Annotated in this window: 51 protein-coding genes and 1 pseudogene (1 of these 52 only partly in view); 24 read left to right on the top strand and 28 right to left on the bottom strand. The window is 63.6% G+C overall.

Annotated features, from left to right (window positions below; genetic code table 11):
* The 3 genes in view from PQR42_RS15605 to PQR42_RS15595 are tightly spaced (at most 41 nt apart) and all read right to left on the bottom strand, a layout consistent with a single transcriptional unit that may run on beyond the window.
* Nucleotides 1-6, bottom strand: the 5' portion of a protein-coding gene (locus PQR42_RS15605; protein ID WP_408205611.1) for an ABC transporter substrate-binding protein. 1032 nt of this gene lie to the left of the window's left edge; the window shows 6 of its 1038 coding nt (coding positions 1-6); it begins with the start codon at nt 4-6; its stop codon lies beyond the left edge, outside the window.
* A gap of 41 nt (nt 7-47) precedes the next feature.
* Nucleotides 48-878 (bottom strand): ABC transporter ATP-binding protein, encoded by an 831-nt coding sequence (locus PQR42_RS15600; RefSeq protein WP_408205612.1) that lies wholly within the window; start codon nt 876-878, stop codon nt 48-50.
* Entirely contained in the window at nt 872-1927 is a 1056-nt protein-coding gene (locus PQR42_RS15595) for an ABC transporter permease (protein WP_408205613.1), read from the bottom strand. The genes PQR42_RS15600 and PQR42_RS15595 overlap by 7 nt, the downstream gene beginning before the upstream one ends.
* A 439-nt stretch (nt 1928-2366) precedes the next feature.
* Between PQR42_RS15595 and PQR42_RS15590 the strand changes: the two genes are divergently transcribed.
* The 3 genes from PQR42_RS15590 (at nt 2367) to PQR42_RS15580 (ending at nt 6472) form a co-directional block, all read left to right on the top strand.
* Nucleotides 2367-3572: an LLM class flavin-dependent oxidoreductase gene (locus tag PQR42_RS15590; RefSeq protein ID WP_408205698.1), complete on the top strand. Its 1206-nt coding sequence runs from the start codon at nt 2367-2369 to the stop codon at nt 3570-3572.
* A 192-nt stretch (nt 3573-3764) separates the two neighbouring features.
* Nucleotides 3765-5384, top strand: a complete 1620-nt coding sequence (locus PQR42_RS15585; RefSeq protein WP_408386729.1) for an ABC transporter substrate-binding protein — start codon at nt 3765-3767, stop codon at nt 5382-5384.
* A gap of 38 nt (nt 5385-5422) precedes the next feature.
* Nucleotides 5423-6472: an aldo/keto reductase gene (locus PQR42_RS15580; protein ID WP_408386730.1), complete on the top strand. Its 1050-nt coding sequence runs from the start codon at nt 5423-5425 to the stop codon at nt 6470-6472.
* 139 nt (nt 6473-6611) lie between these two features.
* Here PQR42_RS15580 and PQR42_RS15575 read toward each other — a convergent pair whose 3' ends face one another.
* The 5 genes from PQR42_RS15575 to PQR42_RS15555 form a co-directional block, all read right to left on the bottom strand.
* Nucleotides 6612-8327, bottom strand: a complete 1716-nt coding sequence (locus PQR42_RS15575; RefSeq protein WP_408386732.1) for an ABC transporter ATP-binding protein — start codon at nt 8325-8327, stop codon at nt 6612-6614.
* A gap of 59 nt (nt 8328-8386) precedes the next feature.
* Nucleotides 8387-9358, bottom strand: a complete 972-nt coding sequence (locus PQR42_RS15570) for an ABC transporter permease (protein ID WP_408386734.1) — start codon at nt 9356-9358, stop codon at nt 8387-8389.
* A gap of 42 nt (nt 9359-9400) precedes the next feature.
* On the bottom strand, nt 9401-10381 hold the full coding sequence (locus PQR42_RS15565) for an ABC transporter permease (protein ID WP_408386736.1): 981 nt from the start codon (nt 10379-10381) through the stop codon (nt 9401-9403).
* Nucleotides 10382-10394: 13 nt separating this feature from the next.
* Nucleotides 10395-11999, bottom strand: a complete 1605-nt coding sequence (locus PQR42_RS15560) for an ABC transporter substrate-binding protein (protein ID WP_408386738.1) — start codon at nt 11997-11999, stop codon at nt 10395-10397.
* 199 nt (nt 12000-12198) lie between these two features.
* A complete protein-coding gene (locus tag PQR42_RS15555; RefSeq protein WP_408386740.1) occupies nt 12199-13833 on the bottom strand; it encodes an ABC transporter substrate-binding protein in 1635 nt (544 codons plus the stop codon).
* A 320-nt stretch (nt 13834-14153) separates the two neighbouring features.
* Between PQR42_RS15555 and PQR42_RS15550 the strand changes: the two genes are divergently transcribed.
* Complete coding sequence (locus tag PQR42_RS15550; protein WP_408205621.1) at nt 14154-15383, top strand: porin; 1230 nt, start codon at nt 14154-14156, stop codon at nt 15381-15383.
* A gap of 288 nt (nt 15384-15671) precedes the next feature.
* Here PQR42_RS15550 and PQR42_RS15545 read toward each other — a convergent pair whose 3' ends face one another.
* Nucleotides 15672-16889 carry an acyl-CoA dehydrogenase family protein gene (locus tag PQR42_RS15545; protein WP_408386742.1) on the bottom strand — a complete coding sequence of 406 codons (1218 nt, stop codon included), beginning with the start codon at nt 16887-16889 and terminating at the stop codon, nt 15672-15674.
* A 99-nt stretch (nt 16890-16988) separates the two neighbouring features.
* The gene (locus tag PQR42_RS15540; RefSeq protein ID WP_408386744.1) at nt 16989-18347 is read right to left on the bottom strand and encodes an LLM class flavin-dependent oxidoreductase; all 1359 of its coding nucleotides are present in this window, start codon (nt 18345-18347) and stop codon (nt 16989-16991) included.
* 234 nt (nt 18348-18581) lie between these two features.
* Between PQR42_RS15540 and PQR42_RS15535 the strand changes: the two genes are divergently transcribed.
* A complete protein-coding gene (locus tag PQR42_RS15535) occupies nt 18582-19394 on the top strand; it encodes a VOC family protein (protein WP_408386746.1) in 813 nt (270 codons plus the stop codon).
* A 59-nt stretch (nt 19395-19453) separates the two neighbouring features.
* On the opposite strand, the gene PQR42_RS15530 is transcribed toward PQR42_RS15535, so the two are convergent.
* The 4 genes from PQR42_RS15530 to PQR42_RS15515 are packed head-to-tail and all read right to left on the bottom strand — an operon-like array spanning nt 19454 to nt 24174.
* Nucleotides 19454-20254 (bottom strand): ABC transporter ATP-binding protein, encoded by an 801-nt coding sequence (locus tag PQR42_RS15530; protein WP_408205625.1) that lies wholly within the window; start codon nt 20252-20254, stop codon nt 19454-19456.
* A complete protein-coding gene (locus PQR42_RS15525; protein ID WP_408205626.1) occupies nt 20251-21120 on the bottom strand; it encodes an ABC transporter ATP-binding protein in 870 nt (289 codons plus the stop codon). The genes PQR42_RS15530 and PQR42_RS15525 overlap by 4 nt, the downstream gene beginning before the upstream one ends.
* Nucleotides 21121-21131: 11 nt before the next feature.
* Nucleotides 21132-22955, bottom strand: coding sequence for an ABC transporter permease (locus tag PQR42_RS15520; protein ID WP_408205627.1), 1824 nt, complete (start codon nt 22953-22955; stop codon nt 21132-21134).
* A 40-nt stretch (nt 22956-22995) separates the two neighbouring features.
* A complete protein-coding gene (locus PQR42_RS15515; RefSeq protein ID WP_408386748.1) occupies nt 22996-24174 on the bottom strand; it encodes an ABC transporter substrate-binding protein in 1179 nt (392 codons plus the stop codon).
* Between the two features lie 339 nt (nt 24175-24513).
* On the opposite strand from PQR42_RS15515, the gene PQR42_RS15510 reads away from it, so the two are divergent.
* The 6 genes from PQR42_RS15510 (at nt 24514) to PQR42_RS15485 (ending at nt 30418) form a co-directional block, all read left to right on the top strand.
* Nucleotides 24514-25518 carry a LysR family transcriptional regulator gene (locus PQR42_RS15510; protein WP_408386750.1) on the top strand — a complete coding sequence of 335 codons (1005 nt, stop codon included), beginning with the start codon at nt 24514-24516 and terminating at the stop codon, nt 25516-25518.
* Nucleotides 25515-27017, top strand: coding sequence for an NAD(P)-binding domain-containing protein (locus PQR42_RS15505; RefSeq protein ID WP_408386752.1), 1503 nt, complete (start codon nt 25515-25517; stop codon nt 27015-27017). The genes PQR42_RS15510 and PQR42_RS15505 overlap by 4 nt, the downstream gene beginning before the upstream one ends.
* A 27-nt stretch (nt 27018-27044) precedes the next feature.
* Nucleotides 27045-27596: a CMD domain-containing protein gene (locus tag PQR42_RS15500; RefSeq protein ID WP_408386754.1), complete on the top strand. Its 552-nt coding sequence runs from the start codon at nt 27045-27047 to the stop codon at nt 27594-27596.
* Nucleotides 27593-28174 (top strand): peroxidase-related enzyme, encoded by a 582-nt coding sequence (locus tag PQR42_RS15495; protein ID WP_408386756.1) that lies wholly within the window; start codon nt 27593-27595, stop codon nt 28172-28174. Before PQR42_RS15500 ends, PQR42_RS15495 begins: the two co-directional genes overlap by 4 nt.
* A gap of 123 nt (nt 28175-28297) precedes the next feature.
* Nucleotides 28298-29476: an ABC transporter substrate-binding protein gene (locus PQR42_RS15490; protein ID WP_408493667.1), complete on the top strand. Its 1179-nt coding sequence runs from the start codon at nt 28298-28300 to the stop codon at nt 29474-29476.
* A gap of 246 nt (nt 29477-29722) precedes the next feature.
* Nucleotides 29723-30418, top strand: a complete 696-nt coding sequence (locus PQR42_RS15485; protein ID WP_408205634.1) for an HD domain-containing protein — start codon at nt 29723-29725, stop codon at nt 30416-30418.
* A gap of 136 nt (nt 30419-30554) precedes the next feature.
* On the opposite strand, the gene PQR42_RS15480 is transcribed toward PQR42_RS15485, so the two are convergent.
* From PQR42_RS15480 to PQR42_RS15460, 5 genes are all read right to left on the bottom strand, one after another.
* Entirely contained in the window at nt 30555-30746 is a 192-nt protein-coding gene (locus PQR42_RS15480) for a DUF2964 family protein (protein ID WP_408205635.1), read from the bottom strand.
* A gap of 350 nt (nt 30747-31096) precedes the next feature.
* Nucleotides 31097-32659: a DHA2 family efflux MFS transporter permease subunit gene (locus tag PQR42_RS15475; protein ID WP_408493666.1), complete on the bottom strand. Its 1563-nt coding sequence runs from the start codon at nt 32657-32659 to the stop codon at nt 31097-31099.
* A gap of 81 nt (nt 32660-32740) precedes the next feature.
* Nucleotides 32741-33982, bottom strand: coding sequence for an HlyD family secretion protein (locus PQR42_RS15470; RefSeq protein WP_408386762.1), 1242 nt, complete (start codon nt 33980-33982; stop codon nt 32741-32743).
* Nucleotides 33983-34024: 42 nt separating this feature from the next.
* Complete coding sequence (locus PQR42_RS15465) at nt 34025-35542, bottom strand: efflux transporter outer membrane subunit (RefSeq protein WP_408386764.1); 1518 nt, start codon at nt 35540-35542, stop codon at nt 34025-34027.
* 70 nt (nt 35543-35612) lie between these two features.
* On the bottom strand, nt 35613-36050 hold the full coding sequence (locus tag PQR42_RS15460; protein WP_408386766.1) for a MarR family winged helix-turn-helix transcriptional regulator: 438 nt from the start codon (nt 36048-36050) through the stop codon (nt 35613-35615).
* Nucleotides 36051-36277: 227 nt separating this feature from the next.
* Between PQR42_RS15460 and PQR42_RS15455 the strand changes: the two genes are divergently transcribed.
* Together PQR42_RS15455 and PQR42_RS15450 are read left to right on the top strand one after the other, a co-directional pair.
* Nucleotides 36278-36961: an FMN-dependent NADH-azoreductase gene (locus PQR42_RS15455; protein ID WP_408205641.1), complete on the top strand. Its 684-nt coding sequence runs from the start codon at nt 36278-36280 to the stop codon at nt 36959-36961.
* A complete protein-coding gene (locus tag PQR42_RS15450) occupies nt 36958-37389 on the top strand; it encodes a cupin domain-containing protein (RefSeq protein ID WP_408205642.1) in 432 nt (143 codons plus the stop codon). Before PQR42_RS15455 ends, PQR42_RS15450 begins: the two co-directional genes overlap by 4 nt.
* Before the next feature lie 93 nt (nt 37390-37482).
* Here PQR42_RS15450 and PQR42_RS15445 read toward each other — a convergent pair whose 3' ends face one another.
* Entirely contained in the window at nt 37483-37854 is a 372-nt protein-coding gene (locus PQR42_RS15445; protein WP_408386767.1) for a hypothetical protein, read from the bottom strand.
* Between the two features lie 111 nt (nt 37855-37965).
* Nucleotides 37966-38538, bottom strand: a complete 573-nt coding sequence (locus PQR42_RS15440) for a TetR/AcrR family transcriptional regulator (RefSeq protein ID WP_408445095.1) — start codon at nt 38536-38538, stop codon at nt 37966-37968.
* Nucleotides 38539-38682: 144 nt separating this feature from the next.
* Here PQR42_RS15440 and PQR42_RS15435 point away from each other — a divergent pair, with 144 nt between their 5' ends.
* The 3 genes and pseudogenes from PQR42_RS15435 to PQR42_RS15425 all read left to right on the top strand — a co-directional run bounded on the left by PQR42_RS15435 (nt 38683) and on the right by PQR42_RS15425 (nt 40806).
* Entirely contained in the window at nt 38683-38913 is a 231-nt protein-coding gene (locus tag PQR42_RS15435) for a trehalase-like domain-containing protein (RefSeq protein ID WP_408445092.1), read from the top strand.
* Nucleotides 38850-39335: pseudogene (locus PQR42_RS15430) on the top strand (glycoside hydrolase family 15 protein); the annotation flags it as partial. The gene PQR42_RS15435 and the pseudogene PQR42_RS15430, both read left to right, overlap by 64 nt.
* A 118-nt stretch (nt 39336-39453) precedes the next feature.
* Nucleotides 39454-40806 carry an MFS transporter gene (locus PQR42_RS15425; protein WP_408205645.1) on the top strand — a complete coding sequence of 451 codons (1353 nt, stop codon included), beginning with the start codon at nt 39454-39456 and terminating at the stop codon, nt 40804-40806.
* Between the two features lie 249 nt (nt 40807-41055).
* Here PQR42_RS15425 and PQR42_RS15420 read toward each other — a convergent pair whose 3' ends face one another.
* Nucleotides 41056-43548 carry a penicillin-binding protein 1A gene (locus PQR42_RS15420; RefSeq protein WP_408493665.1) on the bottom strand — a complete coding sequence of 831 codons (2493 nt, stop codon included), beginning with the start codon at nt 43546-43548 and terminating at the stop codon, nt 41056-41058.
* 181 nt (nt 43549-43729) lie between these two features.
* On the opposite strand from PQR42_RS15420, the gene fabV reads away from it, so the two are divergent.
* Nucleotides 43730-44926 carry an enoyl-ACP reductase FabV gene (gene fabV / locus PQR42_RS15415; RefSeq protein ID WP_408386771.1) on the top strand — a complete coding sequence of 399 codons (1197 nt, stop codon included), beginning with the start codon at nt 43730-43732 and terminating at the stop codon, nt 44924-44926.
* A 45-nt stretch (nt 44927-44971) separates the two neighbouring features.
* On the opposite strand, the gene PQR42_RS15410 is transcribed toward fabV, so the two are convergent.
* Nucleotides 44972-45610: a TetR/AcrR family transcriptional regulator gene (locus PQR42_RS15410; protein WP_408386773.1), complete on the bottom strand. Its 639-nt coding sequence runs from the start codon at nt 45608-45610 to the stop codon at nt 44972-44974.
* Nucleotides 45611-45711: 101 nt separating this feature from the next.
* Between PQR42_RS15410 and PQR42_RS15405 the strand changes: the two genes are divergently transcribed.
* Nucleotides 45712-46071 (top strand): darcynin family protein, encoded by a 360-nt coding sequence (locus PQR42_RS15405; RefSeq protein WP_408386775.1) that lies wholly within the window; start codon nt 45712-45714, stop codon nt 46069-46071.
* 30 nt (nt 46072-46101) lie between these two features.
* Here the strand turns inward: PQR42_RS15405 and PQR42_RS15400 are convergent, their stop codons facing one another.
* The 3 genes from PQR42_RS15400 to PQR42_RS15390 form a co-directional block, all read right to left on the bottom strand.
* Nucleotides 46102-46521 (bottom strand): hypothetical protein, encoded by a 420-nt coding sequence (locus PQR42_RS15400; RefSeq protein ID WP_408205650.1) that lies wholly within the window; start codon nt 46519-46521, stop codon nt 46102-46104.
* 63 nt (nt 46522-46584) lie between these two features.
* On the bottom strand, nt 46585-47208 hold the full coding sequence (locus tag PQR42_RS15395; RefSeq protein WP_408386777.1) for a glutathione S-transferase family protein: 624 nt from the start codon (nt 47206-47208) through the stop codon (nt 46585-46587).
* 98 nt (nt 47209-47306) lie between these two features.
* The gene (locus PQR42_RS15390; protein ID WP_408205652.1) at nt 47307-48254 is read right to left on the bottom strand and encodes an AraC family transcriptional regulator; all 948 of its coding nucleotides are present in this window, start codon (nt 48252-48254) and stop codon (nt 47307-47309) included.
* Between the two features lie 219 nt (nt 48255-48473).
* On the opposite strand from PQR42_RS15390, the gene PQR42_RS15385 reads away from it, so the two are divergent.
* Nucleotides 48474-49304: an oxidoreductase gene (locus PQR42_RS15385; RefSeq protein ID WP_408205653.1), complete on the top strand. Its 831-nt coding sequence runs from the start codon at nt 48474-48476 to the stop codon at nt 49302-49304.
* Between the two features lie 117 nt (nt 49305-49421).
* On the opposite strand, the gene PQR42_RS15380 is transcribed toward PQR42_RS15385, so the two are convergent.
* A complete protein-coding gene (locus PQR42_RS15380; protein ID WP_408386778.1) occupies nt 49422-51023 on the bottom strand; it encodes a hypothetical protein in 1602 nt (533 codons plus the stop codon).
* Nucleotides 51024-51541: 518 nt separating this feature from the next.
* Here PQR42_RS15380 and PQR42_RS15375 point away from each other — a divergent pair.
* The 3 genes from PQR42_RS15375 to PQR42_RS15365 all read left to right on the top strand — a co-directional run bounded on the left by PQR42_RS15375 (nt 51542) and on the right by PQR42_RS15365 (nt 55007).
* Entirely contained in the window at nt 51542-52891 is a 1350-nt protein-coding gene (locus PQR42_RS15375; RefSeq protein ID WP_408386780.1) for a glutamine synthetase family protein, read from the top strand.
* A 46-nt stretch (nt 52892-52937) separates the two neighbouring features.
* Complete coding sequence (locus PQR42_RS15370) at nt 52938-54296, top strand: aspartate aminotransferase family protein (RefSeq protein ID WP_408386807.1); 1359 nt, start codon at nt 52938-52940, stop codon at nt 54294-54296.
* Between the two features lie 63 nt (nt 54297-54359).
* Nucleotides 54360-55007, top strand: a complete 648-nt coding sequence (locus PQR42_RS15365) for a GntR family transcriptional regulator (RefSeq protein WP_408205656.1) — start codon at nt 54360-54362, stop codon at nt 55005-55007.
* An 18-nt stretch (nt 55008-55025) separates the two neighbouring features.
* Here PQR42_RS15365 and PQR42_RS15360 read toward each other — a convergent pair whose 3' ends face one another.
* Nucleotides 55026-55922, bottom strand: a complete 897-nt coding sequence (locus tag PQR42_RS15360; protein ID WP_408205657.1) for a LysR family transcriptional regulator — start codon at nt 55920-55922, stop codon at nt 55026-55028.
* Nucleotides 55923-56068: 146 nt separating this feature from the next.
* Between PQR42_RS15360 and tam the strand changes: the two genes are divergently transcribed.
* Complete coding sequence (gene tam, locus PQR42_RS15355) at nt 56069-56845, top strand: trans-aconitate 2-methyltransferase (RefSeq protein WP_408386782.1); 777 nt, start codon at nt 56069-56071, stop codon at nt 56843-56845.
* 163 nt (nt 56846-57008) lie between these two features.
* The gene (locus PQR42_RS15350) at nt 57009-57374 is read left to right on the top strand and encodes a hypothetical protein (RefSeq protein WP_310811900.1); all 366 of its coding nucleotides are present in this window, start codon (nt 57009-57011) and stop codon (nt 57372-57374) included.
* Nucleotides 57375-57525: the final 151 nt, after the last annotated feature.

The raw sequence follows: 57525 nt of genomic DNA, 5'->3' as shown, positions 1-57525 counted from the left end.
ATTCATGGTGACTGTTCCTCAGGTCGTTTATCGATTGTTCTATTCGTTCAGGTGTCGAGGCCGAGTTGCGCGAGCACCTCGCGCCGTAATGCCACCAGTTTCGGATCGTCGCGATGGCGCGGATACGGCGCGTCGTTGCGAACTTCGGCGACTACCCGCGCCGGCCGTTCGCTGAAGACGATCACGCGATTGGCCAGCAACAGCGCCTCCTCCACGTCGTGCGTGACCAGCAACACGGAGAACCGCGCGTCCTGCCAGAGTCGCGCGAGTTCGCCCTGCATACGGATGCGCGTCAGCGAATCGAGCTTGCCGAAGGGTTCGTCCAGCACCAGCAACGCGGGGTCGTTGACGAGCGCGCGGGCCAGCGCCACGCGCTGCGCCATGCCGCCTGACAATTGATGCGGAAAGGCTTCGGCGAACTCACTGAGACCGACCAGTTCCAGCGCCGCGTCGATTCGTTGCTGCACGCGTCCCTCTTGCGGAGCGCTGCGCCGCGCAAAGCCCCTGCGCTGCGCTTGTGGACCGATGCCGACGTTGCCGCGCACCGTGCGCCACGGAAACAAGGTCGGGTCCTGAAAGACCACCACGCGCGACGGATCGGGGCCCGCGATTCCCACGCCGTCTGCGTGCACGGTCCCTTGCGTCGGCGTATCGAGCCCGGCGACCAGCCGCAGCAAGGTGGACTTGCCGCAGCCGCTCGGACCGAGCAGCGCGACGAACTCGCCCGGCTCGACCGCGAAGCTGACGTCCTGCAGCACCGGCAATGCGGCGCCACGCAGCGCGAATTGATGACTGACGTGGCGCACGTCGATGCGCGCGCCATCGCGGACCGGCACCGTGGCGGCCGGCTGATTCAATACTTCGGGTACGGCTACCATTTGAGCAATCCTTTTTGCCAGGCCAGCAAGCGGTCACGCAGGCGGAACAGCAGCGTGATCAGGCCGGAGCACATCAGCGCCATCACCAGCAGCGCGGCGTACATGTTCGAATACGCCGCCCAGCCCTGCGCCCATTGCAGATACCAGCCGAGGCCCGCCTTCACGCCCATCATCTCCGCGACGATCAGCACGGAAAACGACGCGCCGAGACCCATGAACAGTCCGACGAACACCGACGGCAACGCGGCGGGAATCGCGACTCGCAGGATCAGGAAAGCGGGTCTCGCGCCAAGCGTGCGCGCGATGTCGTAGTAAGCGGAGTTGACGCCGGCCACACCCGACCAGGTCAGCACGGCAACCGGAAAAGCGGTGGCCAGCGCGATCAGGAACACGCTCGCGCTAAAGCTCGACGGAAAGAAGAAGAACGCCAGCGGCAGCCATGCGGTGGCCGGCAGCGGTCCAATCAGACGCAGAACGGGATGCACCCAGTAGCTCACGGCCTGCGACCAGCCGATGCTCACACCCGTCACGAAACCCGCCGCTGCGCCCAGCACGTAGCCGTATGCGAGCAAACCGAACGAATGCACGACACTCGTGCCGAGCCGCGGATAGTCTTCGGCAAAGACGCCGATGAGCGCTTGAGGCGGCGCGAAAAAGGGCCGTGGCAACCATTCGAGTTGCGCCGTGACGGCCTCCCACGCGCTGACCCCGAGCGCCAGCGCGAGCAGCCACGGCATCGCGCCAAGCCATGCGCCGGTGCGCGTCGTCGCTTTCTCGGAAGACGGGGCACGCACGCCGGCGATGGCGGTTGCAATAGCGAATGCCGCAAGCACCAGCTTCAGCGCAATGAATTCCTTCATATAGGGCCAGTCGTCGAGACTTGGCCACCACTCGGTTTGCGCCGCACTCGCGAGCCACGCGACGGCGGCAAGGCCTGCGATCAACGCGCCGCGTGAGAGGCCGCGCTGTCTTCCGGTTTGGTCGGCGCCAGCCAGGTCCGCGTCGACGGCCGGAGCATGCGTCGCTATCGATTCGAGCTGGGTGGACATAAGCGTTGCCGCCTCCTGCATGGATGAGTTGACGTGAGCCGGATCGGCGAGAATGAGATCGTGGCGGGTCCTTTGCGACTGGTTGAGACCGCCATTAGCGAGTCAAGTATCGCGGCGCTAATGACGTATGCAAACGAAGTTATTTCACTTTGCTTATTTGTTTCATAGCGCCGCGTTTGCGGATACGGCAGGCACTGCATAGTCCTTGCCGTCGATACAAAAAACACCGTAAATATCGAAGCAAAATCGCTGTTATGGCGCACAACCATCCTGCTGCAGCAGCATGGCCGGCCACCAGTTGACGCCTCGATTGGAAAGCAGAATTAGTTCTTTGGCATTGCCAATCCTCGCGTGATTTACTGCGGATCTCAGCCTGTTCCACCGAACACACGCGCTTTCACGCCGATCCGCACGGACCATCACTGTGACTCACTCAACTCTGGCTGCGCCCTCGCCCGCGTCGACGACTTCCGCCGAAGATTCGCGTGACGCCTCACCCTTCGTTCCCGTCCGCTCGCCCGCCGCATTCGCGGATAGCCCCGTATCGCGTGCCTTGGAACAACCCCTGCTCCTCGGACTGTTCCTGCCGATTCAGGCCGGCGGCTGGAGTGCTTCGACGCTTGCACGTACCACCGACTGGTCATTCGACTACAACCTCGCACTGGTGCAGAAGGCCGAGGCATTGGGATTCGATCTCGTCTTCGCACTCTCGCAATGGCTGCCGAAGGGCGGCTACGGCGGCGTGTTCAACGGCGAAGCGCTGGACTCGTTCATGTCGCTCGCCGCCATGACCGCTCGCACCGAACGCATCATTCTGGTGGCGACCAGTCACGTGCTCTACGGCCCGTGGCATCCGTTGCATTTCGCCAAATTCACGGCGACACTCGATCATATTTCGAAGGGCCGCTGGGGTATCAATGTGGTCACGGGGCATCGTGCCATCGAGCATGAGATGTTCGGCTGGCATCGAATCGAACATGACCGGCGCTACGAACTAGCTGCCGAGTTTCTCGACGCCGTGCAGCAGTTGTGGGCGCAACCGGAGAATTTCAGCTTCGCGCCCGAGCTTTCGACGTGGAAGTTGGACAAGGCCTTTGTGACCCCGAAGCCGCGCTACGGGCGTCCGCTGCTCGTGAATGCGACCGGTTCGGATGCCGGCATCGAGTTCGCCGCGCGTTACTCGGATGTGGTTTTCATCACGAGCCCCGCCGGGTCGGAGATTGAAGCCGCGTTGGACGCGTTGCCGGCGCACGCGGCGCGCGTGAAAGCCGCCGCCGCGAAACAAGGACGCAAGATTCGCACCCTGATCAATCCGATGGTGATCTGTCGCGAGACGGCGGCGGAAGCACGCGCCTATCGCGACGCGATCGTGGCGCATGGCGACGAAGGCAGCTTCCATCGTTTCGACAGCGACGCCCATGCATGGCGTGGCAACGCCGAGCAGCGCAATCAGGCGGCATCGCGTGCGGTGGGCGGCAATATCTCGATCGTCGGTTCGCCGCAGCAGATCGCCGATTACATCGTGCGGCTGCATCGAGCGGGCGTCGACGGCGTACAACTGAGCTTCTTCGATTTTCAGCCGGACCTCGATTTCTTCGGTGAGCGCGTGCTGCCGTTGTTGCGCGAAGCGGGCTTGCGGTACTGATCAGAAAGCGGCCCATGCCCTCGCCGACTTCAATCACTTTCTGTTCGAGTGGGGATTCATTCCTTCGGATTTCGATTTCGACGCGTGGGTCGATCCCGCGCCCCTTCGTGCCGCGCTCGCGCGGCACATGCGCCGGCGCTTTCCACCGTCTGACAGGCTTCGTTCCCCTCTTCTCTTCTCGCACATAACACGATGACTCATGCCACATCGCAGGCGGCGCTACGCCGTCGCGGCCAACGCTTGCTCAGCAGCGCATTCGGAATCGCAATCACGTTGATCGCCGCGCTGTCCGCTCAACCTTCGCAGGCACAGACTCGCGGCGGTACGCTCAATTTCATCGTCACACCGGAACCGACCGCACTGGTCGACCTGGCGACCACCGCGACCAATGTCCTGAAGGTCAGCCCGAAAGTCGTCGAAGGGCTGCTCGACTACGACTTCAAGTTTCAACCCAAAGCGTCGCTCGCCACCTCGTGGGAAGTGAGCGACGACAGCCGCAGATACGTCTTTCACCTGCGCCACGGCGTGAAATGGCACGACGGCAAGCCCTTTACGTCCGCCGACGTCGCGTACTCGATCCAGACGCTGAGGCAAGTCCACCCGCGCGCCAAAACCACCTTCGCCAACGTCACCGATATCGCGACGCCCGACCCGTATACCGTCGTCATTACGCTGTCGAAACCGGCGCCGTATCTGATCAAGGCGTTCTCCTCGTCGGAAACGCCGATTGTGCCGAAGCACATCTACGAAGGCACCGACGCGCTGACCAACCCCGCCAATAACGCGCCGGTCGGCACCGGGCCGTTTCGCTTCGTCAAATGGGTGCGCGGCAGCTACATCGAATACGTGCGCAACGACGACTACTGGGACAAAGGCAAACCGTGGCTCGATCGCATCGTCGTCAAGGTGATCAACGATCCCGCCGCGCGTACGGTCGCTTTTGAGGACGGCTCCGTGGACCTGAGCGGCGACACACCCGTGCCCCTGTCCGATCTCGAACGCCTGAAAAGCAACCCGAAGCTCGGGCTCGAGACTCGCGGCTACGAGTTTCAGGCGGGCGTGGCGCGCATCGAGTTCAATCTCGACAACCCGGTTTTGAAGAATCCGAAAGTGCGCCAGGCGATCGCCTCCGCGCTGGATCGCGAGGTCATTCGCAAGGTGATCTACTACGGCTATGCGACGCCGCTGGCCAGCCCGATCATTCCGTCGAGCCCCTACTACGACCCCGCACCCACGCCCTATCCGTTCAACGTGGAGCGCGCCAACACGCTGCTCGACGAAGCCGGCTATCCACGCAAAGCCGATGGCACTCGCTTCGCCCTCACCGTCGATCCGCTGCCGATCGGCGATCTGCCCGCGCGCACCGCCGCGTACGTCAAGTCGGCACTGGCCCGTGTCGGCATTGCGGTTACCGTTCGCAGTCAGGATCTGCCGGCCTATCTGAAGCGCATCTACACCGACCGCGATTTCGATTTTTCCATCAACGGCATGAGCAATCTGTTCGATCCGGTGGTGGGCGTGGCGCGGCTTTACACGGCCAGCAACTTCCGGCGCGGCGTGCCTTTCACCAACGGGTCCCATTACAGCAATCCCGAGATCGATCAGTTGTTCTCGCAAGTCGCCGAAGAAACCGATGAAGCAAAGCGCAAGCAGCTCTTCTCGCAGATTCAGCGCATTCTCGAACGCGATCTGCCGGACATCAACCTCGTGTCGCCGCAATATCTGACCGTCTACTCGCGCGCGGTGCACAACCATACGAACTCGCCGGACGGCGTGTCGGCCAGCTTCGCCGACGTCTGGCTGCAACGCTGAACCCCTTTCGATTCATCCTCACACGGAACCCCACTCACATGGAATACAGACAACTCGGCAAGAGCGGCATCAAGGTCTCGACGCTGACGCTCGGCACGATGATGTTCGGCGGTCCCACCGACCAAACGACCGCCGCGCGCATCATCGATCAGGCCGTGGAGCAAGGCGTCAATTCGATCGATACCGCCGACGTCTATGCCAAAGGCGAATCGGAGCGCGTGGTCGGCCGCAGCATCGCGGGCCAGCGCGAGCGCTGGGTACTGGCGACCAAATTCGCCAACCCGCTGCAGGACGGCGACGTCAACGCGCGAGGCGCATCGCGCAAACACATTGTGCGCGCCGTCGACGCCAGCCTGACACGCCTCAATACCGACTACATCGACCTGCTGTATATCCACCGCGAAGACCACGAAACACCCGTCGAGGAAACGGTGCGCGCGCTCAACGATCTGATCCGGGCCGGCAAACTGCGCTACTACGGACTGTCGAACCACCGGGCGTGGAGGATCGCCGAGTTCAGCCACACGGCGCAGGCGCTCGGACTCGACGCGCCGGTGGCGAGCCAGCCGCTCTACAACATCGCCAACCGTCAGGCCGAAGCCGAACAGTTGACGGCCGCGCACCGCTACGGGCTCGGCGTGATTTCCTATAGCCCGCTCGCGCGCGGCGTGCTGACCGGCAAGTACGAGCCGGGCGCGACGCCCGGTGCGGACACGCGCGCGGGCCGCAGTGACCGGCGCTTGCAACAGACCGAGTGGCGTCCGGAATCGCTCGAACTGGCGCGGCGCGTGCGCGAGCATGCCGAAGCGCGCGGGCTATCCGCCGGGCAGTTCGCGCTCGCCTGGGTGCTCAACAGCCGCTACATCAGTTCGACCATTGGCGGCCCGCGTACGGAGGCACAGTGGCAGGACTATCTGCCGGCGCTTCGCTACCGGTTGACGGCCGAAGACGAAGCGTTCGTCGATTCGCTCGTCGCGAGCGGGCATCCATCGACGCCCGGCTTCAACGATCCGGGTCATGCGTTCTTTGGGCGGATTGCGCGGCATGGCGCGTCGCAGGATGAGCAAGCGCTCGTTCAACGGGGATAACCATGGCCTTCGACCGTCGCATTGCAGCTCCATCTTCCATCGGATTGCGCGTCGGCTTCGTGTGAGACAGCTTGAGGGATGGCGAGGGCGGCACTAGCCGCCCTGCCCGGTGACGTCTGAGCGAGACTGCCCAGGCCGACTACGCAGCCTGCGCGTCGAAGGTCTTGCCCGGAATCGCGTCGAGCAGCGTGCGTGTGTACGGATGCTGCGGCGCACGCCAGATGTCGCGATGATGCCCGCTCTCGACAATGCGCCCCGCCCGCATCACATGCACGCGATCGGCGATATAGCGCACCACCGAGAGATCGTGCGAAATGAACAGATACGCGAGGCCGAGATCGCGTTTCAGATCGACCAGCAGATTGAGAATCTGCGCCTGAATCGACACGTCCAGCGCGGAGACCGGCTCATCGCAGATCAGCAGATCCGGTTCGAGCACTAGAGCCCGCGCAATGCCGATGCGTTGCCGCTGGCCGCCCGAGAACTCGTGCGGAAAGCGGCCGAGCGCCGAACAGGGCAAACCGACCCGGTCGAGCATGGTGGCGATACGCGAGCGGCGCTGCTGCGCGTTGCCGACGCCGTTCACCACCAACACCGTATCCAGAATCTCCGCCACCGTGCGGCGCGGATTGAGCGACGCATACGGATCCTGAAACACCATTTGCACGTGACGCCGCAGCGGCCGCAATTCGCGCTCGCTCAAAGGCACGAGATCGGTGCCACGCAAACGGATCGCACCGCTCGCTGTCGGCACGAGCCGCAGAATCGCTTTGGACAGCGTCGATTTCCCGCAGCCGGATTCACCCACCAGTCCGACCGTCTCGCCGCGGGCAATCCGCAGCGACACGCCGTCCACGGCGCGCAGCGTGGATTTGCCATGACGTTGCGGATAGTCGATGCGCACGTCCCGCAGTTCGAGCAAGGGCGCCTCGCCGGCCGCCGCGACACGCTGAGCGGGATCCACATCCGCCACATACTGCCCAGTGCGCACGGAACGCGGCACCACGGCGAAGCTCGGCTTGCCGTCTTCGCCGATACCGTGGCGGATTTCCGGCAGTTTCCAGCCGCGATAATGCAGATCGTCCGCGAGATTCAGCGATGCGCCGAGCAGCCCGCGTGTGTATGGATGCTGCGGTTGCGTGAAGAGCCGCGCAACCGGCGCCTCCTCCACCTTCTCGCCCGCCAGCATCACCGCGACGCGATCCGCGTGCTTCGAGACGATGCCGAGGTCGTGCGTGATCAGCAGCAAGGACATCGAGAGCTCGCGGCGCAAACCGTCGAGCAGTTCGAGAATATGCGCCTGAATCGTGACGTCGAGCGCCGTGGTCGGTTCGTCCGCGATCAGCAGACGCGGCCGGCAGGCCACTGCCATCGCGATCATCACCCGTTGCCGCTGACCGCCGGACAGCTCATGCGGATAGTCGAACACGCGCCGCTGCGGCTCCGGAATCTGCACCAGCGCCAACAGTTCGACCGCACGCTTCCATGCCACGGCTTTGGACAGACTCTCATGCTGCCGCAACGTCTCGACGATCTGCGCGCCGATCGACAGCACGGGGTTGAGCGACGTCATCGGCTCCTGGAAGATCATCGAGATCTGTTGCCCGCGAATCTCGCGGATTTCGCGCGCCGATAGATCGAGCAGCTTGCGGCCGTCGAAGCGCAAGCTCCCCGTCACGCGTCCCGGCGTGGGCACGAGGCGCATCAGCGAGAGCGCGGTCGCCGATTTACCGCAACCCGATTCGCCGACCAGCGCGAGTGTCTCGCCTTGCGCGATATCGAAACTCAGGCCGCGCACGGCTTCATGCGCGCCGAAACTGACGCGCAGGTCGCGTACTTCAAGCAGGTTTGCCACGGTGCATCCTCGGGTACGTTGTCGGCCATGCCATCGGCCAGGTCATCAGCCGGGTGTTATCAGACCCGCTCGCGCAGGCGCGGATTGAGCGCGTCGTTCAGGCCGTCGCCGAACAGGTTCAGCGCAAGCACCGCGAGCACGATCGCCGCGCCGGGAACGGCGGTCAGATACCAGGCGGTGCGCAGCGAATCGCGGCCGGCCCCGATCATGCCGCCCCAGCTCACCACGTTGGGGTCTCCCATGCCGAGAAACGACAGCGACGACTCGATCAGAATCGCGCTCGCCACCATCACCGAAGCGGTCACGATCACCGGCGGCAACGCGTTCGGCAGAATCTCGCCGAAGATGATGCGCGCATTGCTGAAGCCCTGGCTGCGTGCGGCGAGCACGAAGTCCGACTGGCGCAGCGTGCGGAATTCGGCGCGCACGATCCGCGCGACGGTCGGCCAGGAAGCGATGCCGATCGCGAGCGCGATGATCGTCACGCTCGGCCGGCCAATCGCGACAATCACGATCACCAGCAGAAACGACGGCACGGTTTGAAAGAGTTCGGTCACCCGCACCAGCACATCGTCGATCACGCCACCGAAGAAGCCGCCCGTCGCGCCAACCAGCGTGCCGATCACGAGGCCGATTCCCGCCGATGCCGCGCCGATCAGCAGCGACACGCGCGTGCCGTGCGCGATGCCCGCGGCCACATCGCGTCCGAGCGAGTCCGTGCCGAGCCGGTATTGGGGATCGACACCCGGCCATTCGAACGGCGCCGCCACCATATCGAGCGGATCGCCGGGAAACAGATGCCCCGCGCTGAGCGCCAGCGCAATGAAGGCGGCCAGCAGGACGAGCCCGGCGAGCGCCGACGGATTACGCAGCAACGCGCGCCAGACGCCGCGCCCCGCTGTGGTGCCGCCCGGCGCGACGGCCGGGTTGCCGCGCCGCAGACCAAACAGCGTACCGGCCAACTGACGCCGCCATGGCGATGCCGCGGCCTCGGGCGTCGTGGAAATCAGATTGGAAGAGTCGGAAGCCATGTCATCCTTCTGAGAGAAAACGGCTGGCGTCAGCGCGATCCATCACGCGACGCGGGGGTCGAGCCATGCCTGCAACAGATCGACCAGAACATTGGCGACGATCACGAGCAGCGACGACAGCAGCAGCACGCCGAGCAGCACGCTGAAATCGCGCGCCATCACGGAGTCGAGTGCGAGGCGCCCGAGGCCGGGCCAGCTGAACACCGTCTCGGTCACCGCGGCGCCGCCCAGCAAGGTGCCGAAATGAATCCCGACGATGGTCGTGAGCGGCATCAGTGCATTGCGCAGCACATGCCGCACCGTCACGCGCCACGGATGCAAGCCCTTGGCCTGTGCGGTGCGCACGAAGTCCTGGCGTTGCACTTCCAGCATCGCGGCCCGCGTCAGCCGCGCATAGATCGCGACGAAAAAAGTCGCCAGCGTCGCGGCCGGCAGCAGCACGTGCCTGGCTGCATCGACGAAGTAAGCGAAACCGTGGAGCTGGACGCCGAGCGTGATGTTGCCGCCGCTCGGCAGCCAGCCCAGGTGCACCGAGAACAGCACGATCGCGAGCAACCCGATCCAGAAGCCCGGCGTCGAATAGAACAGCAAGGCCAGCACGGACAGCACACGGTCCGGCCACTTGCCGGCCCAATGCGCCATCACCGCGCCAAGCACCACGCCCGCAAGAATCGCGAACGACAACGCCACGCCCATCAGCAGCAGCGTATTGGGCAGACGCGACAGAATCAGCTGCATCACCGGCATGTCGTAGCGCGGCGAGTACCCGAGGCTGAAGTGCGACAGATGCGCGAGGTACGACCACAACTGGTGCAGCACCGGCTGGTCGAGCCCGAACTTCGCGCGCAGCACCTGCATCGTTTCCGCGGTCGCGGAGCCGGATTCGCCGGCCAGCACGTCGGCGGCGTCGCCCGGCATCAGCTTCAGCAGGAAGAAGTTCAGGATCACGATGCCGATCACCGTCGGCAGTGCCTGCCACGCGGTACGCCGGGCAATCGCCCCAAAACGCAAACCTCGACTCATCGTGCCGCTCCTGTCATGCGCTCAGATAGACATCCGCGAGATTGCCTTCGAGACCTTGCGCGGACACCGTGTGGTTGTGGACGCGCCGGTTCGCGAGCGTGATCATGCGCGGCGCGACCAGGTTGAGAATCGGCAAGTCGCGATACACGATCTGCTGGAACTGCTGATACAGCGCGATGCGCTTGCTCTCGTCGGTTTCGACCGCGGCGCTTTCGAGCAGGCGGTCGACCTCGGGATTGCTGTAGTGCGGCGCATTCGAAAACGGCACACCGGGGCGGATATTCTTCGACCAGTAAAGACGCTGAACCCCCACGCTCGGATCGAATAGCGTATTGACGCCGATGCTCGTGAAATCGAACTGGCGATCCGCATACACGCGCTTCAGAAACGCCGGCAGATCTTGCGAGCGAACGGTAACGTCGATGCCCACTCGCGCCAGCGCCGATTTGACGTAGTCAGCCTGACGGCGGTACATGTCGCCGTAGGGCAAAAAGTCGTGCGTGAGGCCGAAGCGCACACCGCCGTCCTTGCGCGGATAGCCCGCGGCGTCGAGCAATTTCTCCGCGTCGCCGATATCGAACGCATACGGTGCGAGTTTGGCGTCGTGATACGGGGAGCCCGGCGTGATCGGCGTGGGCGAAAGATCGGCATAGCCATAGGCAACCGTGCGCTGGACCACTTGCGGATCGATGGCATGTGCAATCGCCTGGCGCACGCGCAGATCTTTCAGAATCGGATGCTCGAGATTGAAATCGATCTCGGAGAGCGGCTCCAGAAAGCGATAGCCGCGCGTTTCGACAGCCAGTTGCGGCAATTGCTTGAGACGCGGCAGATCGGTGAGCGGCACCGGATTCTCGCCGCCCAGATCGAGCGCGCCGGTTTCGAAGGCGGCGGACCTGGCAGCGGCGTCGGGAATCACCTTGAAGACGAGGCCGTCGATATACGGCTTACCCGCGTCCCAATAGTCCGGATTGCGTTCGTAGACGATGTTCGCGCCACGCGTCCACGATTTGAACCGGAATGGTCCGGTGCCGATCGGTGCGTTGTTGTGCGGATTGGACAGCGGATCGCCCTGCGCATACAGGTGCTTCGGAACGATCGGTGATTCGCCGGCGGACAGTGCTTTCAACAGGTACGGCGCCGGCTTCGACAATTCGATCACCGCGGTGCGCGCGTCCGGCGTCGCTACCCGCGTTACATTGGCGAAAGTGCTGCGTCCGCGCGGATGCACGGCCTTGAGCAAGTCGATCGAGAACGCGACATCGGCCGACGTGAACGGCTGACCATCATGCCAATTGACGTTGGGACGCAGCGTGAAGGTGTACTTCAAGCCGTCCGGGCTGACGGCCCAGGCAGTGGCCAATTGCGGCTTGGGGCGCAGGTCGAAGTCGTAGGCAAGCAAGCCTTCGAGCACCTTGGAACTCGCGACGAGCGCGGGCCCGGTGGTCTGGAAGATCGACACCAGCACCGGCGGCTCGGGATTGATCAGCATGTTCAACGTGCCGCCACGCTTCGGCGCGAGCGCCTCGCCCTGGGCGAACGCCAGTGCCGGCATGCCGGCGGCCGCGAGCGCGGCGCCCGATGAAATCAGAAAATCGCGTCGATTCAGCCCTGCCATGTGATTCAGATCCTTTTTTGCCGAAGGTTCGGCCTGCTCGCGCCGAATGGAATGTCGTAGTGGAGATGTCGGCAATGCTGCTGCCGCAGCGCTCACGATAAAGCCGCTGCGGCGGCAAAAGAACCAATCGTTCTGCATATGCAAAGCACGGCGCGGACGAAAGGCCGCGCACCGGTTGCGAGCATCGCACCGGGTCGCCTCATGCAAGGAACACGTCGGCCAGATTGCCGTCGAGCCCGTCCGCGGTCACCGTGTGGTTGTGCACCCGCCGGTTGTAGAGCGTCACCTGCTTGAGCGTGACCAGATCGACGATTGGCAGATCGCGACCGACCACCTGCTGGAATTGGCGGAAGTATTCGACTCGCGCGCGCGGATCGTTCTCCACCGCCGCCGCTTCGAGCAGACGGTCGACCTCGGGATTGTTGTAGTGCGACGCATTGGAAAACGGCACGCCTTTCCTGAAGTTGCGCGACCAGTAGAGGCGTTGCACACCTACAGTGGGATCGAAGGTATTGCCGAGAAAGTTGGCGTCGAGATCGAAGTCGCGGTCGGTGTAAATCCGCTTCACATAAGCGGCGAAATCCTGAGAACGCACGGTCGATTCGATTCCCACGCGACGCAAGGTTTGCCGCAAGTACTCGGCAAGGCGCGCGAAAGTCGGATCGTACGGGTTGTAGTCGATCGTCAACGGAAAGCGAAAGCCGTTGCTCTGGCGCGGCAGGCCGGCTTGATCCAGCAGTTGCCCGGCTTTGGCCAGATCGTAGGGCAAGGTCGGCACGCCCGGATCGTAGAACTGCGTCAGTAGCGGACTGATCGGCGACGGCGCCACGATCCCGTAGCCATACCAGACCGATTTCAAAATAGCTTGCCGGTCGATACTGTGCGCGATCGCCTCGCGGACCTGCTGCTTCGCGAGGTAGCGATTGTCGAGATTGAACTGCAACTGCGTTTGCGCGGCGTCATAGCTGTATCCGCGGGTTTCCAGCGCAAGGTGCGGCAAGGCCTGCAAACGCTGAATGTCGAGCAAGGGCACGGGGTTCTCGCCGGCCAGATCCAGCTCTCCCGTTTCGAGCGCCACCGCGCGCGCAGCCGGATCGCCGATGAAGCGCACCACCAGTTCGTCGATGTACGGTTTGGGCGCATCCCAGTAGTCCGGGTTGCGCACGAACACCGCATGACTGCCCCGCTCCCAATGCTTGAACCGATAGGGTCCGGTGCCCACGGGGTCGATGTTGTGCGGGTTCTCCAGCGGATCGCCGCTGCCGTAGAGATGCGCGGGGACGATGGGCGACTCGGACGCGGCCAGCGCGTAGATCAGATACGGCGCCGGCTTCGATAATTTCAGCAGCGCCGTGTGCGGATTGGGCGTCTGCACTTCCACGACGTTGGCGAACGTGGAGCGGCCGCGCGAGTGATACTGCTTCAGGAGACCGATCGATACCGCGACGTCTTTCGAAGTGAACGGTTGACCGTCGTGCCAGCGCACGCCCTCTCGCAACCTGAACGTGTACTGCAAACCGTCCGGGCTGATCGACCAGGCGGTGGCGAGCTGCGGTTGCGGGCGCACATTGAAGTCGTAGGCCAGCAGCCCTTCTGTGACTTTGGAGCTGATCTTCTGTTCGGCGCCCGCCGTGGTCGCGAAATTGATCAGCACGTTCGGCTCCGGATTCACGAGCAGGGTCAGCCGGCCGCCGTGCCGGGGCGATACGGCGCTGCCTTGCGACGCAGCGTGGGCCAGCGGCGAGAAAGGACCGAGCGCGATGCCGGCTGCGCTGCCCACAAGCCCCAACAAAGCGTGACGGCGTCCGGAATGAAATCCCCTGCGATGGCTCATGCTTACCCCCTTCTGAAGCGAAGACCTCGTCAATCGGCGGAGCCCTCGCGATGTCGATCGGAACCGGATGCGCCGCACGATATCAATCGTCACGCGACAGAAGAACGAATTAATTCAGGATTGCATATCTGTCATCGATGGTTGGTGTTATCGCTTAAATATCGGCGTTTTAGCGCTTATCCAGAAGAAATCATCGATATCAATATCGAATTTGATTGTTTGTTTCATCGATTCGTTTTGCTTATCGTTTGTCGCCGACTTCAGGATGTTCATCGGTCAATCACTTCTCCCTGGCTCCCTCAACACCGATTCAAACAATCATGAAAAAACTGCTTTTCGCTTTCAGCGTTTCCTCTTTGATGGCCGGCACGGCCAGTGCTCAAAGCAGCGTCACGCTGTATGGAATCGTGACCGGCAATATCACCTACTCGAACAACGCGCAAACCGCTGCAACGCCGGCGTCCGGCAGACCGAGGGGCGGCTCGCAGGTGGCGCAGTTCGACAACGGTTCATCGGGGTTGTCGTCGAGCCGCTGGGGTCTGAAAGGCGTGGAAGATTTAGGCGGCGGGTTGAAGGCCGTATTCCAGCTCGAAAACGGCTTCAGCGTGAACAACGGCGCAATCGGACAAGGCGGCACGGAATTCGGCCGCCAGGCCTGGGTCGGCGTGAATGCCGCACGCTACGGTACGTTGACGTTGGGGCGCCAGGCCGATACGTCGGTGGAGTTCGTGTCTCCGTTGCTTCACGGCTGGTATTGGGGCAACCTCGCGATCCATCCCGCCGACTACGACAATCTGAACTTCACACACCGCATCAACAATTCGATCAAGTACCTCTCCGACTCTTTCAACGGGTTCCGCTTCGGCGCGTTGTATAGCGTGGGTGGCGTGGCCGGGAATGTCACGCAGAATCAGCTCTGGTCCACGGGTGCCAGTTATACCGGCGGAGCGTTCGCGATCGCTGCGTCGATCGTCAATGCACGCAATCCGAATACGTCGCTATACGGCACCAACGCCAATGCGAGCGCCACTGGCAATAACCTCGGTTCCGCCGGATCGGCGACGAGCGCCGAGTCCAATCCGGCGATCGCCGGTTTCGCCTCGGCCAGCACGCAGCAAACGATTTCCGTGGCGACAACCTATACCGCGGGCGGCGCGATCTTCGGCGCGGCTTACTCGACTACGCAATTCCGCGGGCTGGGCGCGAACTCGTCGCTGAATACGCTGCACTACAGCGGTTCGGCAACATTGAGCACCGTCAGTGCGAGCTTACGTTATCAGGCGACACCCTTCCTGCGCTTCGGCACATCGTTCGACTATACGGCGGGAGGCAGCGTGAGCGGCAAGGAAGGCGCGAAGTACGAGCAGTTGAACCTCGGCGCGGCATATTCGCTTTCCAAAGCCACCGACGTCTATGTGACCGGTGCTTTTCAGCACGCTAGCGGAACCGACTCGCTGGGGCGCCCCGCGGTTGCGGCAATCGGGTATCTGACGCCGTCCGCAACGAGCAAACAGGTGGCCGTCTCGGCTGGTGTGAAGCATCTGTTCTGAGGCATCCGTTCTGAGGCGGCGGACCTCGGTCTGATTCCTGACCGAGGTCCGTCGTTTCCGCGTCGCGTCGGGACGTCATGCGCAATAGCGCGCTCTCTTTCTGAGCTGGCTTCGTCAATGCACCTTAGGGAACCCGTGACGCTGCGCGAACAGATCGAGAATGCGGCGCGTGTCCGTCACGAAGCGTCCCGCCCAACGTCTGAGCATCGGCAGGCGCCGGATGCTCGTCGCCGGGAATCAGCACGTGCGGATAACGCTCTTAACGTATGAGCGGATGGCGACGCGCTTTTAGAACACGCGCCCTTCGGTCAGGTGCGTGGTTACCCCGTTCAGTTCGTAATCGCCGATCACGCGGGCCTTGTGCAGCAGCGGGTTGTGGCTGAAGAGCGTGCGCAGATTGCGCCAGTGCCGGTCGAAATTGTGCGCGCGCCCGGTGGCCGAAGCACCGCCGATCTCGAACAGACGCTCGCCGGCATAGAGCGCGAGCTTGCTCACCACGAGTTGCGTTTTGGCGGTGGCCAACGCCCCTTCCAGCACGAGTTCTTCCGCGTTGGCCGCGCCGCTGTGGATCGCATTCGCCGAGCGGTCCAGCGTGCGCGCGTTCTGCGCGACCAGCGCATCGATCGACAGACTATGCGCCGCAAGATCGCCCACCACCTGCTGCACGAAACCGTCCTCGCGTGCGGAAGGCGCCGGGCTATGCAGCACCGGGCGGCCGTGTTGCGTGACATAGCGCCGCGCATCTTCCAGGATGTTGCGCACGATACCCGCTGCGACCGTCACCAGATGCAACTGCCGCACCGCGCTGCCATGGCGGCCGGCCAGACTCGTATAGCCGCGCGTCGCGATTTCATGAGAAAAAACCTGTACGTTGTCGAGCACGAGGCTGCCACTCGCGGTCATGCGTTGCCCCATGCCGTCCCAGTCGTCGAGCACCTGCACACCTTCTCGTGACACCGGAATCACGATCGACACCTTCTCGTCGTTTTCATCCTGCACGTTGATCCGCGCATAGTCGGAAAACGCCGTGCCAGTCGAATAATATTTCTTGCCTGTCACGCGGAAGTGCTCGCCGTCGCGCACCAGCTTCGTCACGATTTCGCCCGGCCTCGAGGTGCCGAGCTCGGTCGAAGCACCGCCGAAGATCGCCCCTTTTTGCACGCGTTCGATCTGCGTGTCGTTGAACGCGGAGCGCGGCGACAACAGCAATTGCTCGGTCAGGTCGAAGTGAATCCGCAAGGCGTGCGCGACATTCGATTCATGCGCGCCCAGGGTGGCGATCACATGAAAGAGATCCTCCAGAGAACCGCCGAGGCCGCCCCACTCGACCGGAAAACGGAGCACGCTCAAACCGGATTCGCGAAACAACGCGAAACGGTCGAACGGCAGCTCGCGCCGCACTTCACGTTGCGCGGCGTCTTCGCCGATCGCCTTGGCCAGCGCCGGCAGCGCGGCGAGTGCCGCCTGAAGCGTGGCGCGCGCTACCGTGTCCTGAGAAACCTGCATACCTTGATTCCTTGTAAAAGCGCACGGATCGCATGGGATCCAGCTGTTTGAGTGGGGAGCGTGATTCGGCACACGCGCAGGACGTGCCGATGCGATGGATCAGTACAGGGACGCGGCCCGCCGTGCAAAACGATGTTCAGGCCGACGCAGCCCCAGGTTCTCACGCAGCGTACGTCCCTCGTACTCCTCGCGAAACAGGCCACGCCGCCGCAATTCAGGCAGCACCAGTCCGACGAAATCGGTCAAACCGTTCGGCAGCACCGGCGGCATCACGTTGAAGCCGTCGGCGCCGTGATTCACGAAGCGCTCTTCAAGTTGATCGACGATTTGCGCCGGCGTGCCGACCAGTTGCCAGTGACCGCGCGCGCCCGCGACCCGCAGGTAAAGCTGGCGAATCGTGAGATTCTCGCGGCGCGCCAGTTCCAGCGTCAGCGACTGCCGGCTCTTGCTGGCATTCGTTTCCGGCAGTTCGGGGATCGGACCGTCCAGCGGATACTCCGAGAGATCGAATCCGCCCGTCAGTCCGGACACCAGCGCGAGGCCGACCTTTGGATCGACGAGCGACTGCAACTGCTCGAATTTCTCGCGTGCCTCGCTTTCGGTGCGGCCGACGATCGGCAACACACCCGGCATGATCTTCAGGTCATCGGGATCACGGCCATGAGCTTGCATGCGCCCCTTCACATCCGCGTAAAAAGCCACCGCGTCCGGCAGCGTTTGCTGCGCCGTGAAAATCACCTCGGCCGTCCTGGCCGCCAGGTCCCGCCCGGCTGCGGACGATCCCGCCTGCACGACGACCGGATGCCCCTGCGGAGAGCGGGCGACGTTCAGCGGACCCTTGACCTGAAAGAAGCGTCCCTTGTGATCGAGCACATGACGTTTGCGCGGGTCGAAGAAACGGCCTTCCGTCTTGTCGCGCGCGAATGCGTCGTCTTCCCAGCTGTCCCACAGTCCCGCGGTGACTTCGGCGAACTCGGTGGCGCGCTCATAGCGCTCCGCGTGGTCGAAATGCTTGTCGCGGTTGAAGTTCTTCGCCTCATGCTCGCTCGACGACGTGACCAGATTCCACCCCGCGCGTCCTTCACTAATGTGATCGAGCGAGGCGAACTTGCGGGCAATGTGATACGGCTCGTTGAAGCTCGTCGAAGCCGTGCCGACCAGTCCGATGCGCTCCGTCACCGCCGCCAGCGCCGACAGCAGCGTGAGCGGTTCGAACTGCGCCACGTAGCTGTGCGCGGTGCGGCTCAGAAAGTCGACATCGTCCCCGCGCGTACCCACGCCGTCGGCGAGAAAGATCAGATCGAATTTCGCCGCCTCGGCCGCTTGCGCAAGCTGGACATAGTGACGGAAATTGACGCCGGCGTCGGCCTGCGCCTCGGGGTGGCGCCATGCCGCGATGTGATGTCCGGCCGGATAGAGGAAAGCACCAAGGCGCAGATGTCCGCTACGTTTGCTCATGGAGGTTCGGGAAAATGGATTGAGGGGTGTGTCGCGCGACTTCCTCGATTCTCGGCGCCTCTCACACTTCTCGCCACGAACAAATCCATCGATCCATATTCCATCCACATCGATCGATGACGAACTCACCGCGCTATTCCACCCACAGCGCTATGCAATCGACAATCCGTTGCTAGCGTTTTTGCAAACGGTTTCGCATACTTTTCAGCCTCTCACCTGAGGAGTTCGTCCGGCATGTCCCTCTCACTCGACCACATCGTGATCCGCGTGCAGGATCTCGAGCAGGCCATCGTCCATTTCGGCGCGCTCGGCTTTACGGTGCAGCGCGGCGGCACGCACGCCGATGGCGCCACGCATAACGCACTGATCGGTTTCGCCGACGGCAGCTACTTCGAACTGATCGCCTTTCTGCGCGACGCGCCGGAACATCGCTGGTGGGACGCCGGGCATCGCGTCGGTGATGGATTCGTCGATTTCGCGCTGCTGCCGCAATCGGTCGGGGCAACGATCGACGCGGCTCACCAGCGGGGCCTTCTTTACGACGGCCCCATCGCCGGCGGACGCATCAGGCCCGACGGCGAACGGCTCGAATGGCAGATCGGCAAGCCGCCTGCCGCCGACCTGCCCTTCCTCTGCGGGGATCTGACGCCGCGCCGTCTGCGCGTGGCCGAAGGTGACGTGCGCCATCACGCGAATGGCGCACGCGGCGTCGCGAACATCACGCTTGTCGTGAACGACCTGGAAGCGAGCCTCACACGATATCGCGCACTGCTCGGCGAACTCAACGTGCAGCGTGCGCCCCTGCCAGGCTACGGCATCACGCTTGCCATCCTGCCACTCGGCTCGACCACGCTGACGCTCGTAAGCCCTGCGCGCGCGTCTCACGAACCCGCAGCGGGTCTCGAATCCGACGTTCGCAAACATCTGGCCACACGCGGCGAAGGCGTCTTCGCCGTCGCGCTGGACGCTCACGAGAACGGCCCGGCAGGCGAGCTTGCACGCGAACTCACGCACGGCGCGAAGCTCGAACTCGTCGCAAGTCCCTGATCGCGCAATGCGCGAGTAGCGTCCCGCGGCATAAAGCGCGGGACGTCTCCCCCTTTTGCTCAAGAAGCGGTTTCCGCCGCAAGCGCCCCGCCGAGATAAGCATCGCGAATCCGCTGATCGCCGAGCAGCTCGCTCGCGGTGCCGGACAACACCACGCGGCCGGTCTGCAGCACATAACCGCGATGCGCGATCTGCAGCGCGAGGCTCGCGTTCTGCTCGACCATGAAGAACGTGATGCCCTGCCGGTTGACCGTCTGGATCAATTCGAGCACCTTGTCGACATAGAGCGGCGACAAGCCCATGGTCGGTTCGTCCATGCAGACGAGCGCGGGCCGGCTCATCAGCGCGCGCGCCATGGCCAGCATCTGCTGTTCACCACCGGAAAGCGTGCCGGCGCGTTGAGTCAGCCGCTCCTTGACGCGCGGAAAGAGTTCGAGCATGCGCTCGTAATCCTCCGCGATGCCTGCGCGGTCGTTGCGCGTGAAGGCCCCCATCAGCAGGTTTTCGCGCACCGTCATGTCGCCGAACAGCCGGCGCGCTTCCGGCACGGAGGCGATGCCGCGCCGCACGATCTGCGAGGTCGGCAGGCCGTTCAACGGCTTGCCTTCGAAACTGACCGTGCCGGCTCGCGGTTTGTGCAGGCCGAGAATGACCTTCATCGCCGTCGATTTGCCGCTGGCGTTGCCACCTAGCAGGCTCACGATCTCCCCGCGTCCAATGCTGAGATTCACGCCGAAGTGCACCTGGATCTGTCCATAGAACGTGTCGATCCGATCGAGTTTCAGCAACGGCTCAGTCATGGCGGGTGATGTGGAAGGTGAATCGTTCGATGAAACCAGATGCAGGCTGGACGTATTCATGCGGCGGCCGTTTCGTTTCGGCCGGCCTGCGCGCCGACCTGCCGGTGCCCAAGGTACGCTTCGATGACGGCCGGGTCGTTGCGCACCTCGTCGGGCAAACCTTGCGCGATCTTGCGGCCGTCGTCGAGCACGAGCACGCGGTCGGACAGCCGCATCACGAGGTCGAGCTTGTGTTCGATCAGCAGAATTGTCAGTCCGTCGCGCTTGAGTTCGAGAATCAGTTCGAGCATTTCCGCGGTTTCGGACTCGTTCATGCCGGCCGTCGGTTCGTCGAGCAACAGGATGCGCGGACGCAGTGCCAGCGCTCGCGCAATCTCGACACGCCGTCGATTCGCGTACGACAGGCTGTGCGCCGGTTCGTCGATGCGAGGCGCGAGCCGTGTGCCGAAGCGCGCCAGCAGCGCGGTCACCTCCTCGCGCAGTTCGGCGTCCTCGCGACGTACCGATGCGGGTCCGACCAGCGCGCGCAGGACTTCCGCGAATGCGCCAATGACAGGCCAGCCGCGGCGTGTCGTGGCGAGTCGCGCGTGGGCGCCGATCAGCACGTTGTCCAGCACGCTCAGGTTGCCGAACACGCGTCCATGCTGGAACGTGCGCGCCACGCCGCGCGCGGCGAGCTGTTCCGGCGCCATGCCGGTCACGTCCTCGCCGCCGAAGCGCACCTCGCCCGCGTCGGGCGTGTCGACGCCGGTGAGCAGATTGAAGAGCGTCGACTTGCCCGCGCCGTTCGGGCCGATCACGCTCACGCATTCGCCGCGCGCAACCGACAGATTCACCTCGTCGACAGCAACGAGACCGCCGAAGCGGCGCGTCACGCGTCGCACGTCGAACAGAATGTCCGCGCCGCTCGTGGAAGTAGAACTCATGGTCGTCTCCGTCATACCGCGCCGAACAGGCCCTGCGGCCTGAAGCGCACCAGCAGCAGCAAGATCACGCCGTAGATCAGCATCCGGTAGTCGGCGGCGAAGCGGAAAAGCTCGGGCAGGCTGATCAGCGCGATCGCGCCCGCCACCGCGCCGATCACGCTGCCGAGGCCGCCGAGAATCACCATCGTCAGCGCGAGGATCGATACCTGCGAGTCGAAGGTCTGGTAGTTAATGTAGCTGTACAGATGCGCCGCAATGCCGCCGCCGATGCCGGCCGCCAGTCCGCCACATGCGAAAGCAATTGCCTTGTAGCGGTTGGGGCGAATACCGTAAGCGCGCGCGGCAACATCGTCCTCGCGGATCGCGCGCCACGTGCGGCCCAGATGCGAGCGCAACAACCGCACCTGCAACAGCGCGAGCAAAACGAGCACCGCGAGTGTGAACCAGTAAACGGCGCGCACGCCCGTCAATTGCCAGCCGAATAGCGATAGTGGCGGAATGCCGGTGATGCCGACTGGCCCGCGCGTCAGGCTGTCCCAGTTGAGCACGACGAGTCCGATGATTTCGCCGATGCCGAGCGTCGCGATCGACACATAGTGTCCGCGCAGCCGGAACGACGGATAGACCAGCAGCGTGCCGATCGCCGCGGTGATGAGGCCGGCGAGCGGAATCGTCAGCGCGGGCGACCAGCCCAGGTTCACCGACAGCAGCGCCGACGCGTAAGCACCGATCAGCAGCAGCGCCGCGTGGCCGAGCGAGATCTGTCCGACTGTCCCCGCGACCAGCGTCAAACTAAGCGCAAGGAGCCCATAGATCCAGCCGTTGGTCAGTGTTTGCAGCACGTATGACGACGGCGTCACGAACGGCAACGCGAACGCGAGCGCCACCACGGCAACGATCACGCGGCGCGGAATCCGCACCGCGCGGCGATTCGACAGAAACGTGCCCGTCAGCGGCTCAGGCGGCAGTCGGCGGTTCGAACTGAAGAGCCCATTGGGCCGCCACACGAGAAACGCCAGCAGCAGCACGAACGCGAACAGGTCGCGATAGCTCGTGCCGAACAGCGCGACGCCATAGCTCTCGACGAGACCCAGCAGCAGGCTGCCGGCAATCGCACCCGGCACGTTGCCCAGTCCGCCGATCAGCAGTGCGACGACGCCCTTGAGCGTCGCTTGAAAACCCATCGCGGGATCGATGCTGTTGTAGTACATGCCCACCAGCAATCCGCTCAGACCGCCGAGGCCGCATGCGATCGCGAAGACCGCCTGATTCACGGCATTCACGTTGACGCCCATCTGCTGCGCGGCGTCGCGATCCTGTGCGGTCGCGCGCACGGCCCAGCCGAGGCGAGTGAAGCGCAGGAACACGTAAAGCACGGCCGCGGCGCCGACGCCGATCGCCGCGATCAGCAGATCGAGCGAACCGAGGGTCGCCCCGCCGACCGAAAGCGTCCATTGCGGCAGCGGGCTCGGCACCGGACGCGGATCGGGTCCGAAGACGATCTGCGCCAACTGGTCGAGTACGAAGCTGATGCCGATGGTGGCGAGCAGCGGCGCGATGCGCGCGGCGCCCTGCAACGGCCTCAGGCCGATCCGCTCGATCACGATGCCGAGCACCGCGCAGCCCGCGACGGTCGCCAGAAGCGCGACCGGCAACGGCAAGCCGAGCCGCGTCAGACATAGCCAGCCGATAAAGCCGCCCACCATATACACCGAACCGTGGGCGAAGTTGATCAGATGCGATACGCCGAAGATCAGCGCGAGGCCGACCGCCAGCAGCGCATAGATATTGCCGACGATCAGTCCGTTGATCGTGTAGTCGAACCAGGCAGTCATGGCGTGTCGGTCCCGTGGCGCAAGGTGTTCGTGCGTTCGATCATTGCGCGTGCACGGCGCTGGCGCCGTCCCACAAGGCGAATTTCCCGTCCTTCACGACGAGGTCGAGGTTCTTCGCACCCGCCACACGGCGCGTCTGCGGATCAAACTTGAACTTGCCGAAGATCACGCTCGGCACGTCGCTGATTTTCGAAAAACCGTCACGCACGGCCGTACGGTCTGCACCGTAACGGCGAATCACTTCGCTCGCGAGAATCATCGCGTCGTAGGCGCGCGCGGCGAAGGTGTCCGGCTCGGCGCCGTATTTCGCGCGGTAACGCTGCACGAAGCTCTGCACTTCCGGACGTGGATCGCCGGGGAAGAAATTCGATTCGGTATAGACGCCGTTCACCGCGGCGCCGCCCAGATCGAGGAATTTCGGCGAATACACGGAGCCGACCGCCGCGATCGGCGTGCGCACACCCGCCGCGCGCGCCTGGCGAACGATCTGCGCGCCGTCGGAGTAGTACGAGATCAACACGATCGAGTCGGGCTCTTCGCTGCGCACCCGTGTGAGCGTCGCGCGAAAGTCCTTCTCGTTCGGCTGATACGCTTCGGCCGCGACCACTTGTGCGCCGTTCGCCGTGGCGGCCTTCGCGAAGATGTCCTTGCTCGTGCGGCCCCAGTCGGTGTTCAGATAGAGCACGGCGATCTTCCTGAAGCCGAGACCCTTGGTGACGTAGCGCGCGAGCATCGGCTGTTCTTCCGCCTGACTGATCGCCGTGCTCCACATGTAGTCGCCACCCTTGGTGAAGTCCGGGTGCGAGTTGGTGAAGCCGAACTGCACGAGACCGGCGCGCTGATAAACCGGCGACGCGGCCATCGATGCGCCGCTCGACAGATCGCCCAGTTCGAGCAGGATGCGTTTGTCGTCGACGAACTTCTGCGCGATCGCGACGGCCTGACGCGGATCGCTGCGGCTATCCTCGAAGTCGTAGCTGAGCGGATGGCCGTTGATGCCGCCATTGCCGTTGATCTGCTCGAGCGCGAGATCGAAGCCGCGCTTCCATTGCTCGCCGTATTGCGCGTCCTGGCCGCTGAGCGGGCCGGTCACGCCGACCCAGTAGGGATCCGCTGCATTGGCCGCGGACAGGGTGCCGCCGAACGCAATCGTCAATGCGCCGGCCAGTTGAAGCAGTGTGCGGGCGGCGCCGCGCTTGGGGTTCCACAGAATCGACATGCTGTTCTCACGCCATGAAATAGAGTGAGCCGATGTAACCATGTCGCCGGGAAGCGGGCCAACGAAGATAAGCATCAAAGCTTATTCCGACGCGAGTGCAAAGGTTATGAAAACGGCTGGGTAGGCGACGTGCCGCGGGTTGTGCGATGCGCTCGCAATCACACAAAACCCCTTGTTTCATGGGCTTTTCCGCGATCCCGGGAGGCGACCGACTTGTCGCCGGATTCCGCTCACGCGTCGGCTCACTGCAACTTCCGTCAATTGCATAGCGGAATTTATTATAAAAATCGCGCATTCAACCGCCTCTAAAATGCACCCACCACATGGATGAGGCATCGCATGGAGCTGCATCAACTCGAAGCGTTTTCGGCGGTCATGTCGACGGGCAGCATCACCGGCGCCGGCCGGTTGCTCGGCCGCTCGCAACCGGGCGTGACGAGAATGATCCAGGACCTCGAACAGGAGATCGGCTATGCGCTGTTCGACCGCAAAGGTCCGCGTGTCACGCCGACCCGGCGCGCGTTTCTGCTGTATGACGAGGTCGAGCGCTCGCTGATCGGACTCGCTGCGATCCGTGCGAGCGCGCGCGCCATCGGCCGCGACGAGCCCATGCCGTTGCGCATTGTCGCGACGCCCGCACTTGCGGCGGCGTTAGCGCCGCGCGCACTCGCGCAGTTGACGCAAAGCCACACTCAGGAACGTCCCCGCATCGACGCGCAATTGCGCAGTGCCTCCGCCGAGCAGGTCGTGCAGGCCTTGCTCTCGCGCGCAGCCGACATCGGCATTGCGACGCTGCCGCTCGATCATGCCGCCCTCGACGTGCACTACATCATCGAAGCGCCGTGCGTGGCGGTTCTGCATCGCGACGATCCGCTGGCACAAGATGCCGTGCTGCGGCTTGCCCAGCTTGCCGGCCAGCCGGTCGCGACGTTGGCGAACCGCTATCGACTGCGTAACCGGATCGATCGCGCGTTCGATCAGGCCGGCATCGAGCTTCACGTGGCACTGGAAACGAACGCGTCCCTCAACGCGATGATGGCGGCGCAGGAAAAGCTCGGCGTCGCCATTGTCGATCCGGTGACCGCGTTCGGCATGCGTCTCACCGACGTCGAAGTGAGACCGCTCGACGTGCCGATTCCGTTTCTGTACGGCGTCGTCACGCTGTCAGGCCGGCCGCGCACTGGCGAGGTGGACGCCATGATCGACACGTTGGCGGACGTATCACGCGCGCTGCTGCCCGGCGCCGTGCGTCACGCGGCGTCGCAGCACGGCGCACTGGTCGCACAAGATCCCGCGGATAACGCCGCTCCTCCTACTCACCGCGACACCGGAGTCACGGCATGACCGCAACAAATCTTCCACACGCCGCCGACGGACTGGCCGCGCTCGAAGCCCGGCTTCGCGAAGACCTGAGCTGGCTCGAATTGCCCGCGCCGCCCTGGGTGCCGGCGCGCAGCGTCGACGCGCAACGCGTGCTCGACGTCGCCGTTATCGGCGCCGGCATGGCGGGACTCGCGGCGAGCGCCGAGTTGCAGCTGCTCGGCATCGACAACCAGCAACTGTTCGATCAGGCGCCGGCGGGCTATGAAGGCCCGTGGGTCACCTACGCACGCATGCAAACCCTGCGCTCGCCAAAACAGCTGACCGGCCCCGCGCTGCGCTTGCCCGCGTTGACCTTTCGCGCATGGTACGAAGCGCAGTTCGGCCGCGAGCAATGGAGCGCGCTCTACAAGATTCCGCGCGCGCAATGGATGGACTATCTGCGCTGGTATCGCCGCATGCTTGATCTGCCGGTGCGCAATGACACGCGCGTTGCGAAACTGCATACGCGCGGTGACGGCCTGCTCGAACTCGATCTCCTGCACGGCCCGGCTGGCGACAGCAGCCAGGCTCGGCGCGAAACCGTGCGAGCCCGCCATGTCGTGCTCGCCACCGGGCGCGAGGGTCTGGGCGGCCCGTTCATTCCCAAAGTGGCCCGCGATCTTCCCACGCGTTTCCACGCGCACTCATCCGACGCGATCGACTTCGCCGCCTTGCACGGCAAACGTGTCGGCGTGGTGGGCGCGAGCGCATCGGCGTTCGACAATGCCGCGAGTGCGCTCGAAGCCGGCGCGGCGCAAGTCGATCTGTTCGTGCGCCGCGATGCACTGCCCCGCATCAACAAGCTGACCGGAATCGGCAGCCCCGGACTTGTTCACGGTTTCGCAAGCCTGCCCGACGCCTGGAAGTGGCGCTTTCTGCACTACTCCGCCCAGACTCAAACACCGCCGCCGCGCGACAGCGTGCTGCGGGTCGCGCGACATCAGCAGGCGCGGCTGCATCTGGCGAGTCCGCTCACGCAGGTGCATCACGAAGGCGAGACGGTCGTTGTCGATACGCCGAAGGGTCGTTACGCGCTCGACTACCTGATCTTCGCCACCGGTTTTCACTCGGAACTCGACACGCGCGACGAGTTCGCGCTGATCGCGCCGCACGTGCGCCGCTGGCGCGACCGGTTCTCCCCGGCAACCGATCTGCCGAACGACGACCTCGCCAGCTCGCCGGACCTCGATCGCAACCTCGCATTCCAGGAGCGCATTCCGGGTAGCTGTCCGGCACTGGCGCGCATCCACTGCTTCAATCACGCGGCGAGCCTGACACACGGCAAGATCGCCGGCGACATCCCCGCGATCAGCGACGGCGCGCAACGTCTGGCACGCGCGATCGCCGCGATGTTGTTCGACGCCGACCGCGAGACGCATTTCGTCGCGCTGCAGGCGTTCGACACCGCCGAACTCGCCGGTGACGAATGGGCCGATGCCGATGCCGACACCGATGTGCGCCCCATCGACACGACTGCCTGACCACTCCTTCTGACGGACTGACACCTCATGTCTTCATTGCCCGACCATCGATCATCTGCCGCGAGCGACGACTTCGTCGCACAACTCGCGGGCCTCGCGCCCGACGGCGCCACCGCCGTGTTGCGTGCCTTCCGCGCCGACGCGACACGCTATACGCAAGGCAGCCACGACGCGCTTTTTTCGAAAGACGTCACCGACCTGGCGCTTCAAGAGCGGCTGATCGCAGCCTGGTATGCAGCACTCCTGTCGCGCGCGGACCAGAGCGCGCAGGCCTATCGCGAACGTCTGCTGGCACTCGAAACGGCGGACAGTGCCGCGACGCAGGCGCTGCTCGATGCCATCGCGCAGCATCATGAGCTTCCATTCGAAACGATTGCCGACAAGCGGCTCGCGGCGATCCTCGCTCACACCGAAGCCCTCGTCCTGCGTCCCGCTGCGACCGGCCAGGCAGCCCTTTCGACGCTACAAACCGCCGGCCTGACGACGCGCGCCATCGTCGCGCTCGCACAGCTCGTCGCGTTCGTCACCTATCAGGTGCGAGTCGTCGCTGCATTGCGCGCATTGGAGGCAAAGGCATGAGTGCGGATCACGGCTTCACGTCGCAAACGCTCGGCTGGCGCGCATGGCTCGACGTCGTCCCGCTCACGCAGGCAACGCCGGCGCAGACTGCGGTACTCGAGACGAGTCACCCGCAGGCAAAGACGTCCGACTATTACCTGCTGCTGGTGCACGAAGCAGAAATCCTGCGGCAGCGCTCGGGCGCGTTCAACAGCATCATGTATGCGCCCGGCGGCTTGTCACGCGCGGAGCGCGAACTGGCGAGCACCGTCGTGTCGCGCGTGAATGGCTGCGTGTATTGCGCCTCGGTGCATGCGCAGCGCTTCCAGCAACTCACGAAACGCGACGACGTGATCCAGCAGATTTTCGCCGACGCCGAAACTGCCGGCACGACGGAACGTGAACGCGCCATCGTGCGCTATGCGATCGATCTCACGCTGCATCCGGAAGCGGTCGACCCTGCATCGCTCGACGCGCTTCGCCGCGTCGGGCTCGACGATACGCAGATTCTCGACCTGAGCCACGCGATTGCGATCTTCGCCTGGGCGAACCGGCTGATGCTCACGCTGGGCGAGCCGGTCTTTCCCGCGCAGCCTTGAGCTTCATATCGCGTTGACGTCGCAGCGCGCCGGCCGGCGAATATGGATATGCCAATCGCTTCGTTGCCGCAGGATGTGATGCGTTGGAGACTCGGAGTCCAACTCATTTCCGGGGAACCACTCATGTCCGCCTCGCATTCATCCGCGCTGTACCGGCGATTCTTCGCATTAGCCGGCGCCGCTGTACTCGCCCTCTCCTTCCACCATGTGTCGCATGCGGCGCCGGCCAGCGGCGAGCCGGTTTTCTTCGGCGTCAGCGGACCGTTGACCGGTCCGAACGCGCAATACGGCGCGCAATGGAAAGCCGGTTTCGACCTCGCGCTCGACGAAATCAACAGCCAGGGTGGCATCAACGGCCATCCCTTGCAGTACGTGTTCGAGGACAGCCAGAGCGATCCGCGCCAGGCGGTCGGCATCGCGCAGAAATTCGTCGACGACAAACGCATCCTGATCGAACTCGGCGACTTCTCGAGCCCGGCTTCGATGGCGGCATCGCCAATCTATCAGCGCGCCGGCCTCGTGCAGTTGGGCTTCACCAACTCGCATCCCGACTTCACCAAGGGCGGCGACTTCATCTGGAGCCCGTCGGTCAGCCAGTCGGACGCGCAACCGCTGCTCGCGGACCTGGCCGTCAAGCAAGGTTTCAAGCGGATCGCCGTGCTGTTCCAGAACACCGACTGGGGCCGCGCCAGCAAGGACGTGTTCGTGAAAGCCGCTGCCGCGCGTGGCGCGCAAGTGGTGGCCGCCGAAGGCTATCAGCCCACCGACAAGGATTTTCGCGCGACGCTGCTGCGTGCGCGCGATGCGCATCCCGACGCGCTCGTACTGATCTCGTACTATTCCGACGGCGCGCAGATCGCGCGGCAGGCACGCACGAGCGGTATCAGCCTGCCGATCGTGGCCGCGAGCTCGGTGTATTCGCCGAAGTTCATGGAACTCGGTGGCGAGGCGGTGAACGGCGTGACGACCAACACCAGTTTCTTCCCCGGCGACCCGAGCCCCGAAGTCCAGCATTTCGTGCGCGGCTTCGAAGCGAAGTATCACCATCAACCAGACGACTTCAATGCATTCGCCTACGACGCCACGATCATCGCCGCCTACGCGCTGCGCGCGGGCGGCAACGATCGCCGCGCGGTGCGCGACGCGCTGCCGAAGCTGCATGACGTGCCGAGCGTCGTGTTCGGCAAGGCGACCTTCGATCCGGCCACGCGCCGCGTGATCGGCGTCAAGAGCGTCAACCTCGTCGTCGAGAACGGCCAGTGGGCGCTGCTCGGCAGCAAGCCGGCGCTGGCGGCGAAATAAGCGGCGGTTGCGCCACGAGCGCGTCATGAACTGCCGGCCACCGCGCACCGGCCGCGAATGGCAGAAAACAGCGTATCACTGGCACGCTTAGCCGGTCGATTGCCACTCACCCCGATCCGACTCCGGCGGATACTTGGATATCAGCGGGCGGTGCTCACAGCGAATCCATCACGCTGTGCAGACACTGCCCAAACGACACGAAGTCCATCGCCTCACGAGGCACTATCTTTGTCCAGGAGAAATTCGATGAGTACGACCATTGCCGGCATTCAGATTCCAGACAGCCGTCTCGCGAGAGCCGCAACCGATCTGGTTCGCGACACCGAGAACGACCTGCTTTTCAATCACTCGCGCCGCGTATTTCTGTGGGGTGCATTGACGGGCGCGCGCCGCAACCTCGCGTACGACCCCGAGTTGCTGTACATCGGCGCGATGTTTCATGACATGGGCCTCACGCCGGGCTACAGCAGCAAAACAGATCGCTTCGAAGTGGACGGCGCCAATGCCGCGCGCGACTTTCTCAAGAGCCACGGCGTCAACGAATACGACATCGAACAGGTCTGGTTGTCGATCGCGCTTCACACCACGCCGGGCGTCCCCGAGCATCTGAAGCCGGTCGTCTCGCTGGTGACCGCGGGCGTGGAAATGGACGTGCTCGGCATGCGGTATCACGAGTTCGACGACGCGCAACGCGTCAGCGTGGTGGCCGCGCATCCGCGGGAGCAGGACTTCAAGAACCTGATCATCGATGCATTCGCGCAAGGCACGATCAGCAAACCCGAAACCACGTTCGGCAACGTGAAGGCCGACGTGCTCGAGATGAAAGATCCCAACTACAAGCGGCTGAATTTCTGCAAGATCATTCTCGGCTCGGCATGGGACGATAGCCAGGCAGGTCACGTCCATCACGCGGGATGCAATCACGGCGCAGCGGCGGAATAATCGCCAGCGCAAAACGAGCGGCCGGCGCTTTGCGTGCCGGCCGATTCAGGACTCAGGGCGTGCCGAACCGGAAAACCGGCGGCGCGTCGCAACTGTTGGCGCGGCCCTATTTCAATCGGCCGTTGCGAGCCTTATTTCACGATTTATCCGTCGGTCGCGGCGTCAGCATCAGCGCCAGCACCGCGACGCCGAGCACCAGCAACAGGCCGCCATAGAGCATGGCATTGCGGGTGTCGAACAGCACGCCGTGAATGACCATCGCCATGCCGCCCAGCGCGGCGAACACCGCGATGGCCGCGAATACGATCCGACGTTCGGCGCGAATCATGGCGCTCTCCCGCAAGATGTTAGTGCCGTAAGACGCACAGGAACAACGGAACACCTCGAACCGCGCGGTATTTTTTCTGGCAACGAACGTCGCGCGCTGCAGTCGGGTCTTCCGCTCGGGTCATCGCGATGAGCCAGATCGCTCATGGTTCGACGATGCCTGTCGGAAAGCTTGCATCGGTTCGCCCAGAACGTTTTGCAAGTCAATTTGTAAGCCGGTCTGTCAGCCGGCTATCTGGTCTCAGCCACAACGATCGCGTGCGCCGTCAGACTGAAACCTCAATCTATCGTAGGCGGCGAACGGGCAATAGTAAATACGGGTAACCATGCCGTTCACCGCCTGCGCCGCCCTCAATGGCCACCCGCTCCCGCCGCCGCAGCCGAACTGGCGCGGTCCGGCTTCGTCACCCAGATCAACGGGATGATCAGTACGAAGATCACCGCCGACAGCCAGAAGATATCGTTCAATCCCAGCATGGCTGCCTGGGTATTCATCGAACGTTCGAAGAACGCCATCGCCTGGGCGTGACTGCCTCCCAGCGAACTTTGCAGCGCATCCAGCGCCGACGTGTAAGTCGGATTGTTCACGCTCGTCTGCTCGGCCAGTTGCGTATGATGCAGGATCGTCCGGTCGTTCCATCCCGTCGAAGCCAGCGACGTGCCCACCGCGCCGGCGAACACCCGCGCGAAATTCGACAGGCCCGCCGCGGCCGGGATCCGGTCGGGCGCAAGGCCGGACAAAATGATCGCGGTCAGCGGCACGAAGAAGAGGGCCGTCGGGATACCTTGCAACAGCGTCGGCAAAACCAGCGTCCATGTATCCACGCCCGTGGTGTAGTTCGAGCGCATGAAGAACACGCCGGCAAAACCGACGAAAGCCAGCGTCGCCAGGACCCGCGCATCCGACTTCGGCATGATCTTCGCCATGACCGGCGCGAGAATCACGGCGAAGATGCCAAGCGGCGCGGTGGCCAGACCGGCATCGACGGAACGGTAGTTCAAATACGCCTGCATCCATTGCGGCAACAGCACGAGGTTGGAGAAAAAAACCGCGTACGCTACCGAAATCGCGACCGTGCCGCCGAGGAAATTGCGCTTGCCGAACAGTCTCAAGTCGACGATCGGGTTCTTTTCAGTCAACTCCCAGATCACGAAGAACACGAAGCTGATCGCCGCGAACACAGTTAGCGCGACAATCACCGGCGAGTTGAACCAGTCGAGATCCTTGCCCTTGTCGAGCATGATCTGCAACGAGCCGACCCATGCGATCAGCGAGAGCAGGCCGACCTTGTCGATCGGCAAACGCTTCGTCGGGGTTTCGCGGGTGCGATAGATCGCCCACGTCACGCCGGCCGCGAACAGGCCCACCGGAATGTTGATGTAGAAGATCCATGACCACGAGTAGCTGTCGGTAATCCAGCCGCCGAGCGCCGGGCCCGCAATCGGCCCGACCGTCGCGGTCATCGCCCACAAGGCGAGCGCGGTCGAGGATTTTTCTTTCGGGTACGAGCCGAGCAGAATCGCTTGCGACAGCGGAATCAACGGACCCGCCACCGCGCCCTGCAGAATCCGCGCGGCGAGCAACACCGGCAGATTGGGTGCGATCCCGCACAGCCACGACGACAGCACGAACAACAGAATCGCCCACACGAACAACTTGATCTGCCCGACACGCTGCACGAGCCAGCCGGTCAACGGAATCGCGATGGCGTTGGCGGCGGCGAACAGCGTGATCACCCACGTGCCCTCGTCCACCGAGACGCCGAGATTGCCGGCGATCGTCGGAATCGCCACGTTCGCGATCGATGAATCCAGCACGTTCATAAACGTGGCGAGCGCCACGGCAAGCGTCGCCAGCACCAGCTTGCCGCCAGTCAGCGGCGGCAGCGTGGCGGGCTTCGTCGATCCATTCATTTCATCACCTGTCGGGAACGGTAAAACAATCTGACTTATCAGTTAAATGCGCGAAAAAAAAGGCGCTCGGTGGTCGCGGGTTCAGCCTGCCTTGCGTGCGGTGTTTTTCTGCGTGGTGCTCGCGGCCACCTCGCGCTTCGCCGGCATGTTCTGCTCGATGATCCGCGCGATCTCCGCGTCGGCTTCGTCGCCGTATTGCGCGAATACGTCCGTGTGGTACGAGGTGTTGACCGCCGCGCCGAGTTGAGCGCCGGTTTCCTCGTGGGTGTCGACGTCGACCTGCATCGACAGGCCGATCCGCAACGGATGCGCATTCAATTCACTTTGATCGAGCTGGATCCGCGCCGGCAGACGCTGCACGACCTTGATCCAGTTGCCGGTGGCGTTCTGCGCGGGCAGCGTGGCGAATGCGGCGCCCGTGCCCGCCGAGAAGCCCACCACCCGGCCGTGATACTTGACGCCGGAACCGTACACGTCCGCAGTGAGCGTGACGGGTTGGCCGATGCGCATGTGCCTCAGTTGGCCTTCCTTGAAGTTGGCGTCGACCCACACGCCGTCGAGCGGCACGATCGCCATCAACGGCGTGCCTGGCGCCACGCGCTGGCCGACCTGCACCGAACGGCGCGCGACGTAGCCGGTCACCGGCGCGGGCAAGGTGTTGCGCGCGTAACTCAGGTAGGCGTCGCGCACTTTCGAGGCCGCCGCCTGTACGTTCGGATGCTGTTCGATCGACGTGCGATCGGTCAGCGCGTGGTTGGCCTCGGCCTGCTGACGGGCGGCGTCGAGCGCGGCCTGCGCGGAGCTGACCGCATCACGAGCGTGGGCGATATCCTCGCCGGACACCGCGCCTGTTTCCGCCACCGCCTGACGGCGCTTCAGGTCGTCGTTGGCGCGGGCCAGATCCGATTGACGTTGCGCGACGGTCGCCGCATAGAAATCGTTGTTCACGTACAGGCCGCTCACCTGCCGCACGGTCTGGCCGAGCGTCGCTTCCGCATTCGACAGTGCGACCTTCGCGTCGGCGTTATCCAGGGTGACGATGGGCGCGCCCTGCTTGACGATCTGCGTGTCGTCCGCGTTGACCGCGACCACCGTGCCGCTCACTTGCGGCGTCAGTTGCACGAGGTTGCCGCTCACGTACGCGTCGTCGGTGGACTGATAGTAGCGGCCGGTCGTGAAGTAGTACGCGCCGTAACCCGCGCCGGCCAGCACGACGGTGGCCGCGAGCAGGGAGAGCAGCAGTTTGCGCTTGGTGGGGGCCTGCGTTTGCAGGGGTTGGTCCGCGTCCGCCTTCGCGCGGCCGGTGTTGATCGTGTCGCTCATGATGTGGGTCCTGACAGATTGGCAAAGTGTCGCGATGGCGCCTTAGCGAGCGGCGGCGACGACGGGATTGGCGGATGCTGCTGGAACCGCGGCGGCGCTGCTGGCGACAGAATCGGCGTTATCGACATAACCGCCGCCGAGTGCAGCGGCCAACGCGATCTGCTGATCGCGCCGGTTCATCTTCAGATTCGCGACTTGCTGGTCGGCGGCGAGCGCGGTGGTGTCGGCGTTCAGCACCGTCAGCTGATTCGTGAGGCCGGCCTTGTATTGCGTGAGCGCCAATTGATCGGCGCCGCGGGCGGCTTCCTGGGCGGCTTGCGCGTCGGTGAGCTGCTCGTCCGTCGAACGGATTTGCGCGAGTTGCGTCGCGACCTCGGACAAGGCGGTGACGAGCGTCTGGTTATACGTGGCGACGGCGTAGTCGAAATCGGCGTAACGCCCTTTCAATTGCGCGCGCAATTGACCGCCGTCGAAAATCGGCAGATGGATCGCCGGGCCGACCGACGCCGTGCGGCTCGCCGCCGTCAGGAAACGGCCGAAACCGAACGCGTCGAGACCGATCGCGGCGCTCAGATTGATGTCGGGATAGAACTCGGCCTTGGCCTCTTTGACGTCGTGCGTGAGCGCGTCGACGCGCCATTTCGCCGCGACCAGGTCCGGGCGGCGGCTCACCAGATCGGCCGGCAGGTTGTCGGGCAGGCGCACTTCGTCGCCCACGCCGAGCGTCGGCCGCGCGATGGCGAGACCGCGGTCCGGTCCGGCGCCGAGCAAGGCGGCCAACTGATAGCGCGTCGTGAGGATGCTGCCGTCGATCGAAGCGAGCGTCGCGCGGCTGGTGGCGAGATTCGCCTGGGCCGTCTTGCGTTCGACTTGCGTGTCGAGACCCGTCGCAATGCGGCCGGCGGTAATGCGGTCGATCTGTTCGCGCTGCGTGATTTCTTCCTGCGCGATGTCACGCAACGCATAGAGCCGCGCAAGCTGGTTATAGTCGCGCGCGGTGGCCGACGTGAGGGACAGCTTGACGACTTCCTCGTCCGCCTGGGTCGCCTGCAACTGCGACAGCGAGGCCTTCAGCGCTTCGCGATTCTTGCCCCACAGATCGAGGTCGTACGAAGCCGACAGCAAGCCCTTGTTCTCGGATTGCCACGAACCGCCATACGGGGGCGGCACAAGCGCCGTGCCTGAATACTGCTGACGCGTGAACGAATAGGTCGCGCCGACTTGCGGCATGGTGTTCGCCTTCGCCGTGTCGCTGTAGGCAGCAGCGGCCGCGACGCGGGCGCGGGCCTGCTCGACCGATGGATTGCCTTTCAGCGCTTCGGCAAGCAAGGCTTTCAGTTGCGCGTCGCCGAACTGGTCGGCCCAATCGACGGCCGGCCAATGACCGTTGTCCTGCGGAATGCTTTGTTGAGTCGCGTAGGTCTGCGGCTGCGCCATCTGCTTGTCGCTCGAGATACCGGCGTAATTCGCGCAAGCGGACAGCACGGCCGCGACGATCACCGTCACACCAGCCTTCGCGACCCGCGACCCGACTATCCGTGGAATTAACTGTGGCTTCATTTTCTGACTTGTCAGATATATGGTTGAAAAAAACGCTGCGAGCGTCCGCAGCACGTTTGCCTGGCCTCGCCTACTCGGCGAGAAACTTGTTCAACAGACGCCGAAACTCCTCGAACTCGGCTTTCGTAAACCTCTTCAGGCGCCGGTTCAGCACCACCGGGGCGATCGAGGGAAGCTGCGCGGCGATCGCCTCGCCCTCTTTCGTCAGCTCGAGGTTGACGACGCGGCGGTCTTCGATGCTGCGCGAGCGTTCCAGCAAACCCTTGGCTTCCAGCTTGTCGAGCATTCGCGTCATCAGGCCGGTGTCGATGCCGAGCAACCGCGACAGTTCGAATGGCGTGGTCGCGACGTTCCAGTGCACGGACAGCAGAATGCCCATCTGCTGACTGGTGATGTCCAGATCCTTCAGCGCAGTGTCCATTTCAGTAATCAGCAAGTTACGTGCTTTGTTGATCGAGAAACCCACGCTCTGCGTCAGGCTGAAATTTTCCGGCGTGTAGTGGTTCATTCATGCCTCCCTGTTCGATGCGTTGAACTTTATCTGCAAAGTCAGATATTGTCAAAGACCCATTTCGGCATATGACTGTTTCAGTCACGTGCATAATCGCGCCCCTTCGCGGCTATCGACAGGGCGAAAAGTGGTTACCTTGAATTACCCAAAACCGGTCATTTCACAAAGCCAGTCGAGCATTTAATCTGCCCTCACGTTAAATCACTAATGGAAGGACGGAAATCATGAAGATCATGCACGTCGACGCCAGCGCCAAACGCGAACGATCCAATTCCCGCGCGTTGAGCCGCTATTTTCTGGAACGCCTGCGCGAAGAAGGCGCGCAGTTCGAAGTCGATTATCTGGATGTGACGATCGACACGCCGCCGCACGTCACCGAGGCTTTCGCCATTGCCACGTACACGGCCACGCAGGATCGCACGCCTGCCATGAAGGCGACGCTGGCCGGCTCGGATGCGCTGTGCCAACGTCTGCTCGCCGCCGACGCGTTCGTCTTCGCCATGCCCATGTACAACTGGTCGATGCCCTCCGCGTTCAAGGCGTTTATCGACAGCGTCACGCGTACGGGCCTGACCTATGTGAATGCGGACGACGGCCGCGTGGTCGGTCAGCTTTCACGGCAGAAGGTGCTCTTCATTACGAGCCGCGGCGCGGATTTGCGTCCGGGCTCGCCTTACGAAGGCATGGATGCGCTCACGCCCTCGTTGAAGGCTGCGTTCGGCTTTCTCGGCGTCGCCGATCCGACCTTTGTCGATGCTCAGCCGCTGCAGTTTGCGAATCCCGAAGCGCGCACCGCAGCCCTTCAGCGCGCCCGCGCGGAACTGGACGCGGTGGCGTCGAACTGGGCGGCGTCGTCTTCAGATTCGAGCCTTGAGAACCATGATGCTTTGTCAGGAGTCACAGCATGAAAATCCGCACACTGATCGCGGCGGCCTCGCTCGCCGGCCTTTCTATTCTGGGGACCTCACAGTCCGCATTCGCCGCTGAGGCAACCGCACAGCACGAGACGATCACGCCTGCTTTTGCCGAGGCGATCGCCAACGTGCCCGGCAAGACGATCACGGCGCTCGTCGTCGACTATGCGCCTGGCGCCAAGTCGCCGTCGCATCGGCATGGCCAGGCGTTTGTGGTCGGCTATGTGCTGTCGGGTGCGATCCGCAGCCGCGTGAACGACGGCGAAGAGCGCGTTTACCACGCCGGCGAGCACTGGACCGAGAAGCCCGGCGTACATCACACGGTCAGCGAAAACGCGAGCGATACCGAACCGGCGAAGCTGCTAGCGATCTTCGTGGCTGATACGAAAGACAAGAATCTTGTTACGTTCGACAAGAAGTGACGGGGTTGACGTGACTGGATGACCCGGCAAGCGCACCAATAACAAGCGCCGCTCGTGATCGATCGATCACGAGCGGCGCTGCTCAATTCACGCCTAGAACTTCGGATGACATTCGAAATTCATGGACGACCCATGCTCCGTCAGCCCTTGCACACCGCTGACGGTTTCCGTCGTCACGCTGGTCTGCACGCCACGACGCTCGCAGTAATCGCGCGCCTCATTCATGGCGTGCTCATGCGCGCGGGCCCAGGCGAGGCGTCCGCCTGTCGCGCTTGCCGCGACCGTATAAGTATTGGCTTTGCTGGTGGCGACCACGTCGCTGGAACTGGCGCAGCCCACGAGGCTCGCGCACGCAGCCACGGCCGCAATGAAGGCCCGTGCCCGTCTCGACAATGCGTTTCGCGCCACGGGCGCGCCGGATGCCGCCTCCCGTTCGGGCATGCCACCTGAGACAGTGTTGAACATGTATCACCTGCACATTTTTGCGGATTAACCAATCATGAAATTATCCGCAATCACGCGTAAGAGATCAGCCTCACCAACTGAAAACACTGTTGCGGGGCGCCGAACAATCACTCACGACGAGGTTGCTTTGCTCCGGCTCAACATCAATTCGACCGCCTGCCAGGCGCGCTTTGCGGAAGACGGATCATTGAACGCGCGCGCTTCGACCGTCGCTCCGTCGAGCAGCATCATGCACACGCTGGCGAGATGCCGCGCCGTGTCGGCCGGCACGATGTCGCGCAGGATCTCGTCGATCCAGTTCACCATTTTCTCGCGGTAGCGGATCGCGACTTCGGAAACCTTCGGGTAGGACGTGCCGAACTCGGCGAGAGCTCGCTCGAACAGGCAACCGGCGAACTCCGGCGTATGGAACCAGGCCTCGTACCAGTCGAAGATCGCTTTCACGCGCGCGAGCGGATCGCTCACACTTTGAACACGCTGTCCCACGCTTTCGATGATGTAGCCGTAGCGCTGTTCCAGCACTTCCCTGACCAGATCGTCCTTGCCCGCGAAGTGCCGGTACAAGGTCATTCTGGCGACGCCCGAATCGTCGATGATCCAGTCCACTCCGACAGGGTGAAAGCCGTGTTTCGAGAAGAGTTCGGTGGCCTTGTCCACGACCTGCTGGCGCTTGCTTTCGCGCATCGATAGCTCCATGAATTCCGCCCGCATCTTAACATTCGGCGGCGTTTTTCATGCGCCTGACGACCCGCGCGAACGGCGCGGCGCAGTCGTTGCTATTGGGTTTCGTGTGAGCGCATCGCGGCTCGCTTCACGGAGTGTGCAGACATGCCCGATCACCGACCTATTCCTCCGAAACCGGCACTGCCGACCGACGCGCGCGGCATGATCGGCAACATGAAAACCACGGCGCTCGTCTCGCTGCGCGGCTCGATTGATTTCATGTGCTTTCCGCGCATCGACTCGCCGGCCATTTTCGCCGGCCTGCTCGAGCCGTCGCGCGGTGGCGCATCTGGGAATTTCGCAACGGCCTGCGGCCCCTGCTCCATTCGCGACTGATGTGCTGGGTCACAGTCGATCGCGCGCTGCGTCTCGCGGAAAAACGTTCGCTGCCCGCGCCGCTCAAACGCTGGTTCGACACGCGCGACGCGATCGGCGGCGAACTGAAAGTGGACCCGCTGATCTTCCGCTACACGCGCGGCACGACGCTCGACGGTTTGCCCGGCATCGAAGGCGGCTTTAGCGCCTGTTCGTTCTGGTATGCGGAAGCGCTGGCGCGCGCCGGACGCGTGGATGAAGGCCGCCTCGTGTTCGAGAAGATGCTCGCGTATGCGAATCACGTCGGCCTGTTCTCCGAGGAAGTGGCCACCAGCGGCGAGGCGCTCGGCAATTTTCCGCAGGCCCTGACGCATCTCGCGCTGACCAGCGCGGCGTATCAGCTCGACCGCAACCTGGACAAGGTTCGCGTTCCGTGGACCTGAGCACGCCGTATCGCTCGCATCGCTCACAGCGCAAAAATCTTCCGGAATCGGATTTCAGCGTCTAGTCTGTAACGACATCATTTAAACCAGCCGGACGTTGAACCGGAGGAGACATCGAATGCAGCTCGAAGCACGCACCATGAAACGCGTAACGGTACGGCTCGTGCCGTTCCTGATCCTGTGTTATTTCATTGCCTATCTCGACCGCGTCAACGTCGGCTTTGCTGCACTGCAGATGAACAAGGCGCTCGGCCTGTCCGCGAGTGCTTTCGGTTTCGGCGCGGGGATCTTTTTCATCGCGTATTTTTTCTTCGAAGTCCCATCCAATCTGCTGCTCGAGAAATTCGGCGCGCGCCGCTGGATCGCGCGGATCATGTTCACGTGGGGCATTCTCGCGGGCGCGATGGCCTATATCCCAGATATTGCGCGCTTCACGGGACTCTCCGCCGCGCACGTGTTTTACGGCCTGCGCATTCTGCTCGGCGTGGCCGAGGCGGGCTTCTTTCCCGGCATCATCTTCCTGCTCACGCTGTGGTTTCCCGCGGCGTATCGCGGTCGCGTGGTCGGCTATTTCATGGCGGCGATTCCGCTGTCCACCGTGATCGGCGGGCCGATTTCCGGCGCCTTGCTGTCGATGGACGGCTTCGCCGGGCTGGCCGGCTGGCAGTGGGTCTATCTGATCGAGGCCGCGCCCGCGCTGGTGCTCGCGTTCGTCGTGCTCTACTACCTCACCGACAAGCCCGCCGACGCCACCTGGCTCGCCGCCGACGAGCGCGGCTGGCTGGTCGCGCGCCAGAAGCAGGAACGCGCGCATCGCGAAGCGGTGCATACGTTCAGCGTGAAAGAGGCGCTTTTCAATCCGCGCGTGCTGGCGGTCGCGCTCATCTATTTCGGTGCGAACGCAACCAACTACGGGCTGAGTTTCTTTCTGCCGCAGATCGTCAAATCGTTCGGGCTCACCAATTTGCAGACGGGCTTCGTGACGTCGCTGCCGTATATCGTCGGCGTGATCAGCATGGTGTTCTGGGGACGTCACTCGGATCGCAAGCTCGAACGCAAATGGCATGTGGCGATTGCGCTGCTGGTGGCGGCCGGCGGCATCGCGGCGGCCGCCGGGCTCGACAATCCGGTGCAGAAGATGATCGCGCTATCGATCGCCGGGTTCGGCATCTTCGGCTGCCTGCCGGTAATCTGGACCTTGCCGGCCGCGTTCCTGTCGGGCGCGGCGGCGGCGGGCGGCATCGCCGCGGTCAACTCGCTCGGCAATCTGGCGGGCTTCTTCGGCCCGTACGCGATGGGCTGGATCAAGGACAGCACCGGCAGCTTCGGCGCCGGTCTGCTGTGTCTGTCGGGCGCGGGGCTCGTCGGGGTCGCGGCCGTGCTGTTGCTGCATCACGATGCTTCGCTCGAAGCGTCGGCGGGTTTTTCGGACCCGGAGGTGGCGAGCGGGACGAAGGTGGCTGGGCCGTAGGGGCTTGGTGCCGCGGCCCACGCGGTTTTGCGGCGGCCCGCCGCGTCCGTGGGAAAGCGCAGCTCGTGGCTCTGAAGAGTGATACGTCGCTCAAAAGCAGTCGTAGCGAGCGCCGCGCGCGCAAGGCCATGCCGTGCCGATGAACCGTGACACGAATGCAGCGGCCCGAAGGAAGGAGCCGCACAACCTTAACCCCACGCGCGGAAAGCGCCGGTGCTGTCCAGCCACACGGCGCGGATACTTCATCGCTCACGGCGACCCGCGGCCACCCGCCGACGTGTCCGGCAGCGCATTAGCCGGACTGCCCGCATCCGGCGGCACCACATCGTCCGGCGTGGGCGTCGGCGCCAGCGCCGGTTCGCCGCCGCCGCGCGCCTCACCGTCGACCGCCCCGCTCGCCGCCACCGGCGCGGAACCCGGCGCCGGCAGCATCGGCGGCTGCGGCAACGCTCGCGGCTCCGCCACGACAGCCGACGCCGACGGTTCGACCGGCGCGACAGCCGGCGCGCGACGCGTCGTGCTGCGCGGCACAACCGGCGCCTCCTGCTTCGCCGGCGACCCCGCGAACAGATTCTGGAACCACTCGCGCAACCGGCCCGAGCGCTCGGCGAACCAGCCCGGCTCCCGGTCGGTCGCGAATTTGACGCGGCTATCGACCAGCCTCGAACGCTGCGCGCGCTGGAAAAAATCGCCGACGATTGGCAACGCGCTGTGCGCCCCCTGGCCCCAATAGTCGCTGCGCAAGGTCACGCGGCTGTCGTTGAAGCCCACCCACGCGCCCGCCACGAGTTGCGGATGAATCAGAATGAACCAGCCGTCCGCGTTGCCCTGCGTCGTGCCCGTCTTGCCCGCGACGTCGCCGCGCACGCCGAAGCGGCTGCGGATGCTCGAGCCCGTGCCGCGGTTCACCACGTCGCGCATGACGTCGATCAGCACGCGGTCGGCATCGGCGGACAGTTCCTGTTTCGGCGACACCGGCGCGAACTCGGCCAGCACCTCGCCTTTGCGGTTCTCGATGCGCGTCACCATCACCGGTTCCACGTAGCTGCCGAGGTTGGCGATCGTGCCGTAGGCCGAGACCATTTCCTTCAGCGTGACGGGGCTCGTGCCGAGCGCGAGCGACGGCACCGGGTCCAATTCGCTGTCGCGCACGCCCATCGCGCGAGCGAGGCGCGCGACCTTGTTCGGGCCGACCGTCTCCATCAGTTGCGCGGTGATCCGGTTGCGCGAATACGCGAGGCCGTCGCGCAGGCTGATCTTGCGCTCGCTCGGCTCGTCCTCGTCGCTCGGACGCCAGACTTCGCCGCCTGCCAGCGGAATTTCCACGGGCTTGTCGACGAAGGTGTCGGCGGGTTTCGCGCCCGACTCGAAAGCCGCCGCGTAGACGAACGGCTTGAAGGTCGAGCCCGGCTGGCGCCGTGCCTGCTGGACGTGGTCGAACGGGTCCTGGCTAAAGTCGCGGCTGCCCACCCACGCGCGGATCTGGCCGTTGCGCGGGTCCATCGCGAGAAAGTCCGCCTGCACGCGCGTCTTGGACTCGCAAACCGACTTCACGAGGTCGCGGTCGGACGAGACGCGCTTGAGCGCGTCGTCATCGGTCAGGCCGGCGTCTTTGGCGGCGCGGTAGTCGGGCGTTTCGCGCAGGAAAGTCTGCAGAAGGTCCTTGCCGTTCGAGCAGCCCGCGCGAGTGCCCCACGCCGAATTGGCGATGTTCTGCAACTGGTTGCCCTGCAAGGTCACCGCCTGGGTCGCCATGGTTTGCAGACGGGAATCGATGGTAGTGCGCACCACCAGCCCGTCGGAATACATGTTGTAGTCGTTGCGGTCCGCCCACGACGCCAGCCACTTGCGCAGCTGCTGCGCGAAATGCGGCGCGGGTCCGGGCGGCTCGGTCTGGCGCTCGAAATCGATGCGCAGCGACCGGCGGCTCAGCGTCGCGTAGGCTGCGGGCGTCAACTGGCCGTACTTGACCATCTGGCCGAGCACTATATTGCGCCGCTGCAGCGCGCGTTCGGGATTCAGCACCGGGTTGTAGTAACTGTTGCCCTTGAGCATGCCGGCGAGCGTCGCGCTTTCCAGCACGTTCAGGTCGGAGGCCGATTTGTCGAAATAGGTGCGCGCCGCCATCTCGATGCCGTAGGCGTTGTAGAGAAACGGCACCGTGTTCAGGTAGGTCTCGAGAATCTCGTCCTTGGTGTAGAGCGCCTCGATCTTGAAGGCCGTGATCGCCTCCTTGAGCTTGCGCGTGAGCGTCGGCGCGCGGCCGATCTCGTCGGGGTAGAGATTGCGGGCGAGCTGCTGGGTGATGGTCGAGCCGCCCTGCCGGTCACCGGAAAACGTGTGCAGCGCGGCCGACGCCGTACGCCGCCAGTCGAGGCCCCAATGCTGGTAGAAGCGGTGATCTTCGGTGGCGATCAGCGCATTCACCACGTTCGGCGAGATGTCCTTGAGCTTGACCCACTCGCGGTTGGAGGGCTTGAATTCGGCCAGCAGCTTGCCATCCGCCGACAGGATCTGCGCCGGCTGCTCGATCTTGGCCTTGCGGATATCGCCGATGCCCGGCGTGAACGGAATCAGGATCAGCACATACAGCACGAACAGCAGCGGCAGCGCCGCGCAAGCCTTCAGCACGCCCCGGCGCGTAGGATGGCGCAGGTGCCACAGGGCCTGAGCGACCAGCGGGTTCGCGAGAGTCAGCCCTTTTTCAAGGGCCGCCAGAAATGAGGGGATGAAGCGCTTCACACTAGCTTACCGTCGGCTTGGAAAGGCGCAATCCTACCAAGATGCGCGACGGCAGCCGATTTTTTGCCGCGAGCGCGTTGCAGACGCGCCGCAAGCGCATCGCAATCCGCCAAACCGCTGCGGCGCGCCCGCAACAATCGCGGCCCACTATAATGTCGCCAATTCCGACAAGAGGTGCTTCATGATCATCAAACCGCGCGTGCGTGGCTTCATCTGCGTTTCCACCCATCCGACCGGCTGCGAGGCCAACGTCCGCGAACAGATCGACTACGTCAAGGCACGCGGCCCCATCGCCAACGGCCCGAAGAAGGTGCTCGTGATCGGCGCGTCCACGGGCTACGGCCTCGCCGCCCGCATCAGCGCGGCATTCGGCTCCGACGCCGCCACGGTCGGCGTGTTCTTCGAGCGCGCCGGCAGCGAAACCAAGGCGGGCACGGCCGGCTGGTACAACACCGCCGCCTTCGAGAAATTCGCCACGGAAAAAGGCCTGTACGCGACCAGCATCAACGGCGACGCTTTCTCCGACGCAGTCAAGCAGCGCACCATCGAGGTCATCAAGCGCGATCTGGGTCAGGTCGATCTGGTCGTCTACAGCCTCGCCGCGCCCAAGCGCACGCATCCGAAGAGTGGCGAAGTGTTCAGTTCGACCCTCAAGCCGGTCGGCAAGGCCGTCAACCTGCGCGGCATCGACACGGACAAGGAAGTCATCAAGGAAACCGTGCTCGAACCCGCCACCCAGAAAGAAATCGACGACACCGTCGCCGTGATGGGCGGTGAAGACTGGCAGATGTGGATCGACGCCCTGCTCGAAGCCGGCGTGCTTGCGGACGGCGCGAAGACCACCGCGTTCACCTACCTCGGCGAGAAGATCACCCACGACATCTACTGGAACGGCTCGATCGGCGCGGCCAAGAAGGACCTCGACCAGAAGGTGCTGGGCATTCGCGAGAAGCTGGCGGCCAAGGGCGGCGACGCGCGCGTTTCGGTGCTCAAGGCGGTCGTCACCCAGGCCAGCTCCGCGATCCCGATGATGCCGCTGTATCTGTCGCTGCTCTTCAAGGTCATGAAGGAGAAAGGCACGCACGAAGGCTGCATCGAACAGGTCTACGGCCTGTACAAGGACAGCCTGTACGGCGCGGCGCCGCACATCGACGATGAAGGACGTCTGCGCGCGGACTACAAGGAACTCGATCCCGAGGTGCAAGACCGTGTACAGGCACTCTGGAATCAGGTGACCAACGACAATATCTACGAACTCACCGACTTCAGCGGCTACAAGACGGATTTCCTGCGTCTGTTCGGCTTCGAGATCGCGGGCGTGGATTATGAAGCGGACGTCAATCCGGACGTGCAGATTCCGAAGCTCGTGCAGGTTTGATGAAGCGCGGGGCCTTTGCCGGCCCCGCTTCGGTCTCTTGCGCCGCTAAATCGCGTCGCCGTCCACCCTCCTCGACTGCGCCACGTAGCCGTCCACCGCGCGCATCACGCGCGCTTCCAGCGCGGCGGCGTCACGCTCGTCGCGCTCACCCGCCTGGTCGACCATGCCGCGCACGATCGCCAGCAGATCGCGTGCGACCAGATTCACATCGTCCAGTTCGGGCACCTGCGCCTTCTCCGTCAGCGCGCTGACCAGCGCCGTATGAATCGTGTCGGCGATGCGTTGATTGCGCTCGTCGACCGGCAAGCGGCGCTCCTCGATATCGATGATGCGCGCCAGCACCGGTCTGCGCATCTGATGCGCGACGGACGCGCGCACCATTGCCCGCACGCTGTCACGCGAGTTCTCCAGGAACGACGCCGCCTCGATGTCCGCCACCAGTTGCGCGGTTTCGCGCTCGATCAACGCCACGGTCAACGCATCGCGATTCGGAAAGTATTGATAGAGCGAGCCGATGCTGACGCCGGCCCGCTCCGCGACCGCGTTGGTCGTGTAGCCATCGAGTCCGCGCGTCTCCAGAACGCGAGCCGCCGCTTCGAGCACGGTCTCGACGGTTTGCGCCGAACGCCGCTGAAGCGGCGCTTTACGGGGCTTCAGACGCTGCGTGGAAGCTGATCTGGCCATGTCCGGAATGCGAGTTTTAAATGTGAGTGTTCGCTCGTATTCTAATCCTGTTTTCGCGAAAACCCCTTCAGCCCTTCAGCATTCAACAGGAATCGATCCTCATGACTTCAACTGGGAAAGAACCCGTACTGACCGTATTCATGCTCGTCAAAACGACGCCCGAATGGCTTGCCTTTTCCGTCGACGAACGCTTCCGTCTGCTGGCCGAACACGTCGAGCCGATCCTCAAGCGTCACGCCGACGAGGTCAGCATGCGCTTTTACGACATCGAGTTTTATTCGGCGCGTGTCACCGATATCTGGGTGTGGAGTGCCGCAAGCCATCACGCGTATGAACTCGTGGTCGAAGCCTTGCGCGAGACGCCGTTCTGGGACCGCTACTTCGACATCGTGGAGATTCTGCCGGGCGTGGAAAACGCCTATGCGAAGAACTACGACCGCGACGCGCTGACGGCGGCCTGAGCGAGGTCAGCCACGCCGTCGCGATCGACTTCAGCAGGGAAACGCGGCCTGAAGCGAACGAAGAATCGCAAGGCCGATCGGAAAGTCGTCCGAAATGCCCGGGTGATTTTTGAAGAACTCATCGAGCAACGGGTAGACGTTCTGATTGCCGATGGCGAGGTTTTGCGGCGGGCAGAAGAGCGGCGGCTTCTTCTTCGATACCAGCTCGCCGTTGGCCCAGCCGAACGCGTTGATCGTGCCGGTAATGTACGCCGCGTAGACCGAGTTGTTATCGGCATGCGCCCATTGTTTGTACTGGGCGGCCGTCATCTCGGCGCTCGCATTCAGAGTGAAACACGCGGCCAGCAACGCCAGCGCAACTTTCGATACCCGCATCATGGAACCTTCAATCGGTGTCGCAAAAGCGGCCATTGTAGGCGAGTCGGGTGTGCGGCGCAGAAGCGCTTGCATGGGCAGGAATCCGTAAGCATTGCATTCGGATTCTTGTAAGCGTTAGGGGTGTGCGCGAACGCGTTACGGCGTGCCGTTGCGGCAATAGGTTCGGTAGGCTTCGCGCGCGGTGAGACGCGCCATATACGCCGCGACCGCGGGCAAATCGCCGTGCTGCAACGGCGTTTCCAGCCAGCGGTTGATGGAGAGCGCGATCGGAATGTCCGCGAGCGAAAATGCGTCCCCCGCGATGAACGCGCCGGTTTTCCGCAACTGGTCTTCGATCATGGCCATATGCCTCGCCCAGTTCGCGCACGACAGCTCGATCTGCTGCGGATCCTGGTGTGCCGGAGAATGCCGGACCAGCGCCAGAAAGGCGTAGCTCCAGGAACGGTTCAATTCGCTCGCCTGCCAGTCGATCCACTGATCGCAGCGGGCGCGCTCGCCAGGCTCGACGGGATATAACGACTCGCCGTGATAGCGGCCGGCCAGATAGCGGATGATCGAATTCGACTCCCACAACACGAACTCGCCGTCCTTGATGACGGGGACCATCGCGTTGGGATTCAGCGCGATAAATTCCGGCACGTCGGTCGCGCGAAATCCGGAGCCCCAGTCTTCCTGTTCGAATGGAAGCGCGAGTTCCGCACACGTCCACAAAACTTTGCGGACGTTGATGGATGAGGTCTTGCCGAGTATCTGTAGCATGGGTTCAAAGCGTATCGACGGCTCGATGAAACGGACAGGCACAGTTTGCGCCATGCGCACCGGGCCAGCGCCGTTTGGTGCGCCACTCAGTGCGCCACTCAGTGCGACGCGACGAAGATCGACCCCGGCGCGGGCGGCGGCACGGCGAAGGATTTGCGCATCCGGTCGGCCTCCTCGACCGGACTGCGCCCGAACAGGCGCTTGAATTCGCGACTGAATTGCGAAGCGCTCTCATAGCCCACTTGCACGCAGGCGAGCGCCGCCGTCACCTCGTTCCTCACCATCAGCAGGCGCGCCTGATGAAGCCGCGTCGACTTCAGATATTGCATCGGCGAGGTGCGCGTCACGGCCTTGAAATGCGAGTGGAAGCTGGGCACGCTCATGTTCGCTTCCAGCGCGAGTTGCTCGACGTCGAGCGGCTCGCGATAGCACGCGTGAATCTTGCGGATCACCTTGGCGATCCGGGCGAACTGGCCTTGCGCGGTCAGCGCGGCGCGCATCGATCCGCCCTGCTCGCCGGTCAACACGTGGAAGTAGATTTCCCGCACCAATGCGGGGCCGAGCAGCTCAGCTTCGAGCGGCACACTCATCGCCTCGAGAAAGCGCAGTACCGTAGCGCTCAGCTTCGCGTCGAGCGGCGTCGACATCATGCCGCGCGGTTCGGCCGGCACGCCTGCGTCCCGCTCGTCGAGTTGCAGCATCAGATCGGCGGCGACTTTGAAGTCGAGGCGGAAATAGATGGCAAGCAAGGGCTCGGCCTCGCTCGCTTCGGTTTCCATCGAGAACGGCACCGGCACCGAGACGGCCAGGTAGTGCTGCGAGTCGTACACGTAGACCGTCTCGCCGAGAAAGCCCCGCTTGCGCCCCTGGCAGACGATCACCACGCCCGGGTCGTACAGCACCGGCGTGCGACTGAGCGGGCGGTTCGAGCGCAGAAAGCGCACGTCGGGCAGCACGGTGAGGTTGTAGCCTTCCAGCGGCGCGAGATTTTCGAGCAAGGCCACCATGCGTTGCCGCGCGTTCGAATCATGGTGTTTGTGCTTCAATGCGGGCCCCGTCGACATGGCTAAGCAGATTGCACTGTGCCATCGTCACGCCGGAAAATCCATCTGCTCATAGAATTAGGCAATCACCACAGACGAACCGGCATTCGCACCCGGCCCTGCCGCTCCTACCATTCAGTCCTGTGCTGGTTTCCGTCGATGCCACGCGTTTTCGCCCGAAAGCGCCATGCGATGACGGACAAAACAAAGGAGTGGATCACCATGAGCAAAACGTTTCTGATCACCGGCGTCAGTTCCGGTTTCGGCCGCGCGTTCGCGCAGGCGGCGCTCGACGCGGGCCACACCGTCGTCGGCACGGTGCGCAATGAAGCGGCGCGCGATGCGTTCACGGCGTTGGCGGCCGAACGGGCGCACGCCGTCGTGCTCGACGTCACGGATTTCGAAGCGATCACGCCCGCCGTCGCCGCGATCACCCAAGCCGTCGGCCCGATCGACGTCCTCGTCAACAATGCCGGCTACGGACACGAAGGCACGCTGGAAGAATCGCCGCTCGACGACCTGCGCCGTCAATTCGACGTCAACGTCTTCGGCGCGGTCGCGATGATCAAGGCCGTGCTGCCCGCCATGCGCGAGCGCCGCTCGGGTCACATCATCAACATCACGTCGATGGGCGGCTTCATCACGATGCCCGGCATTGCGTATTACTGCGGCAGCAAGTTCGCGCTCGAAGGCATCACCGATACGCTCGCGAAAGAAGTGACGGGCTTCGGCATCAAGGTCACGGCCGTCGCGCCCGGCTCGTTCCGCACGGATTGGGCCGGCCGCTCGATGGTCCGCGCGGGCCGCAGCATCGCCGACTATGACGCTCTGTTCGATCCGATCCGCGAGGCGCGCGAGGCCAAGAGCGGCAGGCAGGCGGGGGATCCGCGGAAAGCGGCGCAGGCGCTGCTGGAGATCGTCGCGGCAGCGAATCCGCCGGTGCATCTGCTACTCGGCAACGATGCGTTCGATCTGGTGAAGACGAAGCTGGTGGCGCTGAACGACGAGATCGAAACGTGGGAGGCGTTGTCGCGCTCGACCGACTTCGCTTGAAGCAACGGCCCCTCATGCGCCGCAATGAGCGCGTGAGGGGCACGTTGAAAGCGGCGCCGCGCAATCAGCTTGCCGACTGCGCGCGCCCCAGGTCGCCGCCTTTGCTAACTCAACTGCTTACTGATTGCGAACCCGAATCGGACCGCCAATGCTGTTGAACAGCAAATCGCCATTCGGAAAAAGTTGCGGCTGTGCGTAGGCGCCGTTACCCCAGTTGGTCTTGCCGAAAATCGCGCGATACACGACCTTGCCGGTATTCCAGTCGAGGCCCGCCATTTCCCAGCCGTCCTTGTAGTAGCCGTTGGTCATCACGATGCCGGAGGGACCACTCATCGTCGGCGCCATGCTGATCGACACCACCGAAGCGTTGGTCCACGCCGACTTCCAATGATGCCTGGTCGGATCCCAGTCGATCCGTTCGGCCCCGCGCGCCGGCTTGTTGATCGGACCCAGCGAAAGAACGTCGACCAGCTTGTCTTTCTCACCACGGTCTGCAATGTTGTTGACCACGAACGCACCGTAGCCATTGACGACCACGGACTGCTCGGACTGAATATATTTCGTGCTCGGCGGCACGCCAGCCGTCACGAGAAACTGACCGGCGATCCGGTTCGACTTCGTACCCGGCTGCTGTTTGAAACCTTCAGGAATCTGGTCGCGCCAGAACGCAACCAGCTTCATGCGATCCGCGCCGTCCGTCATCACGACAAGCCGGTCGTCGTCCTTGCCGAAGCCCATCAGGGTCGGCGTCGAGCCGGTACCGGTGCCGAACTTGACGGTCGGCATCCAGTCGCCCGTATCGTATGGCGAACTCCACGCGCCGTCGGCCGGATCGTTGGAGAGCTTACTGCCCGTCCAGACGACCTTGTGCATCTTCTTGTCGGACGCGAAATAGAGACCATTCCTGTCGTCCACCGCAACCGAATTGCTGACAAACTCGTTCTCATCGAGGCGGATTGTTTGCGCCGGGCCGGCCAGATCACGGTTGATCACGGAGATCGAGTTGTTGCCCAGCACGACGAGCTTGCCGTCATAGGTCAGATTCAGACCCATGATGCCTTCCTTGCCGGAGAAACCGTGCTTGCCCATCAGCACATCTTTTGTCATATCGCGCGACGCGACAACCTCGATACCCGCGGCCGGATTCCGCGGATCTTTCAACGCATAGACGAAGATGCGGCCGTCGGCGGTGTTGTAGTACACCCGGTTGTCTTTATCGACGAGACCATAGATACCGTTGCCGACGCGAACCTGATCGACGCCCATCTCCTTGAAGACCGCGTCCTTGATCTGGTCGATATTCGTGTATTTCTGGTCGACTACCTTGGCCAGCAGTTCAGGCGGAAGGGCTTTGATGCCGGGCGGCGTGATGCGGGCGACTTCCTTGAACCCACCGTTGGAGACGTCGATGTACGTGGCACCTTCGCTCGAAACACCCCACATATAGTCCGTCGACGTGGATGCGAGCGTCATGATGTTCACCGGACCGCGAACCACGCGCGGCTCCTTGGCGAGGTCGATGTGGAACGTGCCTCGCGTGAGCGGATATGGTGCGACGTCGGTAGCGGCTGGATCGACGTGTGTCAGCGCATAGGTTTTCGACGCGAGAAACGGGTTCGGCGCGGGCTCGCTCACGACCGCATACGCCGACGAAGCACTCAGAAACACCGCAGCAGCCATCGCGCCGAGCCGCGGCGCAATTTTCTTGTTATTTTTCAATCGATTTCATCCTCACAGTGTGGGTGGTAATGCGGTCGCTATGTTCAACTGATCGTCTTCACAAGACAACGCCACGCAGGTTAAAACTCAATTTGAGCTTGTGAAATGACGAAGCGACCCTCTTCCCGAAACGAAACAACGCCGGACGGGAAGCGCATTGAGCGAAGCACTCCCTGTCCGTTATCAGCGCCTGTTGGCATGCACGCCACGATCACCGATAGTCAGGATCGCAATGCATTCATGAATGCCCGGCCACGCTTCAATCGATTGTTCCGCATAGCCCGCCGCCGCGAGAGTGACACGGCGTCGCATAACGCCTGAGGCAAAGCACCCGCGGGAGCGCCGCCATCGAACGCCACGCGCCCGGGTTTCATCCAATTTCCCAAACCGCGAAATTCGTGGCATGATTTGATCAAATCCCACAATGCAAAAAATCCAGCTTTTCCGAACAGGCGGCTCAGCGCGCTCCGTTGTCGAAAGCGCCTCGCGCCGCTGTCATCAACCGACTGGAGTCAACCTTGCAAAGCGACCTACACGGCAGCTTGCGCGAATTCCTGGAACATCACCGGATCCATGAAGTGGAGTGCGTGATACCGGACATGACCGGCGTCGCGCGCGGCAAGATCGTGCCGAAGAACCTGTTTCTCTCGGAAGGCAAGATGCATATGTCGAATGCGCTGCTGATGATCACCGTCAACGGCGAATTCGCGAATTTCGAGCGCTTTGTCGGGCCGAGCGATCCCGACATGGTCTGCATACCCGATCCGAACACGGTGCGGCTCGTGCCGTGGGCCATCGAACAGGTTGCCGTGGTGATTCACGATTGCGTCGGGCTGGACGGCAAACCGATCGGCATCTCGCCGCGCGCGGTATTGCGCCGTGTGCTGCAGCTTTACGAAGAGCGCGGCTGGCGCCCGGTGGTCGCGCCGGAGATGGAGTTCTACCTGATCGCCCAGAACAAGAATCCGCATGAACCGTTGCGCCCGCCGCTCGGCCGCGCGGGGCGCCACGAAGCCGGCCGCCAGTCGTTTTCGATCGACGCGGTCAACGAATTCGATCCGTTCTTCCAGGACCTGTCACGTTTCTGCGAGATGACGCATCTCGGCGTCGAGACGCTCGTGCACGAAGTCGGCGCCGGGCAGATGGAGATCAACTTCTCGCACGGCGACGCGCTCGATCTCGCCGACCGCGTGTTCCTGTTCAAACGCGCGGTGCGCGAAACGGCCTTCCGTCACGGCATTTTCGCCACCTTCATGGCCAAGCCGATGGAGCACGAACCGGGCAGCGCGATGCATATCCATCAAAGCATCGTCGATCGCGAAAGCGGGCAGAACATTTTCTCGCTGCCCGACGGCTCGGCGAGCCCGCTGTTTTTCAACTATATCGGCGGCTTGCAGAAGTACATGCCGCAGGCCATGCCCATGTTCGCGCCGTACGTGAATTCCTACCGGCGCCTGTCGCGCTTCACCGCTGCGCCGATCAACGTGCGCTGGGGCTACGACAACCGCACCTGTGGGATCCGCGTGCCGAACTCCGGGCCGGACGGCCGCCGGCTCGAGAACCGCGTGCCGGGCGTCGACGTGAACCCGTATCTCGCCATGGCGGCCACTCTCGCCTGCGGCTATCTCGGCATGGTGGAGCAGCAGGAAGCGTCGGCGCCGATGTTCGAAAGCGCCTACGACCTCGAGTACGAGTTGCCGCGCGGTCTCGAAGACGCGCTCAAGGCGCTGTCGAAATGCAGCGAACTCGCCGAGGTGCTCGGCGACAGCTTCGTGCAGGCGTATTGCGCGGTGAAGGAAAAGGAATTCGAGACCTTCTCGCAGGGCATTACCGCGTGGGAACGCGAGCATCTGCAACTGCTCGTCTGAACGTGGACCGCGGCCGATAACCTGATTGGAGAGCGTGCAATTGCAATTGAATACCCGTCACGGCATCAACTGGACGCGCGCGCAAGCGCTCGTCGAGCGCGAACGCCGCGCATTTGTGGAAGCCATGCCGAAGTCGCGCGCGCTGTCCGAACGCGCCGCGCGCCACCTGCTGTTCGGCGTGCCGCTGCACTGGATGAACGACTGGTCGACACCCTTCTCCCTTTACGTCGAGGAAGCGCGCGGCGCCGCGTTTACCGATGTGGACGGTCACCGCTATGCGGACTTCTGCTTCGGCGACACCGGCGCGATGTTCGGCCATTCGCCGGCGCCCGTCGCACGGGCGCTCGCCGCGCAGGCGCAACGCGGCCTGACGACCATGCTGCCGGGCGAAGACGCCGCATGGGTCGGCGAAGAACTCGCGCGCCGTTTCGGGCTGCCGTACTGGCAGTTCGCGATGACCGCGAGCGACGCCAACCGCTTCGCGCTGCGCTGGGCACGCGCGGCGACCGGACGCAGGCAGATCGTGATTTTCAACGGCTGCTATCACGGCACCGTGGACGACGTCTTCGTCGATCTGGTCGACGGCAAGCCGCAACAGCGCGACAGTTTGATCGGCCAGGTGCACGACCTGCTCGGCAGCACGCGCGTGATCGAATTCAACGACCTCGCCGCGCTGGAAAACGCGCTGAAAGATGGGGACGTGGCCTGCGTGCTCGCCGAACCCGCGATGACCAACATCGGCATGGTGCTGCCCGATCCGGACTATTGGCGCGAGGCGCAAGCGCTGATGCGCCGCTACGGCACGCTGCTCGTCATCGACGAAACGCACACGATCAGTTGCGGCCCCGGCGGTTATACGAAAGCGCACGGGCTCGAACCCGATCTGTTCGTTCTCGGCAAACCGATCGGCGGCGGTTTTCCGTGTGCTGTATACGGCTTTAGCGCCGAATTCGCCGAACGTGCCCAGCAGGCCAAACGCAGTGCGCCACCGGGACACTCCGGCATCGGCACGACGCTCACCGCGAACATGCTGGCGATGAGCGCGATCCGCGCGACGCTCGCCGAGGTGATGACCGACGCTGCCTACGCGCATATGTTCGCGCTGGCGGAGCGCATCGAGAGCGGACTGCGGGACGCGATTGCGCGGCATGGCCTCGCGTGGTGTGTGACGCGCGTCGGCGCCCGCAACGAATTCCAGTTCATGCCGACGCCGCCGCGCAACGGCAGCGAAGCCGGACGCCAGCTCGATCCGGAGCTGGAAAACGTCTTGCACCTTTATTTGCTGAACCGTGGCGTGTTAATCACGCCGTTTCACAACATGATCCTGGTGTGCCCGGAGACGTCGGTACAAGACGTGGACAAGCTGGTCGCCGCGTTCGACGCCTGCCTTGGCGAACTGATCTAAGGTCGCGCCGGCGCGCCGGGCTTTTTTGCACCCTTTTTTTCATGGGGTTTCGCATCGAGCTTTATGAAAACTTCGCACCATCACACGCTGCAGGACCAGACCTACGACACGCTGCGGCAGTGGCTGACGATCGGACGCTTCGTGCCCGGCGAGCGCATCAAGATCCGCCACGTCGCCGCCGAACTCGGCGTGGGCGAAATGCCGGTGCGCTCCGCCTTGCAGCGCCTCGCGGCCGAATCGGCGCTCGTCAACGTGCCCAATTGCGGCGTGACGGTGCCGCATCTGTCTAAGGAACAGTTCGACGATGTGCTGCGCGTGCGCCTGATTCTCGAAGGCCAGGCCGCCGAACTCGGCGTGCCGCATCTCACGGCGCACGACCTTGGCACGCTGGAAAGCCTGAACACGCAGATGGCGCAGGCGCTGCGCAGTGCCGACGCCAAAGGCTACCTCGACGCCAACGAGGCATTCCATCTGATTCTGTACCGGGCGGCCGGCTCGCCGCTGCTGCTGGAGTTGATCGAAACCGTGTGGCTGCAGGTCGGGCCAATTTCGAATTTGCTGTTCGGCGAGACGCTATTCGCCGATACGCTCAATGATGCGCACGACGATCTGCTGAGCGCCGCGAAAGCGCGCGACGCGGCCGGCGTGCGGCGGGCAATCGAGCGTGATCTGAATCACGCGGCGACGTGCTTGCGGGCGCAGTGCTTGTAGGCGACGGTCCGGCCACGCTCAGCCTTTTAGCGTCGCCTGCTCGCGAATCATGTCGTATAGCGCCTGCGCCGCCGGCGACAACTGCGCGGTCTTGCGCGCCACAAGCACAAGCGTGCGCGACACGACCGGATGCGTGAGTTCAACCGTGCGCACGGTGGGATACGCGCCCTTCTGAAGCGCGAGCGCCGGCACCACGGCCGCGCCCACACCCTGAGCGACCAGCCCGACCGCCGTCGAACTGCGCTGCACTTCGTAAAAGGAGCGCAACGCCAGTTCGCTCGTTTCCAGCGCGACGTCCAGTAACGCGCGGTTGCCGCTCACCTCGCCGGCAAAGATCAGCGGATAGGACTGCAGTTGCTGCCAGGCGATGCGGCGCCGCTTCGCCAGCGGATGATCCTGATGGCAGATCAGAACGTAGCGGTCCTCCGTGAGCGGCACGCTGGCCAGATCCGGATGATGCTCGCGCGCGATATTGATGCCGAATTCGACTTCCCGGCGCAGCACGGCAGCCTCCACCGCGGACGACGCGTGATCGAGAATCCTGATGCGGTTATGCGGATAACGCGCCGAATACGCCTGCAGAATACGCGGCAAATATTGCACGCCCACCGTCGGCACGCAGGCGATCGACACATCGCCGCGACGCGCCACGCCGGTCTCGCGGATTTCCACCAGCGCGTCGGCGAGTTCGCCAAGCAAGCGGCGCGCTTGCGGCAAAAAACTGCGCCCGATTTCGGTGAGCGCCATGGTGCGCGTGGTCCGCTCGATCAGCGTGACGCCGAGGTAGGTTTCGAGCTTGCGCAGACGCTGCGTGATGGCCGTTTGCGTGACGTGCAATGAATCGGCGGCGCTCTGGAAGCTGCCGCGATCCGCGATGGCGACGAACGCCTGAACGCCGAGCGTGTCGATTTTCATCAGAAAAATGAAGGAATCGGAATCATAAATTCATTTTACTCCGCCCTTGGCGCCGCCGAGAATGAGCGGATTGGATCGGTTGGAGCGGCCACGAAAGCGAAACAGCCGGCCACCGATCCGGCCACCGCGGACACAAGGAGCATCAGATGACGTCGAAGAAGGATTGGCACGCGAAGCAGTACGTGTTGTTCGAGAACGAGCGCACGCGTCCGGTCAGGGATCTACTGGCGGCCGTGCCGCCGACGGACGTGAAGACCGCGGTGGACATCGGCTGCGGACCCGGCAACTCGACCGAGACGCTCGCCGCGCGCCTGCCGGGCGCGACGGTCAGCGGCATGGACAGTTCGCCCGACATGATCGAGGCGGCCCGCAAGCGTCTGCCGCAATTCCAGTTCGACGTGAGCGACATTTCCACGTGGGACGCGCCGGGACCGTACGACCTGATTCTCGCCAATGCGGTCCTGCAATGGGTGCCCGACCATGAGCGGCTGTTTCCATCGCTCGTGAAGAAGCTCGCCCCGGGCGGCAGCCTCGCCGTGCAGATGCCGGACAATCTGGACGAACCCGCGCACCGTCTGCTGCGCGAGATCGCTGCGGACGGCCCGTGGGCCCACAAGCTCAAGGGCGTCGAGCGCACCATGCGCTACGGCGCCGGCTGGTACTACGGGTTGCTTGAGCCGCTGTGCGCGCGGGTTGACGTGTGGCGCACCGTCTACCATCACCCGCTCGCGGGCGGCGCGGACGCGGTGGTCGAATGGTTCAAGGGCAGCGCGCTGCGGCCGTTCCTCGCCGAACTCGACGACGCCGAGCAAGCCGCTTTCTTGCAGCGTTACCGGGACGCGATCGCCGCGGCTTATCCGGCGCTCGCCGACGGCACGGTGCTGCTGCCGTTTCCGCGGCTGTTCATCGTCGCCACCCGCTAGCGGCGCCCGCCCGCGAGCGGGTTGCCGTGCGGCCTGTGGCGCTGGCGCGCCAGGGTACTCAGGAATTGCCGCGCTTGAATTCTGCGTGATATTGTTCAATGAAAGCGGGGGACGGCGGATCGCCGTTCTCACCGGAACGCAATTTTCAGCAGCGAGCGTCGCCATGAGTGATGTACGCCATCATCTGAGTCCACGAGACCGTTTGGAGCTGTTGTGCTGGCTCACATGCGGGAGTCTTGGCGCTTATTACCTGAATGAGGACTGGCCGGACGCCGCGTTTCATGTGCAGGCCGCGCATAAGTGGCTCGACCGGCGGGCGCGCGAGGCGGATTGGCTCACTATCGCGAAGTTGACCGCTACCGCGGTGGAGATTGCGCGGCGGCATGCGCAGTTTGTCGAAGCGGATTGGGCGAGAGATGCGGTTGAAGAGATTCTTGATACTGATGAGCTTGATCCTCAAGCCAGGCTTGTGAGGCAGGTTATTGCGGATTGTCAGAGTGCTTTGGCGGATAAGAGGTTGGCGGATTGATTTTGGTTTTTTTGCCGGCTTGGCGGGTGGGTGTGGGTTTTGAGTTTTGGCCTTTCCTTGATTTGCTTGTGGTCTATTAGCGTTGCCCCTGTGCGGGGCGGCACTTACTTCTCTTTGCCGGCCGCAAAGAGAAGTAAGCAAGAGAAAGCGG

Source organism: Paraburkholderia sediminicola (genome assembly GCF_046027355.1).
In the GTDB taxonomy this organism is placed as follows: Bacteria; Pseudomonadota; Gammaproteobacteria; order Burkholderiales; family Burkholderiaceae; genus Paraburkholderia; species Paraburkholderia sediminicola_B.
This window is presented reverse-complemented; position numbering and strand designations above follow the sequence as displayed.

Coding starts and splice junctions, on each gene's coding strand:
- PQR42_RS15600 (WP_408205612.1), bottom strand. CDS start 878: ATGGTAGCCGTACCCGAAGTATTGAATCAGCCGGCCGCCACGGTGCCG.
- PQR42_RS15595 (WP_408205613.1), bottom strand. CDS start 1,927: ATGTCCACCCAGCTCGAATCGATAGCGACGCATGCTCCGGCCGTCGAC.
- PQR42_RS15585 (WP_408386729.1), top strand. CDS start 3,765: ATGACTCATGCCACATCGCAGGCGGCGCTACGCCGTCGCGGCCAACGC.
- PQR42_RS15580 (WP_408386730.1), top strand. CDS start 5,423: ATGGAATACAGACAACTCGGCAAGAGCGGCATCAAGGTCTCGACGCTG.
- PQR42_RS15570 (WP_408386734.1), bottom strand. CDS start 9,358: ATGGCTTCCGACTCTTCCAATCTGATTTCCACGACGCCCGAGGCCGCG.
- PQR42_RS15565 (WP_408386736.1), bottom strand. CDS start 10,381: ATGAGTCGAGGTTTGCGTTTTGGGGCGATTGCCCGGCGTACCGCGTGG.
- PQR42_RS15560 (WP_408386738.1), bottom strand. CDS start 11,999: ATGGCAGGGCTGAATCGACGCGATTTTCTGATTTCATCGGGCGCCGCG.
- PQR42_RS15555 (WP_408386740.1), bottom strand. CDS start 13,833: ATGAGCCATCGCAGGGGATTTCATTCCGGACGCCGTCACGCTTTGTTG.
- PQR42_RS15550 (WP_408205621.1), top strand. CDS start 14,154: ATGAAAAAACTGCTTTTCGCTTTCAGCGTTTCCTCTTTGATGGCCGGC.
- PQR42_RS15545 (WP_408386742.1), bottom strand. CDS start 16,889: ATGCAGGTTTCTCAGGACACGGTAGCGCGCGCCACGCTTCAGGCGGCA.
- PQR42_RS15540 (WP_408386744.1), bottom strand. CDS start 18,347: ATGAGCAAACGTAGCGGACATCTGCGCCTTGGTGCTTTCCTCTATCCG.
- PQR42_RS15535 (WP_408386746.1), top strand. CDS start 18,582: ATGTCCCTCTCACTCGACCACATCGTGATCCGCGTGCAGGATCTCGAG.
- PQR42_RS15530 (WP_408205625.1), bottom strand. CDS start 20,254: ATGAATACGTCCAGCCTGCATCTGGTTTCATCGAACGATTCACCTTCC.
- PQR42_RS15525 (WP_408205626.1), bottom strand. CDS start 21,120: ATGAGTTCTACTTCCACGAGCGGCGCGGACATTCTGTTCGACGTGCGA.
- PQR42_RS15520 (WP_408205627.1), bottom strand. CDS start 22,955: ATGACTGCCTGGTTCGACTACACGATCAACGGACTGATCGTCGGCAAT.
- PQR42_RS15515 (WP_408386748.1), bottom strand. CDS start 24,174: ATGTCGATTCTGTGGAACCCCAAGCGCGGCGCCGCCCGCACACTGCTT.
- PQR42_RS15510 (WP_408386750.1), top strand. CDS start 24,514: ATGGAGCTGCATCAACTCGAAGCGTTTTCGGCGGTCATGTCGACGGGC.
- PQR42_RS15505 (WP_408386752.1), top strand. CDS start 25,515: ATGACCGCAACAAATCTTCCACACGCCGCCGACGGACTGGCCGCGCTC.
- PQR42_RS15500 (WP_408386754.1), top strand. CDS start 27,045: ATGTCTTCATTGCCCGACCATCGATCATCTGCCGCGAGCGACGACTTC.
- PQR42_RS15495 (WP_408386756.1), top strand. CDS start 27,593: ATGAGTGCGGATCACGGCTTCACGTCGCAAACGCTCGGCTGGCGCGCA.
- PQR42_RS15490 (WP_408493667.1), top strand. CDS start 28,298: ATGTCCGCCTCGCATTCATCCGCGCTGTACCGGCGATTCTTCGCATTA.
- PQR42_RS15485 (WP_408205634.1), top strand. CDS start 29,723: ATGAGTACGACCATTGCCGGCATTCAGATTCCAGACAGCCGTCTCGCG.
- PQR42_RS15480 (WP_408205635.1), bottom strand. CDS start 30,746: ATGATTCGCGCCGAACGTCGGATCGTATTCGCGGCCATCGCGGTGTTC.
- PQR42_RS15475 (WP_408493666.1), bottom strand. CDS start 32,659: ATGAATGGATCGACGAAGCCCGCCACGCTGCCGCCGCTGACTGGCGGC.
- PQR42_RS15470 (WP_408386762.1), bottom strand. CDS start 33,982: ATGAGCGACACGATCAACACCGGCCGCGCGAAGGCGGACGCGGACCAA.
- PQR42_RS15465 (WP_408386764.1), bottom strand. CDS start 35,542: ATGAAGCCACAGTTAATTCCACGGATAGTCGGGTCGCGGGTCGCGAAG.
- PQR42_RS15460 (WP_408386766.1), bottom strand. CDS start 36,050: ATGAACCACTACACGCCGGAAAATTTCAGCCTGACGCAGAGCGTGGGT.
- PQR42_RS15455 (WP_408205641.1), top strand. CDS start 36,278: ATGAAGATCATGCACGTCGACGCCAGCGCCAAACGCGAACGATCCAAT.
- PQR42_RS15450 (WP_408205642.1), top strand. CDS start 36,958: ATGAAAATCCGCACACTGATCGCGGCGGCCTCGCTCGCCGGCCTTTCT.
- PQR42_RS15445 (WP_408386767.1), bottom strand. CDS start 37,854: ATGTTCAACACTGTCTCAGGTGGCATGCCCGAACGGGAGGCGGCATCC.
- PQR42_RS15440 (WP_408445095.1), bottom strand. CDS start 38,538: ATGCGCGAAAGCAAGCGCCAGCAGGTCGTGGACAAGGCCACCGAACTC.
- PQR42_RS15435 (WP_408445092.1), top strand. CDS start 38,683: ATGCCCGATCACCGACCTATTCCTCCGAAACCGGCACTGCCGACCGAC.
- PQR42_RS15425 (WP_408205645.1), top strand. CDS start 39,454: ATGCAGCTCGAAGCACGCACCATGAAACGCGTAACGGTACGGCTCGTG.
- fabV (WP_408386771.1), top strand. CDS start 43,730: ATGATCATCAAACCGCGCGTGCGTGGCTTCATCTGCGTTTCCACCCAT.
- PQR42_RS15410 (WP_408386773.1), bottom strand. CDS start 45,610: ATGGCCAGATCAGCTTCCACGCAGCGTCTGAAGCCCCGTAAAGCGCCG.
- PQR42_RS15405 (WP_408386775.1), top strand. CDS start 45,712: ATGACTTCAACTGGGAAAGAACCCGTACTGACCGTATTCATGCTCGTC.
- PQR42_RS15400 (WP_408205650.1), bottom strand. CDS start 46,521: ATGCAAGCGCTTCTGCGCCGCACACCCGACTCGCCTACAATGGCCGCT.
- PQR42_RS15395 (WP_408386777.1), bottom strand. CDS start 47,208: ATGCTACAGATACTCGGCAAGACCTCATCCATCAACGTCCGCAAAGTT.
- PQR42_RS15385 (WP_408205653.1), top strand. CDS start 48,474: ATGAGCAAAACGTTTCTGATCACCGGCGTCAGTTCCGGTTTCGGCCGC.
- PQR42_RS15365 (WP_408205656.1), top strand. CDS start 54,360: ATGAAAACTTCGCACCATCACACGCTGCAGGACCAGACCTACGACACG.
- PQR42_RS15360 (WP_408205657.1), bottom strand. CDS start 55,922: ATGAAAATCGACACGCTCGGCGTTCAGGCGTTCGTCGCCATCGCGGAT.
- tam (WP_408386782.1), top strand. CDS start 56,069: ATGACGTCGAAGAAGGATTGGCACGCGAAGCAGTACGTGTTGTTCGAG.
- PQR42_RS15350 (WP_310811900.1), top strand. CDS start 57,009: ATGAGTGATGTACGCCATCATCTGAGTCCACGAGACCGTTTGGAGCTG.